This window comes from Clostridium tertium, assembly GCF_902652255.1.
Taxonomy (GTDB): domain Bacteria; phylum Bacillota; class Clostridia; order Clostridiales; family Clostridiaceae; genus Clostridium; species Clostridium tertium_A.
This window is the reverse complement of the sequence record NZ_CACRTO010000005.1, coordinates 288,358-346,028: the sequence shown is the minus strand read 5'-3', so window position 1 is coordinate 346,028 and position 57,671 is coordinate 288,358. Positions and strand designations below refer to the sequence as shown.

At 26.9% G+C, this 57,671-nt stretch carries 57 protein-coding genes, 1 pseudogene and 1 riboswitch (2 of these 59 only partly in view); of the genes and pseudogenes, 39 read left to right on the top strand and 19 right to left on the bottom strand.

The features are described from left to right. From pgsA to GPX08_RS01580, 5 genes are all read left to right on the top strand, one after another. Positions 1-188 carry the 3' end of a CDP-diacylglycerol--glycerol-3-phosphate 3-phosphatidyltransferase gene (pgsA, locus tag GPX08_RS01600; protein WP_156624717.1) on the top strand. 403 nt of this gene lie to the left of the window's left edge, so the window shows 188 of its 591 coding nt (coding positions 404-591); the start codon falls outside the window, past its left edge; the stop codon is at positions 186-188. Between the two features lie 174 nt (positions 189-362). Then, positions 363-1,409, top strand: coding sequence for a recombinase RecA (gene recA / locus GPX08_RS01595; protein ID WP_156624715.1), 1,047 nt, complete (start codon positions 363-365; stop codon positions 1,407-1,409). 302 nt (positions 1,410-1,711) lie between these two features. Further along, a complete protein-coding gene (gene rny, locus GPX08_RS01590) occupies positions 1,712-3,256 on the top strand; it encodes a ribonuclease Y (RefSeq protein WP_156624713.1) in 1,545 nt (514 codons plus the stop codon). A 182-nt stretch (positions 3,257-3,438) separates the two neighbouring features. Continuing rightward, positions 3,439-3,699, top strand: a complete 261-nt coding sequence (locus GPX08_RS01585; protein ID WP_016206312.1) for a stage V sporulation protein S — start codon at positions 3,439-3,441, stop codon at positions 3,697-3,699. A gap of 176 nt (positions 3,700-3,875) precedes the next feature. Next, positions 3,876-4,136 (top strand): HPr family phosphocarrier protein, encoded by a 261-nt coding sequence (locus tag GPX08_RS01580; protein WP_156624711.1) that lies wholly within the window; start codon positions 3,876-3,878, stop codon positions 4,134-4,136. 53 nt (positions 4,137-4,189) lie between these two features. On the opposite strand, the gene GPX08_RS01575 is transcribed toward GPX08_RS01580, so the two are convergent. Further along, the gene (locus GPX08_RS01575) at positions 4,190-4,402 is read right to left on the bottom strand and encodes a DUF378 domain-containing protein (protein ID WP_156624709.1); all 213 of its coding nucleotides are present in this window, start codon (positions 4,400-4,402) and stop codon (positions 4,190-4,192) included. 153 nt (positions 4,403-4,555) lie between these two features. Between GPX08_RS01575 and GPX08_RS01570 the strand changes: the two genes are divergently transcribed. From GPX08_RS01570 to GPX08_RS01560, 3 genes are all read left to right on the top strand, one after another. Continuing rightward, positions 4,556-5,986: an adenylosuccinate lyase gene (locus GPX08_RS01570; protein ID WP_156624708.1), complete on the top strand. Its 1,431-nt coding sequence runs from the start codon at positions 4,556-4,558 to the stop codon at positions 5,984-5,986. A gap of 115 nt (positions 5,987-6,101) precedes the next feature. Beyond that, positions 6,102-6,269: a hypothetical protein gene (locus GPX08_RS01565; RefSeq protein WP_156624706.1), complete on the top strand. Its 168-nt coding sequence runs from the start codon at positions 6,102-6,104 to the stop codon at positions 6,267-6,269. Between the two features lie 86 nt (positions 6,270-6,355). Next, positions 6,356-7,606 (top strand): hypothetical protein, encoded by a 1,251-nt coding sequence (locus GPX08_RS01560; RefSeq protein WP_156624704.1) that lies wholly within the window; start codon positions 6,356-6,358, stop codon positions 7,604-7,606. 53 nt (positions 7,607-7,659) lie between these two features. Here the strand turns inward: GPX08_RS01560 and GPX08_RS01555 are convergent, their stop codons facing one another. Together GPX08_RS01555 and GPX08_RS01550 are read right to left on the bottom strand one after the other, a co-directional pair. Next, on the bottom strand, positions 7,660-7,839 hold the full coding sequence (locus GPX08_RS01555) for a hypothetical protein (RefSeq protein ID WP_156624702.1): 180 nt from the start codon (positions 7,837-7,839) through the stop codon (positions 7,660-7,662). A 10-nt stretch (positions 7,840-7,849) separates the two neighbouring features. Then, on the bottom strand, positions 7,850-8,467 hold the full coding sequence (locus GPX08_RS01550) for a hypothetical protein (protein WP_156624700.1): 618 nt from the start codon (positions 8,465-8,467) through the stop codon (positions 7,850-7,852). Between the two features lie 201 nt (positions 8,468-8,668). Here GPX08_RS01550 and GPX08_RS01545 point away from each other — a divergent pair, with 201 nt between their 5' ends. After that, positions 8,669-9,832: a hypothetical protein gene (locus GPX08_RS01545; RefSeq protein WP_156624698.1), complete on the top strand. Its 1,164-nt coding sequence runs from the start codon at positions 8,669-8,671 to the stop codon at positions 9,830-9,832. 64 nt (positions 9,833-9,896) lie between these two features. Here GPX08_RS01545 and GPX08_RS01540 read toward each other — a convergent pair whose 3' ends face one another. Then, the gene (locus GPX08_RS01540) at positions 9,897-10,895 is read right to left on the bottom strand and encodes a hypothetical protein (RefSeq protein ID WP_156624696.1); all 999 of its coding nucleotides are present in this window, start codon (positions 10,893-10,895) and stop codon (positions 9,897-9,899) included. A gap of 115 nt (positions 10,896-11,010) precedes the next feature. Between GPX08_RS01540 and GPX08_RS01535 the strand changes: the two genes are divergently transcribed. Beyond that, the gene (locus GPX08_RS01535) at positions 11,011-11,415 is read left to right on the top strand and encodes a hypothetical protein (RefSeq protein ID WP_156624695.1); all 405 of its coding nucleotides are present in this window, start codon (positions 11,011-11,013) and stop codon (positions 11,413-11,415) included. Positions 11,416-11,682: 267 nt separating this feature from the next. Beyond that, complete coding sequence (locus tag GPX08_RS01530; RefSeq protein ID WP_156624692.1) at positions 11,683-12,690, top strand: UPF0104 family protein; 1,008 nt, start codon at positions 11,683-11,685, stop codon at positions 12,688-12,690. 102 nt (positions 12,691-12,792) lie between these two features. Here the strand turns inward: GPX08_RS01530 and GPX08_RS01525 are convergent, their stop codons facing one another. Next, positions 12,793-13,968 (bottom strand): sodium:proton antiporter, encoded by a 1,176-nt coding sequence (locus tag GPX08_RS01525; protein WP_156624690.1) that lies wholly within the window; start codon positions 13,966-13,968, stop codon positions 12,793-12,795. Between the two features lie 235 nt (positions 13,969-14,203). Between GPX08_RS01525 and pulA the strand changes: the two genes are divergently transcribed. Next, entirely contained in the window at positions 14,204-17,047 is a 2,844-nt protein-coding gene (gene pulA / locus GPX08_RS01520) for a type I pullulanase (RefSeq protein ID WP_156624688.1), read from the top strand. Between the two features lie 60 nt (positions 17,048-17,107). Here the strand turns inward: pulA and thiT are convergent, their stop codons facing one another. Then, positions 17,108-17,752 (bottom strand): energy-coupled thiamine transporter ThiT, encoded by a 645-nt coding sequence (gene thiT, locus GPX08_RS01515; protein ID WP_156624686.1) that lies wholly within the window; start codon positions 17,750-17,752, stop codon positions 17,108-17,110. A 58-nt stretch (positions 17,753-17,810) separates the two neighbouring features. After that, positions 17,811-17,912, bottom strand: a riboswitch (TPP riboswitch). 179 nt (positions 17,913-18,091) lie between these two features. On the opposite strand from thiT, the gene GPX08_RS01510 reads away from it, so the two are divergent. Then, positions 18,092-18,655: a methyltransferase domain-containing protein gene (locus GPX08_RS01510; protein WP_156624684.1), complete on the top strand. Its 564-nt coding sequence runs from the start codon at positions 18,092-18,094 to the stop codon at positions 18,653-18,655. 134 nt (positions 18,656-18,789) lie between these two features. Here GPX08_RS01510 and GPX08_RS01505 read toward each other — a convergent pair whose 3' ends face one another. Next, positions 18,790-20,124 (bottom strand): MATE family efflux transporter, encoded by a 1,335-nt coding sequence (locus GPX08_RS01505; RefSeq protein WP_156624683.1) that lies wholly within the window; start codon positions 20,122-20,124, stop codon positions 18,790-18,792. Between the two features lie 183 nt (positions 20,125-20,307). Between GPX08_RS01505 and GPX08_RS01500 the strand changes: the two genes are divergently transcribed. Genes GPX08_RS01500 through GPX08_RS01490 form a run of 3 tightly spaced genes read left to right on the top strand, consistent with a single transcriptional unit; the run spans position 20,308 to position 23,562 of the window. Further along, entirely contained in the window at positions 20,308-21,501 is a 1,194-nt protein-coding gene (locus GPX08_RS01500) for a hypothetical protein (protein ID WP_156624681.1), read from the top strand. Positions 21,502-21,512: 11 nt separating this feature from the next. Next, a complete protein-coding gene (locus GPX08_RS01495) occupies positions 21,513-22,187 on the top strand; it encodes a response regulator (RefSeq protein ID WP_156624680.1) in 675 nt (224 codons plus the stop codon). Between the two features lie 4 nt (positions 22,188-22,191). After that, positions 22,192-23,562: a hypothetical protein gene (locus GPX08_RS01490; RefSeq protein WP_156624678.1), complete on the top strand. Its 1,371-nt coding sequence runs from the start codon at positions 22,192-22,194 to the stop codon at positions 23,560-23,562. 158 nt (positions 23,563-23,720) lie between these two features. On the opposite strand, the gene GPX08_RS01485 is transcribed toward GPX08_RS01490, so the two are convergent. Both GPX08_RS01485 and GPX08_RS01480 read right to left on the bottom strand, forming a co-directional pair. Further along, complete coding sequence (locus GPX08_RS01485) at positions 23,721-25,397, bottom strand: ATP-binding cassette domain-containing protein (protein WP_156625005.1); 1,677 nt, start codon at positions 25,395-25,397, stop codon at positions 23,721-23,723. 68 nt (positions 25,398-25,465) lie between these two features. Continuing rightward, positions 25,466-27,187 carry an ATP-binding cassette domain-containing protein gene (locus GPX08_RS01480; RefSeq protein WP_156624675.1) on the bottom strand — a complete coding sequence of 574 codons (1,722 nt, stop codon included), beginning with the start codon at positions 27,185-27,187 and terminating at the stop codon, positions 25,466-25,468. A 190-nt stretch (positions 27,188-27,377) separates the two neighbouring features. Here GPX08_RS01480 and GPX08_RS01475 point away from each other — a divergent pair, with 190 nt between their 5' ends. Then, the gene (locus GPX08_RS01475) at positions 27,378-28,175 is read left to right on the top strand and encodes a DUF368 domain-containing protein (protein ID WP_156624673.1); all 798 of its coding nucleotides are present in this window, start codon (positions 27,378-27,380) and stop codon (positions 28,173-28,175) included. 421 nt (positions 28,176-28,596) lie between these two features. Here the strand turns inward: GPX08_RS01475 and pdxS are convergent, their stop codons facing one another. Further along, positions 28,597-29,466 (bottom strand): pyridoxal 5'-phosphate synthase lyase subunit PdxS, encoded by an 870-nt coding sequence (gene pdxS / locus GPX08_RS01470; protein ID WP_156624671.1) that lies wholly within the window; start codon positions 29,464-29,466, stop codon positions 28,597-28,599. 545 nt (positions 29,467-30,011) lie between these two features. On the opposite strand from pdxS, the gene GPX08_RS01465 reads away from it, so the two are divergent. From GPX08_RS01465 to GPX08_RS01435, 7 genes are all read left to right on the top strand, one after another. Next, positions 30,012-30,230 carry a hypothetical protein gene (locus tag GPX08_RS01465; protein WP_156624669.1) on the top strand — a complete coding sequence of 73 codons (219 nt, stop codon included), beginning with the start codon at positions 30,012-30,014 and terminating at the stop codon, positions 30,228-30,230. 247 nt (positions 30,231-30,477) lie between these two features. Continuing rightward, positions 30,478-30,909, top strand: a complete 432-nt coding sequence (locus tag GPX08_RS01460; RefSeq protein ID WP_156624668.1) for a MarR family transcriptional regulator — start codon at positions 30,478-30,480, stop codon at positions 30,907-30,909. A gap of 80 nt (positions 30,910-30,989) precedes the next feature. Next, entirely contained in the window at positions 30,990-32,726 is a 1,737-nt protein-coding gene (locus GPX08_RS01455; RefSeq protein WP_156624667.1) for an ATP-binding cassette domain-containing protein, read from the top strand. Then, a complete protein-coding gene (locus tag GPX08_RS01450) occupies positions 32,716-34,635 on the top strand; it encodes an ATP-binding cassette domain-containing protein (protein ID WP_156624665.1) in 1,920 nt (639 codons plus the stop codon). Before GPX08_RS01455 ends, GPX08_RS01450 begins: the two co-directional genes overlap by 11 nt. 217 nt (positions 34,636-34,852) lie before the next feature. After that, positions 34,853-35,449 (top strand): GNAT family N-acetyltransferase, encoded by a 597-nt coding sequence (locus GPX08_RS01445; RefSeq protein ID WP_156624663.1) that lies wholly within the window; start codon positions 34,853-34,855, stop codon positions 35,447-35,449. A 194-nt stretch (positions 35,450-35,643) separates the two neighbouring features. Beyond that, the gene (locus GPX08_RS01440; protein WP_156624661.1) at positions 35,644-36,168 is read left to right on the top strand and encodes a biotin transporter BioY; all 525 of its coding nucleotides are present in this window, start codon (positions 35,644-35,646) and stop codon (positions 36,166-36,168) included. A gap of 201 nt (positions 36,169-36,369) precedes the next feature. Beyond that, the gene (locus GPX08_RS01435; protein WP_156624659.1) at positions 36,370-36,939 is read left to right on the top strand and encodes a hypothetical protein; all 570 of its coding nucleotides are present in this window, start codon (positions 36,370-36,372) and stop codon (positions 36,937-36,939) included. 189 nt (positions 36,940-37,128) lie between these two features. On the opposite strand, the gene GPX08_RS01430 is transcribed toward GPX08_RS01435, so the two are convergent. From GPX08_RS01430 to GPX08_RS01410, 5 genes are read right to left on the bottom strand one after another with little or no spacing between them, the layout of a single operon-like run. After that, a complete protein-coding gene (locus tag GPX08_RS01430) occupies positions 37,129-37,647 on the bottom strand; it encodes a hypothetical protein (RefSeq protein ID WP_156624657.1) in 519 nt (172 codons plus the stop codon). Positions 37,648-37,659: 12 nt separating this feature from the next. Further along, entirely contained in the window at positions 37,660-38,379 is a 720-nt protein-coding gene (locus GPX08_RS01425) for an ATP-binding cassette domain-containing protein (protein ID WP_156624655.1), read from the bottom strand. Positions 38,380-38,384: 5 nt separating this feature from the next. Beyond that, a complete protein-coding gene (locus tag GPX08_RS01420) occupies positions 38,385-38,759 on the bottom strand; it encodes a GntR family transcriptional regulator (RefSeq protein WP_156624653.1) in 375 nt (124 codons plus the stop codon). Next, a complete protein-coding gene (locus GPX08_RS01415; protein ID WP_156624651.1) occupies positions 38,759-39,526 on the bottom strand; it encodes a hypothetical protein in 768 nt (255 codons plus the stop codon). Before GPX08_RS01415 ends, GPX08_RS01420 begins: the two co-directional genes overlap by 1 nt. After that, positions 39,519-40,379 carry an ATP-binding cassette domain-containing protein gene (locus GPX08_RS01410; RefSeq protein WP_156624650.1) on the bottom strand — a complete coding sequence of 287 codons (861 nt, stop codon included), beginning with the start codon at positions 40,377-40,379 and terminating at the stop codon, positions 39,519-39,521. The genes GPX08_RS01415 and GPX08_RS01410 overlap by 8 nt, the downstream gene beginning before the upstream one ends. A 159-nt stretch (positions 40,380-40,538) precedes the next feature. Here GPX08_RS01410 and GPX08_RS01405 point away from each other — a divergent pair, with 159 nt between their 5' ends. From GPX08_RS01405 to GPX08_RS01380, 6 genes are all read left to right on the top strand, one after another. Then, positions 40,539-41,432, top strand: a complete 894-nt coding sequence (locus GPX08_RS01405; protein WP_156624648.1) for a GNAT family N-acetyltransferase — start codon at positions 40,539-40,541, stop codon at positions 41,430-41,432. 313 nt (positions 41,433-41,745) lie between these two features. Continuing rightward, entirely contained in the window at positions 41,746-42,666 is a 921-nt protein-coding gene (locus tag GPX08_RS01400) for an ATP-binding cassette domain-containing protein (RefSeq protein WP_156624646.1), read from the top strand. Next, positions 42,660-43,406 (top strand): ABC transporter permease subunit, encoded by a 747-nt coding sequence (locus GPX08_RS01395; RefSeq protein WP_156624644.1) that lies wholly within the window; start codon positions 42,660-42,662, stop codon positions 43,404-43,406. Before GPX08_RS01400 ends, GPX08_RS01395 begins: the two co-directional genes overlap by 7 nt. Before the next feature lie 12 nt (positions 43,407-43,418). Further along, on the top strand, positions 43,419-44,132 hold the full coding sequence (locus tag GPX08_RS01390) for an ABC transporter permease subunit (protein WP_156624642.1): 714 nt from the start codon (positions 43,419-43,421) through the stop codon (positions 44,130-44,132). Between the two features lie 44 nt (positions 44,133-44,176). After that, positions 44,177-44,881 (top strand): response regulator, encoded by a 705-nt coding sequence (locus GPX08_RS01385; RefSeq protein ID WP_156624641.1) that lies wholly within the window; start codon positions 44,177-44,179, stop codon positions 44,879-44,881. Position 44,882: 1 nt separating this feature from the next. After that, positions 44,883-46,277 (top strand): sensor histidine kinase, encoded by a 1,395-nt coding sequence (locus GPX08_RS01380; RefSeq protein ID WP_156624639.1) that lies wholly within the window; start codon positions 44,883-44,885, stop codon positions 46,275-46,277. An 84-nt stretch (positions 46,278-46,361) separates the two neighbouring features. Here the strand turns inward: GPX08_RS01380 and GPX08_RS01375 are convergent, their stop codons facing one another. Next, positions 46,362-47,102: a hypothetical protein gene (locus tag GPX08_RS01375; RefSeq protein ID WP_156624637.1), complete on the bottom strand. Its 741-nt coding sequence runs from the start codon at positions 47,100-47,102 to the stop codon at positions 46,362-46,364. A 94-nt stretch (positions 47,103-47,196) separates the two neighbouring features. Continuing rightward, the gene (locus GPX08_RS01370; RefSeq protein ID WP_136004980.1) at positions 47,197-47,376 is read right to left on the bottom strand and encodes a hypothetical protein; all 180 of its coding nucleotides are present in this window, start codon (positions 47,374-47,376) and stop codon (positions 47,197-47,199) included. A 329-nt stretch (positions 47,377-47,705) separates the two neighbouring features. Here GPX08_RS01370 and GPX08_RS01365 point away from each other — a divergent pair, with 329 nt between their 5' ends. Further along, on the top strand, positions 47,706-48,311 hold the full coding sequence (locus GPX08_RS01365; RefSeq protein WP_156624635.1) for an NERD domain-containing protein: 606 nt from the start codon (positions 47,706-47,708) through the stop codon (positions 48,309-48,311). A gap of 105 nt (positions 48,312-48,416) precedes the next feature. On the opposite strand, the gene GPX08_RS01360 is transcribed toward GPX08_RS01365, so the two are convergent. Further along, complete coding sequence (locus GPX08_RS01360) at positions 48,417-49,898, bottom strand: aldehyde dehydrogenase family protein (protein WP_156624634.1); 1,482 nt, start codon at positions 49,896-49,898, stop codon at positions 48,417-48,419. Between the two features lie 257 nt (positions 49,899-50,155). Here GPX08_RS01360 and GPX08_RS01355 point away from each other — a divergent pair. The 8 genes and pseudogenes from GPX08_RS01355 (at position 50,156) to GPX08_RS01320 (ending at position 57,619) form a co-directional block, all read left to right on the top strand. After that, a pseudogene (locus GPX08_RS01355) lies at positions 50,156-50,331 on the top strand (CDGSH iron-sulfur domain-containing protein). Between the two features lie 331 nt (positions 50,332-50,662). Then, positions 50,663-52,126 carry a YdiU family protein gene (locus GPX08_RS01350; protein WP_156624632.1) on the top strand — a complete coding sequence of 488 codons (1,464 nt, stop codon included), beginning with the start codon at positions 50,663-50,665 and terminating at the stop codon, positions 52,124-52,126. Between the two features lie 306 nt (positions 52,127-52,432). Next, on the top strand, positions 52,433-53,485 hold the full coding sequence (locus GPX08_RS01345; protein ID WP_156624630.1) for an NCS2 family permease: 1,053 nt from the start codon (positions 52,433-52,435) through the stop codon (positions 53,483-53,485). A 13-nt stretch (positions 53,486-53,498) separates the two neighbouring features. Further along, positions 53,499-54,065 (top strand): adenine phosphoribosyltransferase, encoded by a 567-nt coding sequence (locus GPX08_RS01340; RefSeq protein WP_156624629.1) that lies wholly within the window; start codon positions 53,499-53,501, stop codon positions 54,063-54,065. 185 nt (positions 54,066-54,250) lie between these two features. Further along, entirely contained in the window at positions 54,251-54,397 is a 147-nt protein-coding gene (locus tag GPX08_RS01335) for a hypothetical protein (protein WP_156624627.1), read from the top strand. A gap of 212 nt (positions 54,398-54,609) precedes the next feature. Further along, positions 54,610-55,086, top strand: a complete 477-nt coding sequence (gene tnpA, locus GPX08_RS01330) for an IS200/IS605 family transposase (protein WP_156624625.1) — start codon at positions 54,610-54,612, stop codon at positions 55,084-55,086. Between the two features lie 1,028 nt (positions 55,087-56,114). Next, entirely contained in the window at positions 56,115-57,098 is a 984-nt protein-coding gene (locus GPX08_RS01325; protein WP_156624623.1) for a hypothetical protein, read from the top strand. 41 nt (positions 57,099-57,139) lie between these two features. Then, a complete protein-coding gene (locus tag GPX08_RS01320; RefSeq protein WP_156624621.1) occupies positions 57,140-57,619 on the top strand; it encodes a hypothetical protein in 480 nt (159 codons plus the stop codon). Positions 57,620-57,659: 40 nt separating this feature from the next. Here the strand turns inward: GPX08_RS01320 and GPX08_RS01315 are convergent, their stop codons facing one another. Next, positions 57,660-57,671 carry the end of a hypothetical protein gene (locus GPX08_RS01315; protein WP_156624620.1) on the bottom strand. It continues 168 nt past the right edge of the window, so only the last 12 of its 180 coding nucleotides appear in the window; the start codon falls outside the window, past its right edge; it ends in the stop codon at positions 57,660-57,662.

The following is a 57,671-nucleotide window of genomic DNA, read 5'->3' as shown; positions in this document are numbered from 1 at the left end:
CTTTATTAATACAAGTAAATGTAGCAACATCAAAATATTTAATTTCTCTAGTTAATAGTAGTGAAATTATTAGGCAGCTTATAAAGTATGGACCAAGGATTATTTTATTTATTGCAGTTATTATGACTATAGTATCAGGATATGATTATTTTAAGAAAAATATAAAAATAATAAATCCTAACAAATAGTGTATATTTTATTAAAAATGGATATAATTACAAAGAGAGTTCCGCCTCTTAAGGTTGGAGCTTTTAATTTAAGTAGAAAAGAAAAATATGAATTATATTAATGTTGACTAAAGTCAATAAATGCTTTATAATTCATGTATAGAACAAATGTTCTTTTAGAGAGGAAGGTGCTATATGGGAAACGTAGATATGGATAAGCTAAAAGCTATTGAAAATGCAATGAGTCAAATAGAAAAACAATTTGGTAAAGGGTCAATTATGAAGCTTGGAGAAAATAGTTCTCTTAATATAGAAGCTATTTCAACTGGATGTCTTGACTTAGACATAGCTTTAGGAATAGGGGGAGTCCCTAAAGGTAGAATAATAGAAATATATGGACCTGAAAGTTCAGGTAAAACAACAGTTGCACTGCATATCATTGCAGAAGCACAAAAGAAGGGCGGAGCTGTTGGATTTATAGATGCAGAGCATGCTTTAGATCCAAGTTATGCAAGAAATTTAGGTGTAGATACAGAAAACTTAATAGTATCACAACCAGATACAGGAGAACAAGGTCTAGAAATAGCTGAAGCACTAGTGCGTTCAGGAGCAATTGATGTTATAGTTGTTGACTCAGTTGCAGCATTAGTTCCAAGAGCTGAAATAGATGGTGAAATGGGAGACTCTCACGTTGGTCTTCAAGCAAGACTTATGTCTCAAGCATTAAGAAAGTTAACAGGTACTATCCAAAAAACAGGATGTGTAGCTATATTTATAAATCAGTTAAGAGAAAAAGTTGGAGTTATGTTTGGTAACCCAGAAACTACAACTGGTGGTAGAGCTCTTAAATTCTATGCATCTGTAAGATTAGATGTAAGAAGAATAGACTCTATCAAACAAGGTGAAAGTATTGTAGGTAACAGAACAAGAGTTAAGGTTATGAAAAATAAGGTAGCACCTCCATTTAAACAAGCTGAATTTGATATTATGTATAATGAAGGAATATCAAGAACAGGGAACATAGTTGATGTAGGTGTAAAAGAAGGCATAGTTCAAAAGAGTGGAGCTTGGTTCTCATATGGTGATGTAAGACTTGGCCAAGGTAGAGAAAATGCTAAGCAATATTTAAAAGACAACCCAGAATTAGCTCTTGAGATAGAAAATAAAATTAGAATTAAATATGATTTACCAGCTATGGAAGAAGTAGCAGTAACATCAAAAGAAGTAAAAGAGAAGAAGTAATATAATTAGGTAATATTGAATATAATTATATAAATATGACAATAATAAAATCGATAGTATAATAGAATTATACTATCGATTTTTAATATTAATTCAAAAAAGCAATATTTTTATATGTCAGTATGAAATATTTGTAGTTAGTTGTCTCTTAGTAGTATATATGTAACTTGACATAATTTTAATTTTAATATAAAATAATAACAAATACTGGTTTTATCATTTTTCAAATATCAGTTAGGTTAAGTATGATACCTCTACATTTTCATTAAACAATTGTTTATATGAATGGAGGAGGTGTTGTTATGGATAAGATTCTTATTGCAATAGCAATTGATGTCGTAATATTAGCCGTAGCAGGCGTATTACTTTATAAAGCTATACAAAGTGCTTCTAAAAGAAAAATAGAAGGCTTAGAAAAGGAAGCAGAAAATCTTTTAGATAATGCTAAAAGAGAAGCAGAAGCGACTAAAAAAGAGTCAGTTTTAGAGGCGAAAGAAGAAGTTCATAGACTTAGAAATGATTTAGAAAGAGATTCAAGAGAGAGAAGAAATGAAATTCAAAGACTTGAAAGAAGAATAATCCAAAGGGAAGAATCTTTGGATAAGAAAGCTGAACTTTTTGAAAAGAAAGAAGAAGCTTTAAGTAAAAGATTACAAGAAATCGATGAAATGGAAGCAAGTGTACAAGAACTTCATAATAAAAGGAGAGAGGAACTTGAAAGAGTTGCATCTCTATCTACTGATGAAGCTAGAGAAATCCTTTTAGAAGAAGTTAAGAGAGAAATAACTCATGAAACTGCTATTATGATCAAAGAAATAGAATCTAGAGCCAAAGAAGAAGCAGATAAAAAGGCTAGAGAAATTATTACAACTGCAATTCAAAGATGCGCAGCTGATCATGTATCAGAATCAACAGTACATGTTGTTGCTCTTCCAAATGATGAAATGAAGGGCAGAATCATAGGTAGGGAAGGTAGAAATATCAGAACTCTTGAAACATTAACAGGAGTAGATTTGATTATAGATGATACTCCAGAAGCTGTTATTTTATCAAGTTTCGATCCTATAAGAAGAGAAATTGCTAAGATAGCATTAGAAAAGTTAATTGTGGATGGCAGAATTCATCCAGCTAGAATCGAGGAAATGGTAGAAAGGGCTACTAAGGATGTTGAAAATGACATTAAGGAAGAAGGAGAACAAGCAACTCTTGAAACTGGTGTCCATGGTGTTCATCCAGAAATTATTAAGCTTCTTGGTAGACTCAAGTATAGAACTAGTTATGGACAAAATGTGTTAAAGCATTCAATTGAAGTATCATATTTAGCTGGTGTTATGGCTGCTGAATTAGGCTTAGACGTAAGTTTAGCTAAAAGAGCAGGATTATTACATGATATAGGTAAGGTAGCAACAAAAGAAGATGAAGGTCGTCATGCCGTAATAGGTGGAGATCTTGCTAAGAAATATGGAGAATCACCAGTTGTAGCCAATGCTATAGCAGCACATCATGGTGATGTTGAAATGCTAACACTTGAAGCTGTATTAGTTCAAGCTGCAGATGCAATATCAGCAGCTAGACCAGGCGCAAGAAGAGAAACTTTAGAAGCTTATATTAAGAGATTAGAGAAATTGGAAGAAATTGCAAATTCTTATGAAGGTGTAGAAAAGTCATATGCGATTCAAGCTGGTAGAGAGATTAGAATTATGGTTAAACCAGATCAGTTAGATGACGCTGGATCTGTAGACTTAGCTAGAAGTTTAGCTAAGAATATAGAAGAACAATTAGAATATCCAGGTCAGATTAAAATTAATGTTATAAGAGAAACAAGAGCAGTAGATTATGCTAAATAATATAAGGTACATTTTGCATTTGCAAAATGTACCTTATTTTTAATTAAACAAAAAGAATATTAAAAATAAAATGAAAAAGTTTTCTTAAAAGAAGGATTTTTATCTATAGTATAGAATATATATAAAGACAAGATTATTTCTTGAATAACTGTAAACGATTTTTATCTAGGAGGTAAAGACAAGTGGAAGTATTAAAAGTTTCAACAAAATCAAATCCAAATTCGGTAGCAGGTGCACTAGCTGCCATTATTAAAGAAAAAAATATAGTAGAAATTCAAGCAGTAGGAGCAGGTGCTATAAACCAAGCAGTAAAGGCAATTGCTATAGCAAGAGGCTTCGTTGCCCCTAGCGGAAAGGATATTGTTTGCGTACCAGCATTCACTGATATAGAAATTGATGGTGAAGAAAGGACAGCAATTAAATTAATTGTTCAACCAAGATAGTTAAGTAAAGTATCGTTATATTTTAATAGCAAAAGAAAAGGACTACATTTTAGTAGTTCTTTTTCAATAACAAGGAAAATAGAGGGTTATATAGCTTGAAATTTTATGGATTTACATATATAATGTAATAGTTAAATAGGTAACTATTTGAAATTTATAGTAAAGAGGTGTTTGTAATGGTATCTAAAGAAGTTGTAGTAAACAACGGAACTGGTTTACATGCTAGACCAGCAACTTTATTAGTTAAGAAGGCTTCATCTTTCAAATCAGATGTTAGCATTGAATTTAACGGAAAAAAAGCAAACGTTAAGAGTTTAATTGGAGTTCTTTCTTTAGGAGTAACTAAAGGAGCTGCTATCACAGTTTCAGCTAGCGGAGACGACGAAGCTTTAGCTGTTGAAGAAATAGTTAACTTAATTGCTAATTTAGAAGATTAATAAAAAAGTGCCATATGGCACTTTTTTGCTTTAAATAATATTATGTAGTAACGTTATAATTTTAATGGATAGCATTTAAATACTAATACTACTAAATCTATAGCTGCAGCAAAAATCAAAATATATATTAATCTTTGTAATATTACAGAACCTACAACTACCAAAGTTACTAAATTAAATCCAAATAGTCCTATAAATCCCCAATTTAATGCTCCTAGCAAAACTAGTAAAAAAGATATCTTATCTAATAAGCTTATTTTGTACATAATTTACCCCCTATCAATAATTTAGTATATTATATTAAAAAAAATAAAAAAATATAACTAAATAACATAAAAAAGCTGAAATAATAATAACTTTATGTTATAATACGAATGATAATGAGAAAATACAATAATTTATTCGGAGGTTTTCTAAGGATGAGAGATTTATATAATTCACCACTAAACTCAAGATATGCTTCAAAAGAAATGAGCTACATATTTTCAGATGATATGAAGTTTTCTACATGGAGAAAACTTTGGGTTGCTTTAGCAGAAGGAGAAAAAGATCTTGGACTAAACATTACAGATGAGCAAATAGAAGAGCTTAAAGCTAATATATATAATATTAACTATGATGAAGCTACTAAAAGAGAAAAAGAAGTTAGACATGATGTTATGAGCCATGTATATGCATATGGATTACAATGCCCTAGTGCAAAGGGAATAATACATTTAGGAGCAACAAGTTGTTATGTAGGTGATAATACAGACATTATAATAATGAGAGATGCTTTATTATTAGTAAAGAAAAAAATAGTAACAGTACTAAATCATCTATCAAATTTTGCATTAAAATATAAAGATATGCCAACTTTAGGATTTACTCATTTTCAACCAGCGCAATTAACTACAGTTGGTAAGAGAGCTACATTATGGATGCAAGATCTAGTAATAGATTTAGAAAATATAGACTTTTTATTATCTACATTAAAGCTTAGAGGTGTTAAAGGAACTACCGGAACACAAGCTAGCTTTATGACTTTATTTGAGAATGATGAAGATAAAGTAAAATCATTAGATAAGATAGTTGCAGAAAAAATGGGATTCGAAAAAAGTTATGGTGTAACAGGTCAAACTTATCCAAGAAAAATAGACTCAATTGTTTTAAATAGATTATCAGAAGTTGCACAAAGTGCATATAAGTTTAGTAATGATTTAAGATTATTACAAAACATGAAAGAGATAGAAGAACCATTTGAGAAGAACCAAATAGGTTCATCAGCAATGGCTTATAAGAGAAATCCAATGAGAAGTGAAAGAATGGGAGCTTTAGCTAGATATATTATAGTTAATTCATTAAATCCTGCAATAACAGCTGCAACACAATGGTTTGAAAGAACATTAGATGATTCAGCTAATAAGAGAATTTCGGTAGCAGAAGCTTTCTTAGCATTAGATGGAGTACTAAATTTATATATAAATATAGCTGAAAACATGGTTGTATATGAAAAAGTAATTAGCGCTCATGTTAATAATGAATTACCTTTCATGGCTACGGAAAACATAATGATGGAAGCTGTGAAAAGAGGTGGAGATAGACAAGAGTTACATGAGAAAATCAGAGTTCACTCAATGGCAGCAGCACAAAGAGTTAAAGGTGAAGGATTAGATAATGATTTAATTAGTAGAATAATTAATGATAAGAGTTTTATGTTAAGTAAGGAAGAAATCTTAATGATAATAGATCCAAATAAATTTGTGGGAAGAGCTCCAAGTCAAGTAGTTGAATTTATAAATGAATATGTAAAGCCTATTATAGATGATAATAAGGATGCATTAGAAATAAAATCAGAAATAAATGTATAATTTAGAAGGTCGCTTTAGTTTTTACTAAAGCGATTTTTAAGTTTAATGAAGAAAAAGTGAATAAATTTATTTAATATGTAAATAATTCTAATAAGATAAATTTATAGGAGGATATATGGAAGATAACAATATAAATTCTCTAAGCCAATGTTTAGGTTGTAATGGAACCGGGAAAATAAAGTGTGACTGTAATGCATTAGAAGAGCCCTATAAGAATTGTGTAACCTGTAAGGGAGAAGGTAACTTTATATGTCCAATTTGTGAAGGACAAGGAAGCTTTTAATATTAGAATAAAGATTATAGATATTACTTTCAACAAATAAGCTAAACTATAATAAAATATAGTGTATTAATTAATAAGGAGCTTATATGTTAAATGGTGATTCTAATAAAATGAAGGAAATAATAATCACTAAGGCTGAAGATGTAAAAGGAACAAGGGAAGATGAAATTATTTATTTATTAGGAAGTAAAGAAGGCAATGGAAAGAATACATTATATAAAAATATGGAGATAGTTGTTACTGATGGAGCTACAGGGAGAATTAATAATATTCCACTTAGTAATAATTCAGGATATAATCCTAAGCTTATAATAGAAAAGTTTAAAATAGAAAAAAATAAAGAGATATTATTTATATTAGAAAACGCAGATGGAACAGGATATATATCAGGAGAAATATTTGATTTTGATGGAGATAATGTAGTTAGGGTATTTAGCACTGATTATTTTAGTAATGAGAATTCATTTGAAGTTAACTATGTAGATAATAATATAGTTGATTTAATTGATAGTAGAAGGGATGTTATTTATAAAATCAACTTGGAATTCAAGGGAAAAAAATATTTAGATGAAATATATAATGAAAATGGTAAAGTAAAGAAAAGAGTAAAAGGGAGAGTTCTTCCTGTAGAGAACATATCACTAGTTAAAGATACTTCAACAGATATTATGGATATTTTATTAACTCAAAAAATAGTAGGTAAAAGTGACTCAGATGTATTAGGTAATATAGATACTTTAGTGAAATTTAATGGTACCAACTTTGTAGTGAAAAATATAGCGGTATCAATAATAGGTGAAAAAGTTAGTGGAAGTATAAATAGAGAGAATGAGTATAAATGCTATAATTATGATTTCTCAAATTTAGAGTTTATAGAATCAGAGGAGATATCTAATTTAAGAATTGAAAGAGCAATAGAAAAAGAATTTCTATTAAATCCAAGTAGAGATAAGGTAAGGTATTTATATAATAAATTAAGTTTATCTAAGAATAAAGATAACGTATTAGTATATATAGAAGGCCCTAGATTTTGTAGTAATAATGGTTGTACATTAGTTGTTTTAGAAGATAAGGATAATGAATATAATATTCTTTCAAAGGTAGAGAATATTATAAATCCTATAATAATATCAGATGATAAGTCGTATGGTTATAAGAATATAATAGTAAGGGTATTAGATAATAATAAAGATGAGTTTAGAGTGTTGAAATATAATGGTAATTCTTATCCAAGAAATCCACTTAAAGAAGAAAAACTTAAAAAAGGAAGAAAGATCAATGGAATTGCGGTTATTTCAGACGATTTATTTTATAGAAGAGGAATAGAATATAAATAATAAATTAAAGGTGCTTTAAAACTTTTGTACAAGCTTTAAAGCACCTTTTTAATTTATTTTATATCATATAGTCTTTCAGCAGATAAGTCTCCGCAATGAGGACATGTAGTATCAATAGGTCCATCTGCAGCACATTCTTCACAATAAATATCATAGCAGTGTGTGCATTTATAAACTATATCACCCTTGTTATTGTTTCCACAGTTAGGGCATTTACTTTCATCATATAGCATTTTAGCCTCCTTATTTAAGCTCAGTTATATTTTCTAGGTTAACTTTAAATGGTTCTCCTTCTTTCATTAAAATATGTCCAGAAGAATAGGGCTTGCCTTCAATTGTGATAATTACATTATTGACATCGTAATAGTCACCAAAGGTATTGCAAATTGCAGATAAAGTTTGAGATTCAGATCCACCGCCTAAATTTTGAGCACTTACAAAATTAGAAGAAAAATCTAAAGTAATAATATCATTTTCCTTATCTAAAGTAGCAGACTTTAAATTTATTTCATCTGCAATAGCAGGAGATATATCATTACCAGGAGATGTTTTAAGTTCATTAACTAAAGCAGTACCTACAGCTTTATCCTTAATAGTTATAGTTTTATTTATGTAAACTATTCTATCTGTAACAACATCATAGTAATAGATATTTGCATCTTCTGTTATTACTTCATCCTTTTTATTTGTTTCTTTATTATTTGTTTCTTCGTTATTTATTTCTTCGTTAGTATCATTATCAGTTTGATCTTCAATATTAGGTTTATTAGTTAAATTTTCTTTATCATTGTCAGAAGTACAAGCTAGTAATAAAAAAGGTAAAGATAATGAAAGGACTGTTGCAATAATTTTCTTTTTCATAGTTAAAACCTCCATTTCAAAATAAAAATAATATTTTAATACATAAATTATATCATAAATAATAAACTGTTACAATTTAACAGGTATAACTACAATGAACAAGTATTTGAAAAAATTATGTAAATAGAATATAATATAAAACATCGGCTTAAAGGAGAATGATAAGCTAAGAGTTATAATAAAAAGGAGTTTATAGAAGTAATGCAAAAAACAATTGAATTAGCAAATAATGAAAGATATCTAGAGATAGTAAATATTATAAAAGAGGTATGTAAAGATAATTTAAATGAAGAATATTTGTTTCTTGCAGAAAACTTATGTAAAGAATTATTTGAAGCAGAAATAGAAGTTTTAAATAAGGGAAAGGCAAATTCATGGGCTTGTGGTGTAGTACATGCTATTGCACAAAAAAATAATCTATTTAACAGTAAATCTGATATAAAAATAAAGGCGCAAGACTTTTATAAATTATTTAATGTTAGTAGCAGTACAGGTCTTTCAAAATCAAAAGAAATAAGAAGCTATATTAACACGGAAGAGGATAAATGGTTAATAAGCAATATTAATAAAGAGACTATAAAAGAAGAGAAGATAAAGGAAGTTAACAATTTAATTATTGAAGTGGATGAAGAGTTAAAGGAAGCTAATAAAATTGTTAAAAGAGCTTTAAAAGAAAAAAACTACAATAAGAAAGTAAAGATAGCCAAGGAAGCTTTAAGAAAAAGTGATAAATGTACAGAAGCCTATATAATATTATCTAATAATAATTCATTATCTAATAATGAAAAAATTAATTTGTTAAAAAAGGCAGAATGTCTTTCAGAGGAAGTTATTGGACTAGGTAATATCAATAATTTACAAGAGAAAGATTTAAACCTAGATATAGTTAAATCTTATATAAAAGTAAAGTATGAAATTGCTAAGATACTATGGAATAACAATCAAAGAAGTGAAGCAATTAACGAGGCTAAACTAATATTAAGCATAGATGAAAGAGATGAATTACTAGTAAGAGGAACTCTTATAAATTGGCTAATCATTGAGAATCTTGATAAAGAAGTAGAAGAGTTATTATTAAAATATTCGTCTGATCATTTAATAGATATGAGATTCTCCAAAGCATTACATTTATTTAAATCTAAAAAATTAGAAGATGCTGAAAGATCACTAAGAATAGCAAATTCCTATAATGACAATGTTATTAACTATGTAATAAAGTTAAGTAGATTACCAAAGGATATAAGTGATATCAAAGGAAATAGTAAGGAAGATATAGCTATTAGATATTATGAGAAGTCAAAGGAAGCATGGGATAATATTGAAGGTGCAGTAGCTTGGGTTAAGGAAACTAGAAGTAAGTTATAAGAAAAGATATTCTTACACAAATAAAGTTTTAATTAATAATTGGGGTTGCCCTGGGGCAGCCCCTTTAGTTGGAATAATATTTTAGTAAGTTTTTTAATAATTTACTATATCCATTACAATATGAAGCATAGGACGGTAAATTTTTATTGTTAGATAAAAATTCTAAATTGTTACTTTCATTAAAGAAAAGATTAAAGAGTTCTTCATAATAAGGATTAAGAAATTTAAGGTTAGGTATATCAATAGCTTTTATATCAAATTTTCTATCTAATATTTTTTTGTAGATTAAATAGTAGAGGATAGCTATAGACGTTTTTTCTTCTTGTCTATAATCGTATAATTTTATATTTTTAAAATCCTTTATTAGTCTTTCGAAAAAATCAAAAGATTTATTATGAATTCTTAATAAGTCTCCGTTTAGATAACTTAATAAGGAATTAGTAAAAAAGCTAATATTGTTTAGAAAATTCCAGAGGTCATTAACATCGAATTCTTCAATTACAATATTTTCTGAAATTTCCATATGAATATCTGTTAATATTCTCTTGCTGCTTTCAGAAACCTTGCCATTACCACATAGTGTGAAGCTCCGTATTAGATCAAAGGCGCATCTAGAGTCTTCTTTTGATCCAATTGCGAATTTCCCATCACTATTAAAGAAGTTAACTGAAGAAATAGTTAAATGAATTAAAGATAATAATGCTAAGTAAGAATGTTTTATATTTAATAGACCAAAAGATAGCAGTATGATAAAAATAATAAAGTCAAATAATGGGCCTACAAAATTATAGTATCTTAATTTTTTCAATAAAATATTGTAATTAAGCTTTGAAGAGATATCAATAGACTTATAGTGAGTTCGACTAGTTACAGGATCTTCACGTAAAAGTTTAAATTTAATTTTAAGCTTTGATTCTTCAAAATAAATAACAAAAGGAATAATATAAACATAAGTAGGTTTTAGTTTTAGAATTAATGCAGTAATAATATGAATTAATTCATGAGTTAGTATAATTAGATATTCTAATATAAATATTTTTAATATAATAAGAAGATAATCCAAAGTTAAACCATCCATATAAGTATTCTTAATAAACAATATATAATTTTAGTGGTAAAAGTGATAATTTTTCTTGAAGTATTATTAATGTAATAAAGTTTTATCAAGGGTGAAACAAATGATTAAAGTTAAAATAGAGAAAGATAAAAATAACAATCCAATATTTAAGTTAAATATTAAAGAAACTGATGAAAAAAAATATCCATTTTTAAAAAGAGCATTAATGGATGGTAAGAAAATTTCAGGTAGATTTAATTATGAAGTACCATTAAGATACTTAGTTCCTATTTTAAACAATGTAGGAAGAGGGAATCTAAGCGTAGATGGTAAAAGTAAAATAGAGTTTCTAGAATTTTATGATTTCTTTGAAGAAAAGTATTATGCAAGTTTTGAAGCAACTTCAAAATTTATGAAGATATGGCGAAAGGAAAAGTGCCCTAATATTTTTAAAATAAAAATTGATATAGATTCATCGACAGTAAGTAAAGAAGTAGCATTTAAGAAGATAGAAATTAAAATATAAAAAAGAAGGGTGGGCAAATTTGCCCACCTATAATTAATGAAGGAGATGAATTTATATGGATTAGCATTAAAGCTAATAGATATTAATAAGTATATGGGATAAATTAGTAAGTGTTACTAAAAATAAAGGAAATGTTTACAAAAATAGAAAAGTATGATATCTTTAGCCTATGAAGGGGAAGAATGATTATTTTGAAATTTTGTTATATTTGATGTATACTTATTAAGTTAAACATTTAGAGTTTATTTTTTTAGTGGGGAGAAATTAATGTTAATCAAAGTAGAGGAAAAACATAAATCAATATTTAAGTTATTATTTATTTGTGTAGTTAGTTTAATTTTAGTCGTTCAATTTAGAAAGCTATTTCATGATTTTGATTTGAAAATATTTTATGGGTATAGAGAAAAGTTAACTATAATAACCTTAAGCTATATTACTATACTTGGTATATTTGCTTATTTACCTCTTTCTTTATATGACTTTGTTATTAAAGAAACTTGTGAAATAAAGTTAGATAATAAAAAATTATATAAATCTTCTTGGATAGCTAGTTCTATTTCCAGCATAGTAGGTTTTGGTGGAACAGCAGCAATTGCTTTAAAGAGCTATTTATACTCACCATATATAAAAGATAAAACTACGCTAGTTAAAGAAGTATCTAAAGTAGTATTACTAAATTTTACGGGCTTTTCAACACTTTGTTTGCTTTATTTAGTTTTTTATAGCAATAATATAAATTTTTATAAACCAGTTAATATAGGAATATTAATAGCAGGATTATATACACCTATTTTATTAATTTATAATTTACTTAGATTTAGAAATAATAAGGATAAGAATTACCTAAAAACAATAAAAATAATGTCGCTTTCAATCATAGAATGGACAACCATGGCGTTTTTACTTTTTAGTATTTTAAAAATATTAGGAGCAAATATAACCTTAACTAAAGTATTTCCAATCTACGTTGTGTCAACAGCGATAGGAATTGTAAGTATGATGCCTGGAGGATTAGGTGGATTTGACCTTTCCTTTATAATTGGACTAACTAATTTAGGAATTAATAAAGAGGAAGTTTTATTAGCATTACTTTTATATAGAATAAGTTACTACATAATACCATTAACTGTAGGTATATTTTTAATAATCAATGAAGTAAAGCTAAAAGTTAATAAAGGATATATGGAAGCAATTTCTTTTTGTTTTAAAAAGGCAGGAAGTAAATTGAATTTAATAATAAAAGATATTATAAATAAAAAAGAAAGGCAAAATTAAATGCCTTTCTTTTTTACTATTATTTAGGGAATTATATGATTTAATAATGGTTTATTCATAAGTAGTATGCTCTAAAAACATTAAAATATTAGATTTCTAATTCTATTTAAGCAATTTTCTATAGGTATTATCTATTAATAATGCACCTAATGGAGCAGTTATTAGTATAGAGACTACAGCAACAGTAAGGATTGTCTCGCCAGAAGCTAATCCCATGGATAATGGTAAAGCTCCAATAGCAGCTTGGACTGTGGCTTTAGGCAAATAAGAGAATGAAGTAAATAGTTTCTCTTTGTTAGTTAGGTTAGTTTTGACTAATGATAAATAAACTCCAGTTACTCTAAATAGTAAGGACAAAATAATTATAATTACAGAAATCAATCCTAAATTTAAAGCATATTTAATATTCACTGTAGCTCCAACTAATACAAAAAGAAATATTTCTGCACCAGCCCAAAGTTTAGAGTATTTAGAAGATAATCTTATAGATAAATCATTATAAGATTTATAGATAGTTGCTCCTAAGCTCATAACGGCAAGAAGTCCAGATACTTTGATATATCCCTTTAATGAATTTTCTAAAGTTAAAAATAGAAAGCTAATACTAAGTATAATCAGTAATTTATTAGAGTCCCTAGTGTGAATTGTTTTAAATAACTTAATTAATATCAGGCCAGTGATTACACCAATTAAAATACCAAGAATGATAGATATAGGTATTTGAAGTAATACACTTGGTGAAAAGCTTGATTCTGATGTTGCGAGACTAGTTAAGGATGTAAATAATACAATTACAAAAATATCATCTACAGAAGCACCAGCTAATATTAATTGAGGAATAGACTTTTTAGTTCCATAGCCTTCATCTATAAGATTGATCATCCTAGGAACGATTATTGCTGGAGAGACAGCAGCAATGACAGTACCTAGGATTGCAGAGTCTAAGATGCTAAGGTCTAAAAGTTTTGGACCTAATATAATAAATCCTAAAATTTCAAATAAAGCTGGTATAAAACACATTAAAATTGCAGGCCTTCCAACCTTCTTTAAGTCTTTTATATCTAAGGCTAATCCAGCTCTAGTTAAAATAATTACAAGAGCTATTTGCCTAAGTTCTGAAGATATGCTTAATATAGTAGGATCTAATACGTTAAGCATATAGGGACCTAAGATTATACCAGTTAAGATCATTCCAACTAATCTTGGAAGCTTTAGTTTATTAAAAATATATGCTAATGAAAGTCCCATTAAAATAATAAGTGCAATACTAGTTAACATAAATACCTCCTAAAGTTTATATTAAAAAAAGCTAATGATTCTGCAAAATGCAGAAGTCATTAGCTTAATAAGCGGTTTAGATATAAGTCAAGGGAGAACTTCATTCCCTAATAAAATAGATAATATCATATTAATTTAAATAAATCAATAAAAAAATAAGACTAGTGTAATTGGAAAGAGTCAAGAATTAAGTTTGAACATATAATATAATAATAAACTTTTGGATGGTTTTAATATGAAAAAATTAGAATATAGTAATTCAAGTGATTTTGAAATAAAGTCAAGTATAAATGAAATATATTTAGAGCATTTAATTGAGTTAGTTGCAGTGAAAAGACTATCTTTTGATGTCCTGGAAGTTGTAGATGTAATATGGAATATTGATTATATAGGGAATGAGATAGTTCTAGAAGATAATATTTTAAAGGTAAGTAATAAGATTAGGGATATTAATAGTATTAGAGTATCTTGTATAGATAGAAGAACTGGTGATAAGGGGGAAAGAATATTTCCTATAATTTATAGAGAATTAAAAGAGCCAATTATCCATTTCATAAAGTCTGATAGTAATTATAAGGGAAAAGATTATGCATGGGATTTTTGGGTGTTTTCAGAAAATAAGAATTCTTATAATATAGATTTAGTTAATAAGGATGAATTTGGTTATTATTCAGAAGTTAAGGAAGAAAATATTATAGCTAGACTTAAATGGACTTCTAATGGAGTAGAGAATAATTGGATAGAACAAACCCCAACTTTTAAAATTCCAAGGAAGTATAAAAGTTATTATATAGTTTATGGAGTTAATAAACTTATAGATAATTTAGAAGAAGTAATTACATTTGTTAATCCAAAGATAGAAATAGCTATTATGGATAATTCAAATGAAATAAGGGCTTATCTATCTAAAGAACTATTAGACAACATAGAATTTAGCCTATATAAAAATAATATTGAAATTAGTAGTGTAAAATACACAGTTAATAAAATTGATAAAGAGATTAGGTTTTATGACTTAGATATAGACTACACATTTTATGATTTATTAGAAGTGAGAGCAGACAAGTATTATTCCTCATCAAAAGTTTTATTTAGGGATATTTTAAACAAGTATGAAATATCTAATTTAGATTTAGGAGCTATTTTCTTAAAAGAAGAAATAAATATAAGATTATGGGCTCCAACTGCTTATAAAGTTGAATTATGTCTCTATGATAATTGGTATGAAAAAGAAGCTACCACAGTATTGAATATGAAAAGAGAAGAGGAGTATGGCAGTTATTATACTAACATAAAAAAGGTTTTATCATATAAAAAATACTATTTATATAGGTTATATTTTAAAGATATAAATAAGGAAGGAAAAGAGTATTCAAAAATAACATATGCAGTAGATCCATATGCTAATGCTGTTTCTGTTAATGGTGACAGAGGATATTTAATAGATATTAATTCTTGTGAAACTAAGCCCTACGGATGGGATAATGATATAAGACCAGTATTAAAAAGAATGGAAGATATACTAATATATGAACTACATCTAAGAGATCTTACTATAAATAAATATTCAGGAATGAATGAAGAAGTTAAAGGTAAATATTTAGGATTAGCAGAAGTAGGAACTCGTTATAAGAAAAATAGTCTTATCGTAAAGACAGGAATAGATCATATTAAGGAACTAGGGGTAACCCATATTCATATTTTGCCTATATTTGATTTTGATTCAGTAGATGAGAGAAAAGAGTATGAAGATGTATATAGGAATTGGGGATATGATCCTAGAAATTACAATGTACCAGAGGGAAGTTATTCAAGTAATCCTTATAATCCTATAACAAGAATTATAGAGCTTAGATATATGATAAAAACACTTCATAAAAATAATTTAAGAATAATAATGGATGTAGTTTATAATCATATGTATGACACTAAAAATTTAGATAATATTGTGCCAGGATATTATTTTAGAAGTGATTATAAAGGAAAACTTACTAATGGTTCTGGTTGTGGTAACGAACTAGCATCAGAAAAGCCAATAGTAAGAAAGTTTATAAATGATTCAATAAGATTTTGGGTAGAGAAATATAATATAGATGGCTTTAGATTTGATCTTATGGGTTTAATAGATAAAGATACAATAAGAGAGATAGTGCAATATACAGAATCAGTAAATGAAAATATAATAATTTATGGTGAACCATGGATAGGTGGAAATACATTATTCAATAATGGAGTCTATAAAGGAATGCAAAAAAATGAAGGATTTTCCGTATTTAATGATACTTTTAGAGATTTTATAAGAGGAAATAATGATCCATCATTGGGATTTGTTACTGGAAAAGCACATGATCCTAAAAATGCTTGGAGTATTATTGAAGGAATGAAAGGTTCAATTTATACATTAACAAGTAAATCTACTGAAAGTATAAATTATGTAGATTCCCATGATAATTATACATTATGGGATCAAATAGAAAAGAGTTTAAATCTAAATAATTTTCAGTGTAGAAATATAAAAGAAATAGATGTATTTGACAATTTAAACGTAAGAAGAAATATTCTAGCATTAGCAATTGTTTTGTTTTCAAAGGGGATTCCATTCATTCATGGTGGGTCAGAGATATTAAGAACTAAGCAAGGAGATAGTAATAGCTACAAGAGTTCAGATTATATCAATGAATTAAAATGGCCAGATAAAGTTAGGTTTATAGAGGTATTTGATTATATTAAGGGGTTAATTCTAATAAGAAAAGGCATAGTTGAAATAAGAGAGGAAAATACTAAGGAATTAAATAACGTAGATATTTCTTTCCTTAATGGAGATGAAAGAGTAGGAGTTTTAAAATATCAACTAAGCAATATTAAAATAAATAAAAAACATGTAAATAGGTTCTATATTATATTTAATGCTACTTCAATAGATGATTATGACATAAATAAGTTTATAGAGCCTTCTAAAGAAGGAGTCTTTCATATAATTACAAATTATAAAAAGTCAGGATTAAATATAATTGATAGTGTTAGTAATGGTAATCTACCAAAGTTAAAATCATATTCAATATTAGTCTTTTATTATTAAATAATAAGAGCTGTGAAAAAACTCTTTTATAGATTCTTCTCAGCTCTTATTTATATTAATTTATCGTGAAATACTTAATGATTTCTTAAATATTGTATCAATAGGTAATATAATAAGTAATACGAAAACTATTATTAAATTACTACCTACATAAGCACCATTAGCAACGAAGGAGTAAAAAACAGGAGACCAACCATCAGGTGCAAATTGTCCGAAAAATAAAACCCCAGAAATAAAGTGAAAAATAAACTTAAAGAACATTCCAATAGAGGCACCAAGTAGCTTTTTATCTTTAAAATATCCAGCTAATCCGACTGCCATATATGGAAGAGGATAGTCAAATAGGACTTGTATAGGATGAACTATATATGGACTAATAATAAGATTTATAAGGCCAAATAGCAATCCTGTAAGCATTCCGATTTCTGGACCGTAAAATAGAGCAATAACTATTATTGGAACAACACTTCCTAAATTGATGCTGCCTATACCATTAGGTAAGTCTATAACTTTAATAAAATCAAGTATAGTAGCTAATGCTAAAGCTAGTCCAATTCTTGCCATAGTTTTTGAATCAAGCTTTATCTTCTTGAATCTAATTAAGGCTATAATTATAATCATTAGTCCAAGCAATGCAGTAATAGATAAAGGATTTTTAAATATTTCAATAAATCCTTCTTTTATAGTATTAAAAATATTAGTCATAAAAAAATACCTCCTAAATTTTGCTAGGAGGTACATTATAACCAATACAAATATCGTTAACAACATACAAGTGACTTTCCTACGCTGGTATTATCCAGATCAGGTAAAGAGGGTTAATGATTAATCATCTCTCAGCCATAAGGCACCCCTAGCACGTAATATTAATTTATATATATTTTACAATAATTCACAGTAGAAGTCAATAATTATTATTAATGGAATATAATTCAATACTAAACTTTGACCTTTATATTTAATAATTTGAATATTTAGATAGACTAATATAAAATAATAAGTATAATGATATTAAGAGTAATTTCTAAGAAAGGAAGATTATAGATGAGTTTATTTGTTGAAAAGATGAAATCAAAATTAGAAAGTGAAGATAGAATAAAAGAACTTAGTCCAAAAGAAACATTAGAAAAGCTAGGATTTAAAGATGGAATGCTTCTATGCGATATTGGGGCTGGGACAGGTTTATTTTCAACTGTAGCAGCAAAAATTAGTAGTAATAGTGTTTACGCATTAGATATATCAGATGATATGTTAGAATACTTAGAAGAGAAAAAGAAAGAATTATCACTTTCAAATTTAATTCCAACTAAGGTTGTTGGAGACACTTTACCTATTGCTTCTGAGAAAGCTGACCTAGCAATTATGGTAACAGTTCTACATGAAGTAAATGATCAAAAAGAGATGCTTAAAGAAATTAAAAGAGTAATTAAAGAAGATGGAAAAGCATTTATTGTTGAGTTTCATAAAAGGCAAACTCCTTTTGGACCACCAGTCACACATAGAATAGATAGTAAAGACTTAATTAGTTCATGTAAAGAAGCTGGATTTACAAAGGTAGAAGAAATAAATGTTGGTGTAAATATGTATGGAATAATACTAGGTAAGTAGTTTACAATTTAGAATTCATAATGTTGAATTAAGACAAAACTCCTAGATAAATTTGGCAGGATCAAGTTTAGCTAGGAGCTTTTTTATTTTATAGTTTTAGCAATTCCTAAGGGAGTTACATCAATAAATCTTCATTATACATTCTTAATAATTTTATCTATTCTCTTGTGATAAGTTATCATAAGAGGTACACACGCAGCTATCCAGGCAGCTGGATCTGCTAGGGCAATTCCTGTAAATCCTATAAGTAATGGTAAAGTAAAAGCAACAATAGTTCTAGCCACCATTTCAGCTACACCTGCCATCATAGGAATAAAGCTTTCCCCAATGCCTTGGAGAGTATTTCTATAAATAAAAATTAGTCCTAGCGGTATGTAAAATATTGATACAGTATTTAAGTAATGTTTTGAGTATGAAATAACTTCTAAATCATTGCCGCTCATAAATAGCTTTGTAAAAGCGCCACCAAATGAAACTACAACAATAGTTGATATAATACTTACTACAATACTAATAATGGAGCACTTTTTAACTCCTTCTTTTATACGATCAATTCTTCCAGCGCCTAAGTTTTGTCCAGAATAAGTAGCCATTGCAACACCAAAAGTAACAGCTGGTTGCATTACTAATTGCTGAACTTTAGAAGCAGCTGTATAAGAAGCTATAATCTTTGAACCAAAATTATTTAAAGCACCTTGAAGTACCATTGCACCTGCAGCAGTTATGGAAAATTGAAGAGCCATAGGTACACCTATTCTTAATTGCTTTTGCATATAGTTCTTTCTTATTTTCCAGTGCTTTTTCTTAAGTTTTAATATAGGGAACTTCTTTACTATGTATATTGCACAAAGAATTGCAGAAACTGATTGAGACACTATGGTTGCATAAGCTGCACCAGCAACACCCATATTAAAGTTAACTATAAATACAATATCTAATATTATATTTAGAATTGAGGCAACTATTAAGAAGTATAAAGGTGTTTTACTATCTCCAAGAGCTCTTAAAATACTTGCTAGCATGTTATAAAAAATAATTGCTATGTTTCCAGCATAGATTATAATTATGTAAGATAAGGCATCATTCATAATATTGTCAGGAGTATTCATAAGTTCTAGTAAAGGCTTAGCAGACCACATACTAACTACAGTAACTAAAACAGTCATAATAGCAGATAGTATTAAGGAACTTGCAAAGGATTTTTTTACTCCTTCTTCATCATTTGCACCAAATCTTTGAGAAACTAACACAGCAAATCCACTAGTAACACCAATAACAAAACCATTAACTAAAAAGGCCATGGCACCAGTAGAACCAACTGCAGCTAAAGCATCAACACCAAGAAATCTACCTACAATAATTGTATCAACCATGCTATAAAATTGTTGGAAGATATTTCCTATAAGTAAAGGAATTGAAAAAGTAATAATTAATTTAACGGGACTTCCCGTAGTCATATCTTTAGTCAAATTATCCCCCCTCTTTATTAATTATTTTTTAAAGATTTTCCTTATAAATGATACCACTGGAAAATTTAATTATCAACTTTATTTCAAAATTAGAATAGTAGTTAATAATTATGTAACAACTTACAATAGTTTTTAAAAACTTCCATTTATTATATAATTAAAAGTATAAGGGGAGGTTTTTCAGTGAAAAAACATATTTCATTAATTGGAGGGTTATTAATATCTACAATTTTAATCGGTTGTAGTGAAACAAAGATTCTAGATGAAAACACAAAGAATAATATTTCAGAGAAATACACAATTACAGAAAGGAATATAGAAAATACTGATAAGGAGCATTTATTTACACCCTTATTTTATGATGTAGATACAGTATATGGTACAATGTCTCCTAATAAAGAAGCTGACTCTGATAAGTTTGCAATTCCATATTATATAGACATTGAAGGAAATATAAAAAAAGTTGAAAATGACAAATTTACAGATAACGAAATAGACTTTATAAAGGAGAATCATGGTTTTCGAAAGCAAGGAATATATATGATAGATTCAAATAAATTGAATGATAGGAAATACTATTATATGGATGTAATAGATAAAACAAAATTTGAACTTAAAGATTTTGAAATTAATAAAAACAAAATAGAAAATAAATTGAAGAGTATTGCTACAGGTGGTAGTAAAATTAATGATAATTATTATATTTTTCAATATATATCTATGGATGATGGTAATATTAGCGACACTAGAGATTTTATTATAATAGATTTGAAGAATGAAAAATATTATGTGAATAATAATGAGAAAAAAATAAAAAATTTTTACTATGATGATAACTTGAATTCAATTATAGCTATAGATGAAATTGGTAAAATGTATAAGCTTAAGTTTGATGAAAACAATATAATCTTCGAAGAATATAAAACTATAGATATTGAAAAAGTAAATTTATACAATAGAGAGACTTTTCTACTAAGTAAATTATCTAATAATAAATTGCTTATTAAAGTTAAAAATACTGAATCTAAAGAATATATGGATTACTTTAATGCAGTATATGATATTGAAACTGAGGAAGTTATTTATTTTGATAAAGAAAAAATAATATTAGATAGTTTAGAAAATACTAAATTTTATTGTATATATTATAAAGATGAGAAATATTTAGGTGAAGTATCTGAAGATGGTAATATTAATTTAATATATAAATTAGATAATGATGATGGATACAAGTATTTTTATTCAGAAGCTAATGAAGAAGGCAATAAAGTTTTCTTAACCAGGATTAAAATATCAGAAGAAAGCATAAAGAATCCTGAAAAACCTTTAATAAAAGAAGATATAAAATACTCTATATTAGAAATACAAGAAAGGTAAGTACTTATTTTATGGAAAAGAAAAAAATACTAGTGGTAGAAGATGAATACTCTATAAATGATGCAATAACTTTTTCCCTTAGAAAGGAAGGCTATGATGTTAGAAGTGTTTATAATGGTAAAAATGCTTTAGAGAGATTTAAAGAATTTAAGCCGGATTTAGTATTATTAGATTTAATGCTTCCTGATATGGATGGATTTGATATATGCAAAGAAGTTTATAATAAGGCTTACGTTATAATGTTAACTGCAAGAGGAGAAGTTATAGATAAGGTCTTAGGATTAGAGCTCGGGGCAGATGATTATATAGTTAAACCATTTGAGATTAAGGAAGTATTAGTTAGAATAAAAGCTGTATTTAGAAGGTTAGAAAAAGGCTTAAATAGAGATTTTATAGAGGAAAAGGATGAAATAATAAAAATTTATCCAAGAGATAGAAGAGTTCTTAAGGAAGGAAATGAAGTTAATTTAAGAAGAAAAGAATTTGATTTATTAAATTTTTTAAATAGTAATAGGGGAATAGTATTTTCTAGGGACGATTTATTAGAAAAGATATGGGGATACGACTATGAGGGTGATACTAGAACTGTTGATGTTCATATAAGAAGACTTAGAGAAAAACTTAATGAAGATAAGGATAATTCAGTGATCGAAACGGTATTTGGTATTGGATATGTAATGAGGTGAGAATTTGAATAAAACCTTAAAAGGTAAATTATTAATAGGGACAATAGTTTCTGTTGTCTTTATTAATATAATATTTACTATTTTTATTTCTATATTTTTAAATAAATCTTTTAAAGAAAATATTATTGAAGATATGGAGAAGATAAAAATAACTTCCATTAACACAATTAGTCAAAAAGAAATAGCTGAAGAGCCTCTATGGAAAAATTTATCACCTATAAATGAAGTTGTTCAAGGATATGTTAGTTTTTCAAATGAAGAAGGTAATATAAACCAATCAATCGGAAAGGCAGTTAATAGTGAAGAAATTAAGAGTATTATATTAGAAAGTAATAATACTAAATCTTTAATTAAGTTTAAGAATCTAAATAGATTATATTTTATAACATATAATTATCCTATTTATTTAAATGAAAGCTTTATTGGAAATTTAATAATACAAAAAGATTATACAGATAAATTTTATGAAATGATAAAAACAGTAACAATAATTATTTTAGGACAAGCTATTGTTGTAATAGCCTTAATTTTAACTATTTCATCTATAATAAAAAAATCTATAGGTCCTATTAATAAATTAAATGATTCTATGAAGGATTTTAAGCTAGGAAAAGCTATTGAGGATATAGAAATATCTAGTGATGATGAGATTTCGGATTTAGCTAAGACTTATAATTTAATGAAAAATCAATTAATAAATCAAGATAAATCTTTAAGAGAGTTTTTTAATAATGCAACTCATGAACTTAAGACACCTATTACATCTATTTCTCTTTATTCACAAATATTAAGAGATAATAATATTAAAGATATGGATGAGGAATTTATAAGTAGGGCTAGCAGTAGAATAGTTTTAGAATGTGATAAGATGAAAACCTTAGTAGAAAATATTTTAGAAACCTCTAGAGGGAATATTAATAGAAAAAAAGCAAAATCTATGTTTCTCTTAAAGGAATTAATAATTCAAATAGAAGAAGATTTTCAAATAAGAATAAATAAAAGAAGACTTAAGATAATAAATGAACTTGAAGATCTAGAATACTATGGTTGTCTTGAAGATTTTGAGCAGATTTTTGTTAATTTATTAGATAATAGTATTAAATACTCTTCTTCAAAAGAAATTGAAGTTAGGTTATTTAAAGAAGATGGAAAAATCAATCTTACTATTAAGAATAAGATTTATGAAATTCCAGAAGAAATAAAAAATATATTATTAGAACCATTTATAAAACATAATAACTTAAATGATATAAGCAAGGAGGTTAGTAGTTCAGGTTTAGGATTATATTTATGTAGTGAAATAGCTAAAGAAAATAAATGGGATTTATCATATAAAATAATTGAAGAATTTATAATATTTAAATTAAGATTATAGTATTATGTATTTCAATTATTATATAACATTGTATAATAATAAAGGCTTCTAAAGGATTCTATTATAGAATCTTTTAGAAGCTTATTTTTATAATTTAGAAAAAATGATTTCCTCTATTACTAATTATTTATTATTAATTGGATTGCTTTTCGAAACCTCTATGTTGTCGCAAATTGACTATTATAAAGATTTGCATAGAAACCATTTTTCTTTAATAAATCTTTATGATTTCCTTTTTCTATGATTTTTCCATCTTTCATAACTAAGATTAAGTCTGCTTCACGGATAGTTGAAAGTCTATGAGCGACTATAAAGGAGGTTCTACCTTCCATCAATTTATTAAAAGCTCTTTGAATATAGATTTCAGTACGAGTATCTATACTACTTGTAGCTTCATCTAAAATTAACATTGGAGGCTTTGATAACATAACTCTAGCAATACATAGTAATTGCTTTTGTCCTTGTGATAGGGAGCTATCCTCTGAAAGAATAGTATCATATCCTTTAGGTAATCTCATAATAAATTTATGAGCATGGGCAGCTTTAGCAGCTTCAATTACTTCTTCTAAGGTAGCATCTTCTTTTCCATAAGCTATATTGTCTCTTACTGATCCTGAGAATAGCCAAGTATCTTGAAGCACCATTCCATAAAGTCCTCTAGTACTTTTTCTAGTTATTTCTTCGATATCAATATTATCTATTTTAATTTCTCCAGAGCTTATATTATAAAATCTCATAAGTAAGTTAATTAAAGTAGTTTTACCACATCCAGTAGGACCTACTATTGCTATTCTTTCACCAGGATTTACCTTTAAATTAAAGTCTTGAATAAAAGGTTTATATTCATTATAAGAAAAATATAAATTATTTATATCAACATTTCCTTCACAAGTTTCTAAGCTAATTGCATTGGGCTTATCAGGAACTTCAGGAGTTTCATCTAAGATTTTAAATACTCTACTAGCAGAAGCAAAGGCAGCTTGCAATTCAGTAATAACACCTGAAATTTCATTAAAAGGCTTAGTGTATTGGTTAGCATAACTTAAGAATGCAGAAAGATTACCTATAGAAAGGTTACCATTAATAGCACTTATGGCACCAACTACACCAACTGATGCATAGACTATTCCATTAACAAATCTAGTTACTGGATTTGTTAGGGCAGAGTAAAATTGTGCTTTTTGGCCATATTTATAAAGTCTATTATTAATTTTCTCAAAATCTTCTTGAGATCTTTCTTCATAAGAAAAAGCCTTTACAATTTTTTGGTTTCCTATAAATTCTTCTACATATCCAGTTAATTCGCCACGAACTTCGGATTGCTTTCTAAACATAGAATGACAATGCTTTGCAATAGTAGAAGCAGTGAACAATGATAAAGGAGTTATTATAACTACTAAAAGTGCTATTTTAACATTTATAGATAACATAAAGATTAAAGTTCCAACTATTGTTATTACACCTGTAAATAGCTGAGAAAATCCTTGGAGTAATCCATCAGATACTATTTCAATATCATTAATGACTCCATTTATTATAGATCCGTGAGAATTTCCGTCTATATATTTAAGTGGCAAATTATTTAGCTTATTAAATACATCTATTCTTAAATCTTTTATTGTTTTATAACTTACAATATTAGTGCATCTGGTCATTATTAATTGAAATAATGAAGAAGATATTATTGTAAATAGAAGGATAATTAATATATTAATAAGTTTTTGAAAGTTTACATTTCCTTTTCCTACAATAAAGTCCACACCTTTACCGATTAATATAGGTGTTAATAAATTTAAACTAATATTAATAAGAGCACTAATAAAAGCAAAAATCATATATTTACTATAGGGTTTAGTATATTTTAAAATTCTTTTAATTATAGCAGTATTCAAAAGCTCACCTCCTAATTATTTAATTGAGAAGAATATATTTCACTATAAACTTCACAATTTTTAAGAAGATAATCATGAGTACCAATTCCAGCTATTTCACCATTATCTAAAACTATTATCTTATCAGAATTCATTATACTACTTGCTCTTTGAGAAACTATAAGTACAGTCATATCTTTAGTTTTTTCTTTTAAAGATTTTCTTAAGGCAGCATCAGTTGCAAAATCTAAGGCGCTAGAGCTATCGTCTAATATTAGGATTTCTGGTTTTTTAACTAGTGCTCTTGCAATAGTAAGTCTTTGCTTTTGTCCACCAGAAAAGTTTTTACCACCCTGTAAAACTTCAGAATTATATTTTTCAGATAAATTGTCAACAAATGAACTAGATTGAGAGATGAATAGGGCTTCCTTTATTTCATCCATAGTTGCATCTTCATTTCCCCATCTTAAATTATCTAAAAGACTTCCTTTAAATAAAACTGCCTTTTGAGGTACTATACCAATTAGGTTTCTTAAATCCTTTAAATTATAATCTTTAACATTAATTCCTCTAACTAATATGTCACCTATAGTGGAATCATAAAATCTTGGGATTAAATTAATTAAAGTCGTTTTACCAGAGCCAGTACCTCCGATTATACCTATTGTTTCATTCTTATTAATATTAAAATTTATATCTTTTAAAGAATATTCATTTGAGTCTTCATAAGAAAATGAAACATTTTTAAATTCTATCAAATAATTATTTTCATTATCTACGTTATTAGATGTTACTTCATTATCCTTAATTGATGTTTTAATATTTAATATTTCTAAAACTCTATTTGCTGAAGTTGATCCTTTAGTTAATATAACTATTAGTTGAGATAATACTATTAATGATAGGAGTATCTGAGTTATATAATTAATAAAAGCAATAACTTCGCCCTGAGTTAATGAACCTATATTTACATTAATACCACCAAACCATAATATAGCTATAATAGCTAAGTTCATAATTATATATGTGATTGGATTAAGAAGTGCAGAAATTTTACCTACATTTATAGAATTATTAGATAAATCTATTGCTGAATTTTTAAATCTTTCTTTTTCAGAGTTTTCCTTTGAAAAAGCTTTAATAACCCTAGTACCTTCAAGATTTTCTCTTGTTATTAATGATAAGTTATCTAATTTTTCTTGAATTACCTTATATAACGGAAGAGATTTACTCATTACTAAGTAAATGACTAATGCAATAAGGGGAGTAGTTATTAAGAAAATAATAGATAATTTAATATCTATGGATAATGCCATGATAATTGAACCAATTATCACAAAGGGACTTCTTGTACCTAATCTTATTAACATAGCTATACCAGTTTGGATTTGATTTATATCATTAACTAATCTTGTCATAAGAGTAGGTGTACCAATTTTATCTATTTCACTGTAAGATAGTTCATTTATATGTTTGTATAACTTGCTTCTAATTGAAGTCCCAGCTCCTTGGGAGGCAATAGAAGCATAATATTGACAAACGAGAGCAAATAAAAGTCCTACAATCCCCAAGAGAATAAGAATTCCTCCCATTTTAAATACATAATTAATATCTTTATTATAAACTCCAATATCTATTATTTTAGCCATTACTAGGGGAATGAATAATTCTAGTATAGCTTCAATTAATTTAAATATTGGACCGAGTATTGATTCTTTTTTATAATCTTTCATAAAATAAATAAGTTTTAACAATATTATCAATCCTTTTCCTTAGATGTTTAGATATTATTATAGCATTTTTTAGTATTTAAATAAAAATTATATTGAATAATCATAATATATAAGTAGTATTATTATGTTAAATATAAGTTAAAACTATAACTTTTAATTATTTTTATGTTAATATTTTAGTTAGTACAATTTAACAATAGAGGTGTAATCGATGAATTTTGCTAAAAATTTTTTAAAAGGTGTAGCTATAAGTATATCTCAATTAGTTCCAGGAGTAAGTGGTGGAACAATTGCTATGATATTAGGAATATATGATAGGCTTCTTCATGCAGTTAATAATATTTTTAATGACTTTAAAAACCAATATAAATTATTATTACAAGTTGGTATAGGGGCTATAGTTGGAATATTCTTATTTAGTAATATAGTTAAAACATTATTTGATACTTTTCCAATTCCAATAGGTTATCTATTTATAGGTGTCATTTTAGGTGGTGCACCACTTATGTTTAAGAAAGCTACTGTTAAAGGCTTTAATAAGAAGAACATCCTATTTTTAGTTTTAGGCATTATAATAGTTCTTATGATGGGTACTCCAGATAATGATGCTTCATCAATTATAACTACATTAAGCCTTTTAAATTTCATTTGGCTTTTTATAGGCGGAGTGGTAGTAGCAGTTGCACTAATATTACCAGGAATAAGTGGATCTTTTATGCTGTTTGTACTAGGGCTTTATAATACAGTAATAACTGCGGTTTCACAGTTTAATATTCCAATATTAATACCTATTGCTTTAGGAGGGATTTTTGGTGCTTTATTAAGTGCAAGAATAATTGAGAGCTTATTAATTAAGTATCCAGAGCAAACGTATATATTAATATTCGGATTTATATTAGGATCGGTATTTTCAGTATTTCCAGGTTTCGATGGATTAAACAGTGTAATAGGAGTATTCTTAGGAATCCTAGGATTCATATTTACATATTACATAAGTAGAAATGAATAAATGAGGGCTAATAAATAAGTCCCAATTAATAATTTAGGAAACAATTTGTTTCAAATAAGAAAGATAACAATATAAAAGGTGCTGTCGCACAATGAAAAATTAAGAATGAATAATGAAAAATTAATGAAAAAACTCCTTAAGGAGTTTTTAAAAGAAGTTAATTTTAGTAATTCAGTAAGAATTACATCAATAATTCTTCATTTTTAATTTTTAATTCTTAATTTGGGCTGTTTGTGCGACAGCCCCTTTTTACTAAATTCTATGATTGTAACAAATGTCAGTAAAATATTTGTGAAAACTTAGGTCTTTTGTAAGCTCTGGATGAAAAGAGGTAGCCAATATAGTATTATATTCTAATTTTTTTATATAGATTTCATGTTCTAGGAAAGCACCTTGAAGAGCTAATATTCCTATATTTAATTTACCAGCCTCTATTTGCATATTTATCCTCTAGGCTTTCGATAGTTTGCCCTTTCATTGCTTCACCAAGACCAGATGAAACATTAGCTAGTATTTTAGGATCATTATAGTAGGTGACAGCTTGAACTATAGCCTTAGCTCTTTCTTCAGGATTTTCAGATTTAAATATTCCAGAACCAACAAAAACACCATCACTACCTAGTTGCATCATTAAAGCTGCATCTGCAGGAGTAGCAATACCGCCAGCTGCAAAGTTTACAACAGGAAGTTTGCCATTTTCATGTACATATAAAATTAAATCATAAGGAGCATTAAAATCTTTAGCAATAGACATAAGTTCTTCTTTAGATGCAGATTGAACTTTTTTAATATCTGAAGTCATAGTTCTCTGATGCCTTACTGCTTCAATAACATTACCAGTTCCAGCTTCTCCTTTAGTTCTTATCATAGAAGCACCTTCACCTATTCTTCTTAAGGCTTCACCTAAATTTCTTGCTCCACATACAAAAGGAGACTTAAAATCATGTTTATTAATGTGATATAAATCATCTGCTGGTGTCAAAACTTCACTTTCATCAATGTAATCTATAGATAAGCTTTCAAGTATTTGGGCTTCTACAAAATGACCAATTCTTACTTTAGCCATTACAGGGATGGAAACTGCTTCTTGAATTTCTTTAATCATATTTGGATCAGACATTCTAGCAACACCTCCTTCTTTTCTTATATCAGAAGGAACTCTTTCAAGAGCCATAACAGCACATGCTCCAGCTTTTTCTGCGATAATTGCTTCTTTAGCATTAGTAACATCCATTATTACTCCGCCTTTTAACATTTGTGCAAGATTCTTATTTAACTCATATTTACTCATAAAAAACTCCTTTAAAATTATACCTGTAATTACATTAAATTGATAATAATACTAAGGTTTATTTATTGCAAATGTAACGATACAAATATAAATAAGTTTCTAAATATTCTATAATGTTGTATTTATATAAATAATTAAAAAAACTATAATTTTTTATGATAAAAGTGTTTACAAAAAATGGATTACTGTATATAATAATAAAGTAATGTTATTAAATCTATTTAAGGAGGTAGAGATATGTTAATTAATTTAATGAAAATTAAGAACAAAAATAAATATAGAGAATATTTTATTAGTAGCTCTACCAGTAGGGATAGTTTATAATTTTTCAGAAAAAATTTAAATTATTTAGTATACTACCATGAGTTATTATGCTCATGGTTTTTTTATGCATTTTTTTATCATAAGAGTGATATTTTAATGACCCTGGGTAACTAGGGTCATTTTTATATAAAAATAAATTAAAGGAGGATATTGTAAAATGAGTAATTCAACAAGAAATCAAAATGAAATAAGGGAAGGTAATAGAAATGGAGGGTTTTTACATGTTCGTTGGCGGAGAATTTGTTAATACTAATATAGTTAATAGTAAAAAAGAAACTATGGAATTTGAAAAATACTGTAAGGATGAAGGGATAAGTTCAATTCACCTTAGAAGAGAAATTTGTAAATCATGTAGTATTAAGAGAAAAGAATTTATTAAAAGGATACTAGGATTAATAAAAAAGATAATGAAATATAGAAGAAATAGACTATTAAGCTAATAATAAATAATCCGAGGTCTTTCAACTTAGGTATAAATTGAGATAAATATGAGCTAATAAAAGCTTCTAGTTGTATAAGTAAAGTTTCCTTGTAACTTGTATTCAAGTTATTAAACTTATATTGTCTGGAAGTTTTTTATTATTTAAATTGGTAATATTTTATTGAAAACGAATATCATTTGATTGACAAATAAAGATTATAAGAATATAATTAGTTAGAAGTCTAACAAAAGTGCAGGTGTAAAAAATGAGTGAAATAAAACATGTAGGAAGACAAATTAATAAACTATCTCATAAAATTAAAAGAAGAATAGGAAAAGTCGGATTAGAACATGGAATAAGTGGTATGCAAGTAAAAATTTTAGGCTTTATATATATAAATTCTTCAAAGAGAGATATATTTCAAAAAAATATTGAAGAAGAATTCGATATTAGAAGGTCTTCTGTAACAAGTGTACTTAACTTAATGGAAAAAAATGAACTTATTAAAAGATGTAGTGTTTCAGAAGATGCGAGACTTAAAAAAATTATAATTACAGATAAGGGAATTGAAGTAAATAAATTAGTTTATAAAGAAATAGTTAAAATAGAAGAAATTATATCTAATACCCTTTCAAAAGATGAATTAGATATCTTTATTTGTAATTTAGAGAGGTTAAATAAAAATTTAAGTGAATAGCTTTTATTTAATTATTTGGTTAGAAATCTAACAAAAATTTTTAGAAGTAAATAATTATATTAAACAAAAGGAGGAATAGTATGATAAAAAAATTAGCGAGCTATGTAAGAGAGTATAAAAAAGATTCAATTTTAACTCCAATTTTAATAGCTTTTGAAGTAATACTAGAAGTTATTATTCCAGTTTTAATGGCAATGATTGTTGATAATGGAATAGTAAACAGTGATATGAAATATGTAACTATAGTTGGAGTAATAATGTTAATTATGGCATTCTTTTCATTAACATTTGGGGCTGCTGCTGGAAGAACAGGGGCTAAAGCTTCAACAGGTTTTGCTAAAAATTTAAGAAAAGCAATGTTTTACAATATACAAGACTTTTCATTTGCAAATATAGATAAATATTCTACAGCAGGTCTTATTACAAGATTAACAACAGATGTTACAAATGTTCAAAATGCTTATCTTATGATAATAAGAACCTTTGTAAGAGCACCATTTATGCTTATATCTGCCATGGTTATGAGTTTTTATATTAACTCTAAAATGGCATTAATATTCTTAGGAACGATAATATTCTTATCAATAGCTCTATATATGATCATTTCTAATGCTCACCCAATATTTAAAAGTGTATTTAGAAAATATGATGATTTAAACGCTAGCGTTCAAGAAAACTTAACTGGTATAAGAGTAGTTAAAGCTTATGTAAGAGAAGACTATGAAATTAATAAGTTCCATAAAGCTTCTAAGAATCTATATGATAGATTTATAAAAGCAGAAAAATTAATAATATTAAATGCACCAGTTATGCAATTTAGCATGTATACAATACTTCTTTTATTCTCATGGTTTGGAGCAAAGTTTATAGTTTCAAGCACAATGACAACAGGAGAGCTTATGAGTTTATTTGCTTATGCAGGTAATATACTTATGAGTCTGATGATGATATCTATGGTTCTTGTTATGGTAACAATGGCTAAATCATCAGCAGAAAGAATTGTTGAAGTTTTAGAAGAAGAAAGTACATTAAAAAATGGAGAAAATCCTATATTTGAAGTAAAAGATGGTTCAATAGAATTTAACAATGTTAACTTTAGTTATAGTGATGATAAAGAAAATTTAAGTCTAGATAATATAAATTTAAAAATAAAATCAGGTGAAACTATAGGAATAATAGGTGGAACTGGAAGTGCAAAATCAACTTTAGTTCAATTAATACCAAGGCTTTATGATGTAACAAGTGGTAGTGTTAAAGTTGGAGGTATTGACGTAAGAGAATATGATATAGAAACTTTAAGAAATGCTGTATCAATGGTACTTCAGAAAAATGTATTATTTTCAGGTACTATAAAAGAAAACTTAAGATGGGGTAATAAAGAAGCTTCAGATGAAGAATTAATAAATGCATGTAATGCAGCTCAAGCAAGTGAATTTATAGAAACTCTACCAGATAAATATGATACTTATATAGAACAAGGTGGTACTAACGTATCTGGGGGACAAAAACAAAGACTTACTATAGCAAGAGCATTGCTTAAAAATCCTAAGATCTTAATCTTAGATGATTCAACTAGTGCAGTTGATACTAAAACAGATGCTTTAATAAGAAAGGCATTTAAAGAATCTATACCTAATGTTACTAAGATTATCATAGCACAAAGAATTTCTTCAGTAGAAGAAGCAGATAAGATAATAGTATTAGATGATGGGAAAATAGATGGTTTTGGAACACATAAAGAATTATTAGAAAAAAATGAAATATATAAAGATGTTTATAAAGGACAAATGAAGGGAGCTGGTAGTGATGAAGTCTAATATTAAGAGAAACAACTTTGGACAAAAGGGACCAGGCCCTATGAGAAAAAGTAAAAATCCAATGAAGACACTAAAAAGGCTTTTAGATTATGTATTTAAAGAAAACAAGTTTAAATTTGTTTTAGTAGTTGGCCTGATTTTAATTAGTTCCCTTGCAACTGTATCAAGTACTTTGTTTTTAAAGACATTAATAGATGATTATATAACTCCATTTTTAGGGCAAGCGAATCCTAGCTTTACACCTTTGCTAAAAGCAATAGGAATTATGGCAATTATATATTATACTGGAGCATTAGCCACATATCTTTTTAATAGAATTATGGTATTTGTGGCACAAGGTAGTCTTAAAAAAGTAAGAGATGATATGTTCGAGCATATGGAAAAGTTGCCTATTGGATATTTTGATACTCATTCACATGGTGAAATAATGAGCCTTTATACTAATGATACTGATACCTTAAGACAAATGATTAGTCAAAGTTTACCTCAACTTATTTCATCTGTAATAACAGTAATTAGTGTATTTATTTCTATGATAATCTTAAGCATACCATTAACTTTTGTTGCTTTATTTATGATGTTTGTAATATTTAAAACAATAAAAGTTATAGGCGGAAAAAGTGCAATGTACTTTGGTAAGCAACAACAGGATTTAGGAACAATAAATGGTTATATAGAAGAAATGATGGAGGGGCAGAAGGTTGTAAAAGTCTTTTCACATGAAGAAGTAACTAAAAATAAGTTTGATGAATTAAATGAAAAACTTAGAGATAGTGCGGATAAAGCCAATACATTTGCAAATATTTTAATGCCTATAATGGGTAATCTAAGTTATATAAATTATGTATTAACTGCAATAGTTGGCGGTGTTTTAGCAATAGGAGGAATTGGTGGATTTACAATTGGATCATTAGCATCATTCCTTCAACTTACTAGAAACTTAAATCAGCCTATAGGTCAAATGTCACAGCAATTTAATGCAGTTATAATGGCTCTTGCAGGAGCAGAGAGAATATTTGAAATGCTAGATCAAAAGCAAGAAGTTGATGATGGTTATGTAACATTAGTTAATGCTAAAATAGATGAAGAAGGAAATATAGAAGAAGTGAAGGATCGTACTGGTATATGGGCATGGAAGCATCCACATAGTGATGGTACTATAACTTATACTAGAATGCTTGGAGATATGGTATTTGATGATGTTGACTTTGGATATAATGAAAAGAAAACTATACTTCATAATATAACTCTTTTTGCACAGCCAGGTCAAAAAGTTGCCTTTGTTGGTTCAACAGGTGCTGGTAAGACTACTATAACTAATTTAATTAATAGATTCTATGATATTCAAGATGGAAAGATAAGATATGATGGAATTAATATTAATAAAATTAAGAAGGATGACTTAAGAAGGTCCTTAGGTATAGTACTTCAAGATACACATTTATTCACTGGAACCGTAGCAGATAATATAAGATATGGTAAATTAGATGCAACTGACGACGAAGTAAAAGCTGCTGCAAAGTTAGCAAATGCAGATACATTTATTAAGCATTTACCTCATGGGTATGATACTAAAATAACTGGAGATGGATCAAATCTTTCCCAAGGACAAAGACAGTTACTTGCAATAGCTAGAGCAGCAATTGCAAACCCACCAGTATTAATATTAGATGAAGCTACCTCAAGTATTGATACAAGAACTGAGGCTCTAGTTCAAGAAGGCATGGATAAGTTAATGGAAGGTAGAACTGTTTTTGTAATAGCTCATAGACTGTCAACAATTAAAAATTCTGATGTTATTATGGTTATGGAACAAGGAAGAATAATAGAACGTGGAAGTCATGATGATTTAATTGAAAAGAAGGGTAAGTATTATCAATTATATACAGGAGCCTTCGAATTGGAATAGATTCAAAATAAAATCAAATTAAGAAAAGATAAAAGTGTTAAAAAGCTAGAATTTAGATTTTTAACACTTTTTTTTTTGAGAGCTTGGACATATATAAAATTTATTAATTATAATTTTATATAAAATCATCGTAAATGATAATAAGTAATAGAAAAAACTTGAGATTTTTTTCAACTATATTAATATAATAATATACAATAATTATGGAGGAATACTTATGGATATAAAAATTAGAATGGCAGAAGAAAAAGATGTAGAAGAAATATTAGGAATATATGCTCCTTACATAAAGAATACATCAATATCATTTGAATATGAAATTCCAACAATTGATGAATTTAAGAATAGATTTTATGGAATAAAAGAAAACTATCCTTATTTGGTTTGTACAATAGATAATGAGATAGTTGGATATGCATATTCAAATAGACATGCGGAAAGAGCAGCATATATGTGGAATGTAGAATTTTCAATATATATTAAGGATACATATTTACGTTATGGTATTGGAAAGGCATTTTATACAGCACTAATTGAAATATCTAAACTTCAAAATGTTAGAAATATTTATGGTGTAATTACAGAAAATAATATTAAAAGTGAAAAGTTACACGAATATTTTGGGTTTAAAAAATTAGGTGTGTTCCATAAAACTGGATATAAATTTGGAAAATGGCTAGATGTTATTTGGTATGAAAAAGATATTGCTGAATCTGATGAAGCTCCAAAACCAATAATTCCAATTAAAGATATAAGTTTTAGTGATATTCAAAATATCTTAGATAAATCCCGAAAATTAATTAGGGCAGTCTAATAAATATTAATAAGTGGTTTCCTTATATTTAAGAAGCCATTTTTTTATTGTTAAAATAATTGTCACCTAAAACAAAATAATGGTTGACTATTACTAAATTAGAAAGTATTATAATAAATATATTAGATAAAGAATATAGAACTTAAATTTTGTTAGTAATAATTTTAAGAAGTTAAAGAAAAGAGGTGATAATTTTGAAAATAAATGAATTAACTAAAATGTCAATATGTATAGCAATAATATGTGTAGCAGCATATATTTCATTTCCACTACCTTTTTCACCTGTAATGATCACTGCCCAAACTATAGCAATTAATTTAGTTGCACTAATACTTACTCCTAAGCAATCATTTATAGCTGTATTATTATATATATTATTAGGAGCTTTCGGATTACCTGTTTTTTCAGGAGGAACTAGTGGTTTTGGTAAGCTATTTGGTCCAACAGGAGGTTTTATTTTAGGATTTTTAATTATAACCCCATTAATGAGTTATTTTAAAGGAAAAACTTATAACTTTAAAAGATATTTATTTGTAACTATGATTATTGGAATGATTTTATTATACGCCATTGGTGCAATTTTTATGAGCATACTTCAAAAAATCAGTATTGTACAAGCTTTATCATTAGCAGTATTTCCTTTTATAGTTGGGGACATATTCAAATGTGTTTTAAGCTCATTTTTAGCAGTTAAATTAAATAAAGTTATTAATAAATAAATTTATATTTAGTAAAAATCCTTTAAATAGCTAGGTAGAGCTTGCAGAGAATATAAGATAGTATGGCGAATATCAATATATGACAAAAATATATTGATAAACAATAAATAATTATTGACTTTAGTTAGTGGTTTTATTATTCTTATTATATAAGGTAATTATTTCAATTACTTGTAGGAGTATAAGGAGAATAATATAAAAATGGATAATAAGAAATTTCTATTAAAGTTAAAGAAATCATGGTTTGTTATTTTAGTACTATTCATATTAATAAGATGTATTCTTAATCCTCAAGGTATAAAAGTTTTATTGTTTAATATAAGTCCAAATTTTATTAATTTAATTTTATTTTTAGGGATTCTAATATTTCCAATTATATTTTGGGTTCCTGAAAAGAGAGAAGTTAAATGGATAAAAATTAGTTATAATATAATAGCTTCAATAATTATGGTATTAAGTTTAATAATATATGTATTTTTATTTAGTGAAATAAAGTATTTTAATTTTACATCACCTAATGGAAATAGAACATTAGTAGTAGAGGAGGATTCTTTTTTACTATCAGGAAGAAGTTATTTTTATGAAAAGAAGTTTGGTATATTTATTAAGTCTTTAAGTAAAGAAATATCAACAGATGATGGATTTAGACCATTTTCTACTGATAGTTATCGTTTGACATGGAAAGATGAAGATACTGTAAAAATCGAATATGATTTTGGAAGTGCTGGGATATGGAAGAATGAAAGGATTGACTTTAAAAGGAGTAATTAATTTATAAATTTTATTATTAATATTCACAATAATTTTAATTACAATGACTATACCATAAATTAATAAACATATATAATAGAAAAACAGGTAAAACTTATATGAAGTTTTACCTGTTTAATTACTTTAATTAACTTTACATAAGTTAATTAATAACTAATTATTTTAATAATAATTAAGAAGGGGAGTTATTTATATTTCTTTTTTAGTCTTTTTATCTTGAAGAATATTTATAAACAAAACTATAGCTAAAGCTATTACTGATAATAAAGAAACTTCAATTAATTCAATAGAGTTTTTTAATATATTTATTTCTTTATAAGTATTGAATACTAGTGCTAATATATAAGTGAAAATAGAATAAATTATATATTTTATAACATATTCTATAATTATTTTAAATTTTGCAGTGTAGATTTCTTTTCTATCTATAGGAATAATATCATATTTTCTTAATATGAATACTCTTTTTCCTTGTTCTTTTATCCAAAAAAGATGAAAATTTAAATACATAATTAGAATGACTATACCTAAGATTAGGGGATAGCTAATAAAGGAAAGAGGTTCAGCTTTAAGACCTTTACCAAATATTACTTTATGCCTAGTGATATCTGATTGCACTGTAATAAAGTAATAAAATAAAAAACCAAATAATAGTAGACCTTGATAATTGTATTTTATTCTTTCTTTTTCCTTATCTATAAAACTCATATTTATGCCTCCTTAGAGTAAATCACTGATAGTAAATTTCTTATTTAAAGATTTTTCTATTTTTTTTCTCTTAAATTCATCTTCAAGAGCTTCCTTAGTATCATTAATGATAATTTTTCCATTATCAAGAATTATTATATAATCAGCAATTTTATCAAGATCGCTTGTTATGTGAGTAGACATAAGAATTCCTACATCTTGATTTAATATATCTTGTAACATATTTAAAAAATCCTTTCTAAATACAGGGTCAAATCCTGCTGTTGGTTCATCTAATAGAAGAAATTTTGGACTATGTGCCATAGCAAAGCATATTTGAAACTTCATTTTCATACCTTTTGAAAATTGATATAGAGGTTGTCCTTTAGGTAAGTTCATCTTATCTAGCCAAAGATAGAAGTTATTCATATCCCATTTTTTAAAATACTCTCCAAGTAACAATCCATTTTCATAAGCCGTTTTATCAAGAAAGAAGGTGAGTTTTTCAGATACTAAACCTATTTCTTCTTTTGCCTTAGATGGGTTTTTCTTAATATCTATATCATTTACAAAGATTTTTCCTTTAAAATCATCATCAATTCCTGCTAAGATATTAATAAGAGTAGTCTTACCTGCACCATTGACACCTATAAGTCCTGTTAGATATCCTGATTCAATATTAAAAGAAATAGATTTTAATGAGAAATCTTTATAACTTTTATTAACATCTTTACATTTTATTATATAAGGCATTTTAATTATCTCCCTTCATATAAAGTCTTTAAAATATCTTGCATATCTATTAATTTAAGACCTAGTTTTTTACCTTCTTTAATCAAATTATCAAATTGATCTTCGAATTCTTTATATTGGGCTTCTTTAAGTTTTTCACGATTTGGTTCTTTTATATAAAATCCTTTTCCAGGTACTGAGTATATTAATCCTTCTTTTTCTAATTCTTCATATGCACGTTTTGTTGTAATAACACTAATTTGCAAATCTCTTGCTAAAGATCTAATAGAAGGTAGCATATCACCTGGAATAATGTCTTCTTTAATTATTGAGTTTTTTATTGATTTAATTATTTGTTCATAAATTGAAAGATTACTTTCATTATCTAAAATAATATTCATTAAAGACCTTCTTCCTTATCTGGTATTTGCCTATATACATCTTCAAAAGAAAGGGATTTTCTTATAAGTGGAGATGCACATTTATAAATTACATAGATATTTATTATAAATGTTATTAGCCAACCAAATAGAATAAAAATATTAGAGTTAATTTTAATAGTATTTAAACTATAAAATACTATAGTTTCTAAAAGAAGCATAGGAAAGAAATAGTAATTAATAATTTCTTCCTCTTTAGTATAGATAATATAGCCATTTTTATCTTTTTTCTTTAAACCTTCTTCGCCTATACCAACTTTTAAATTAAAAGTTATTATTAAAAATAACATTAGACTAAATTCAATTATATTTTGAATTAGCCCTTTATTTATAAAAAATACACCGACCATAAAGTAGGTAGAGAGAAATATAAATATAAAACCAAGTATTACTTTTATTAATAATTGAAGATACATATATTTCATTTTATCCTTATCTGAAGCAGGACATACAAACATGGCCTTACTTAGTCTAAGGGGAATTTTTTTTGATATAAAAAATAAAGTAAGAATATATATTATGTTAGTAACTGAAATGATTATATTTTGTGTTTGTTCAGATGCAAATACTTGATATACAGACTCTTTTGTAGCTTCTTGAGTTGTCATAACAATAAAAAATGAAATAGTATAAATAGCTATAAAATACATAAAAATAGTATAAAGCAATATGCTAACCCATGATTTTTTAAAGCTAATAAATAAATCGTTTAACACAATTTTAAGCATATGAATAGCCTCCTTTTTCTAAGTAGTACATAATATCTTCTATATTAGGAACTTTTAATTTATAAGTTTTATAATCTTCACCTTTAACTTTTTCTATAAAAGCAGAATTGTGATATTCTCCGTATTCTCTATAGATAATTTTAGAATAATTAAGGTTTTCTATTTCTTCTTTATTTCCTTGTATTATTAAATATTTATCTTTGAGGCTTTCTTTATTTAAATAGAAAAATAATTCCCCATTATTAATTAGAGCAATATAATCTCCAACTTGATCAAGGTCTTCAGTAATATGTGTTGAAAATATAACACTTCTGGTACCATCTTCAACTAATTCTTGCATATATCTTATAAGGTCTTTTCTAAAGGCAGGATTTAATCCAGCAGAAGGTTCATCCATTATAAAAAGCTTTGCATCATGTGATAGGGCAAAGGCTAATTGAAATTTAATTTTTGATCCAGTTGATAACTTGCCAAGCTTTTTATTGATAGGAATATCGAAACGATCACAAAATTTTAAAAATAATTCTTTATTAAACTTGCTATAAAGACTTCCGAAAGTTTTGGCATTACGAATTACTGTCATAGTATTTTCAAACATATTTTCATCAAGTACAAATCCTATTTGATCCTTGACTTCTCTTTCGTTATTATCCATTGATAATCCGTTTACCTTTACTATACCAGAATCTTTCTTATATATATTTAAGATAGTATTAATTAAAGTTGTTTTACCAGAGCCATTTACACCTATTAGACCCATTATATATCCAGGTTCTAAACTAATATTAATATCTCTTAGATGCAAATCTCCAAGCTTTTTTTCTAGATTATTGATTTCAAATAAATAAGACATAAGCTTCTCCTCCTTAACAGTATATATACTGTTTATATCTATATATACAGTATATACATAGATTTTTTAAGAGTCAAGTAATTATTGGTAATAATTTTTGTGGTTTGCTATAATATAGAAATAGTAGAGAGTGTTTAATGAAGAATAGAGGGTAGGTAGATGGATTTTAAAGATATTAGAGTTAAATCTCAGAGTATAGTATTGAAGAAGTACTTAGATGAAAATGATATAAAACTAATTGGAAGTCTAGAAGATATTTGCATAAAAGAAGATAATATAAATTTTAAACTAGAGCTAGAATACAGAACAGAAATAAAAAAAGAATATGATAAATCTTTAAATGATATAAATGAAATTTTGTATTACTTAAATGACGAGCTAATTGGGTATGTTGGAATTTCATCCTTTAGTAGAAATATTGCAGAAATTAATGGAATGGTTCATCCAGGGTTTAGAAGAAAAGGCATATTTACAAGAATTATTGAAATGGGATTAGAAGAATGTAGGAAAAGAAATTTTAAAGAAATCTTATTACTTAGTGATGATAAGTCTATTTCAGGTATAAAGTTTATTGAAAATATAGAGGCTATATACTCATTTTCAGAATGCAAAATGACATGCTTAGAGTGGAAAGTAAAAGAAATAAATAATGAAAGTATATTTGTAAAAGCAAATAATAAGAATGCAAAAGATATAGATATGTTAAATACTATATTTTTTAATGATGTAAGCAGTGAAATAATTTTACCTGAAGATGAAGAGAAAAATAATCATATAACTTATCTTATTAAGATTCAGGATAAGTTAATTGGAAAGATAAAAGTTAGTATAGAAGAAAATTCAGCCTATATAAGTGGCTTTGGTATTATTCCAGAATATAGAGGAAAGGGATTTGGTAAAGCTTCTTTAGTAAAAGTTTTAAATAATTTAAAGAGTGAAAATATAAGTAAGGTCGAATTAGATGTAGAAGTTAAGAATAAGAGTGCATTAAACTTATATAAGTCTTGTGGGTTTAAGGAAGGGTCAATTATGAATTACTATAGAGTTAAATAAAAGGCGAATACAAAGGCAAATATGAATTTAATAGGCTCCATAATTAATGCCTTCAAATTTTCCTACATATGCTTATGTAATATTCTTTATAGAATTTTACATAAGCATTTTTCATTCTTTCATTTTGCCTTCCTTAATTAATAAAAATCAAAGAATTTTATTAAATTTGTCAATTAGATCTTTGAGGTGTGTGTGAAAACTTTCTTTTTAAATATGAGGATTTTTATAATTAAGGTAGAATTAAGGTTGGTTAAATTTAACATTAAGATAAGCATATTAAAATTTACTTATAAAGCATATGAGGTGATTGGATATGAGTAAATTTGTAGTTGAAACTAAAAGATTAGTTAAGGTTTTTAGTGATGTAAAGTCAGTTGATAATGTTGATTTAAGAGTAAGAGAAGGGGAAGTATATGGGTTTCTAGGTCCTAATGGGGCAGGTAAATCAACTACTATAAAGATGATTTTAGGATTGATAAAACCTAATTCAGGAGAAATAAATGTTTTCGGAAAATCAATAGATAAAAATAGGGAGGATATATTAAAGGATATAGGTGCCTTAGTTGAAAATCCATCATACTATGGACATTTAACTGCTTATGAAAATCTTGATATATTAAGACGTGTTCTTAATTTAAAAAAAGAAGAAATAGAGGATAAGTTAAGTTTAGTAGGATTATGGAATGTAAGAAATAAAAAGGTTAAGGAATTTTCATTAGGAATGAAGCAAAGATTAGGTATTGCTGAGGCTCTTATGGGTGATCCAAAGCTTTTAATATTAGATGAACCAACTAATGGATTAGATCCAGCAGGAATAATAGAAATTAGATATTTAATTAAAAAATTAGTTGATGAAAAGAATATAACAATTATAATTTCAAGTCATATATTAAGCGAAATAGAATTAATAGCTACAGAAGTGGCAGTTATAAATAAAGGTAAACTATTATATCAAGGTTCCTTAGAAGATTTAAAGAAGAATTCAAGTAATGAGGTAATAATAGGTTTAGAAAATCATGAAGAAAAAGATGAAGTAATGAAGTTGTTATCTTCTAGGGGTTATAAGGCTTTAGAAGAAGGTGGAAAGTTTAAAATTATGGGAAATAGCTTACGTGCATCAACAATATGTAAGGAGTTAGTTATGGCTGGCTATGATTTAAATTATTTATCTCAAGAAAAGAGCTCTTTAGAGGAAATATTCTTAGGTTTAACTAAGGAGGATGAAATATGCTAATTAACTTATTAAAAAATGAATTTACAAAAGAAAAAAGGAACCTAGTAATTTTATTTATATTAGCAATACCACTTGGGGTAGCTTTCCTTTTATGTGTAGATTTTATTATTAGATATGAAAGTTGGTTATTACCACAAGCTATGGAAAAAGGCTTAACTTCTTGGCAGGTATTAGTTAAGGAACAGAGAATCCTATACTTCAACGATTTTATGCCTTTATTTTCAGCTTTAATACTAGTGACATTATTTGAATGTGAATATAGAAATAATTCGTGGACATTTTTATTAACTCAGCCTATAAAAAGAAGCAAAATTCTTCTTTCTAAATATATAGTTGCAGCTTTTTATTCAACGACTATGTTGTTATTAAATGTTATTTCTTTAGTAATAGTAGGTTTAATATTTAAATTTAAGGAGCCAATCCCATATAAGTTTTTTATAATTATGTTTTTTGTTCAATTAATATCTTCTTTAGTAATAATGATAATACATTTATTTTTAAATATTAAGAATAAGAACTTATTAGTCTCTTTAGGAATTGCAGCTGTATTAAGCATTATATCTTCAAATATATATTTTAGTGATTATTTTATTAAATATCTTAATCCTTATGGGTTTTCATTATTTTCTATAACTCAAGGTAGAAATGAAATGTTAATACTGTTTATTATTTCAGGGTTAATATTATTAATAGGACCTAAGCTCATAAAAAGATATTTTTATAATAAGGAAATGTATTAAGGAGTGATATATATGGAATTATTTAGAGTAGAATTATTAAAATTAAAAAGAAGCTCTTTATTAACTTTAGGACTTATTTTTCCAATATTAATTGTTATTTTTACATTTAGTAAAGTACCTGGAATACAGAAGGTAGTTGATATGAGCTCTAGTGAAGCGTTGTATATGTTTTCCTCAATAGCATTTATAACTTTATTTTTACCACTTTATATTATTTATATTGCTTGTACTGTAACAAAGGTAGAAAATGAAAGTAATGGATGGAAAGGATTAATGCTATTACCAATTAAAAAATCTAATATATATATTTCTAAATATAAAGTGATGCTATTGTTATTAATTATTACTTCTTTATCATATATGCTTTCAGTAAATATTTCAGGATTTATCTTAGATAGAAACTTTAATTTTTTATTAGAATCAGTTTTCTATTCAATTCAAACTTTAATAGCAACTTTACCAATAATAACATTACTATTTATAATAGGGAGAAGATTTATAAGTATAATACCAGTAATAACTACAGGAGTAGTAATGCTTATTACTAATATTTTCATAGCTCAAAGTAAGTTTTGGATATATGCACCTTGGACATATTCTATGATGGTATCAGGAGGGGCTATAAGTGAAGTTGAAAGATATATTGTGTTATCAATTTCTATTATTTTAACAGCAGTACTTTTTATTGTAGATTTTATTGATTTTACTAAATCCGATATTAAGTAAAATATGAATATGTTAAAATATAACTAAGAGTTTGGAGGGAGTGTATAATGCCTAATAATATATTAGATAAAAAAATATTGATTATAGATGATGAAAAAGAACTTTTAGTTTTATTAAAAGAGGTTTTTAATAAGGAGGGTTTCATTAATATTTATGAAGCTGATAATGGAATTGATGGAATACTAAGTGCTAAAGAAAATAATCCAGATATTATTATATTAGATGTTAATATGCCAGATATAGATGGATATAAAGTATGTGATAGAATAAGACGATTTTCCTTATCTCCTATAATCTTCTTAACTGCAAGATCTGAAGATGAAGAAAAGATTATTGGGTTAGAAGCTGGTGGAGACGACTATGTTACTAAACCTTTTAATATTAAAGAGCTAGTCTTAAGAGTTAAATCTCAACTTAGGAGGGGTAGCCTTATTAGTGAAAATAAAGATAGCAAATATAGTTTTGGAAATATTACTATAGATGAAGAAGCTGGAGAAGTATATAAGGGAAATGACAATATATCTCTTACTGCAAAAGAATACTCATTAATATTATTTTTAGTAAAAAATAAAAACAAGGTATTTAGTAAAACATCACTTTGCGAAAATATATGGGGATATGAGTATGATGGTTATGACAATACAATAATGGTTCATATCAGACATTTAAGAGAAAAGCTTGAAGATAATCCAAGCGAACCAAAGCATATAAAAACTTTAAAGGGGATTGGCTATAAGCTAGTTGATTAATATGAAATTAAAATTAACATTAAAATATGTTTTATCAATGATTATGGTTTTTTATATTACTATGATTGTTTATACTATTTTAAACCTAGTGATATATAAGGGGAATTTTTCCTTTGGTGAGGAGGTTTTTAACTTATCATTTAGTACTGGCGAATTTGCACTAGAATATGTAAAAGATTTAGAAGAAAATAATGAATTAAGATTAAGTGATGAAAATATTGATAAATTAATAGATAATAATATTTGGATACAGGTTTTAAATAAAGAAAATAAAGAAGTTTATCAGGCTAATAAACCTGATAATATACCTATAAGTTATAGTACCTCTGATTTAGTAGATTTTATAACAGATCCTTGGGGTAGCAGTGCTCCTACAACTATTACTACTAATAAAGTAGTTAATGAAGGTGAAGAATATATGCTTTTAGTAGGGTTTCCTATAGAGAAAGTTTATAGATATAGGATGACATTTACTGATGAAAGTATGTTATATCATTTAAGTATTATAGTTTTTGCTTTAATATTAATGACTATTGTAGCTTATATATTTAGTAGGCATTTAGTAAAGCCAATGGTTTCAGTAGTTGATGATATTGATGATTTAAAAAATGGGGTATATAAGAATAAACCTATAAAAAATGGTGTTTTTGAAGAAGTAAGTAAGAATATAAATGAATTATCAAATGTATTAAAGGAAAATGAAATAAAACGAAAAGAGATAGACAAGGTTAGGGAAGAGTGGATAGCAAATATTACACATGATTTAAAGACTCCACTAAGTTCTATTAAAGGATATGCTGAGCTTATTCAAAGCAATGACTATGATTTAGATATTGAAGATGCTAAAAAGTATGGAAGCCGAATTCTAGATAATAGCAATTATATTCAGGAGTTAGTAAATGATTTATCCTTAGTTTATAAATTAAAGAATAAAGTTATACCTATTAATTTGAAGGATGAAAATGTTATTACATTATTACAAGAAAATATAATAGACTTATTAAATAATAGTAAGTATGCAGATAGAGAAATAAATTTCAATTATGAAAATGAAAAAGTAATAGCTTTATGTGATAAAAAATATTTAAAAAGAGCAATTAATAATATAATAATAAATTCTTTAGAGCATAATTCTAAGGAAACTATAGTAAATATAACTTTAATAGAAAAAAACAGTAATATAGAAATCATAATAGAAGATAATGGCGAAGGTATAAAAGAAGAGGAGTTAATTTATATATTTGATAGATATTATAAGGGGGTAAACTCTAATTCTTCTTATAAAGGCTCAGGACTTGGTATGGCAATCGCTAAAGAGATTATTATATATCATAATGGTAGTATTAACATAGAAAGTAAGGTAGGAGTAGGAACTAAAATTACAATAGTTTTATAAATAATAAGCTTCCAAGTTAAGAATTATTATGTAAGAAAAAACGTAATAATTCTTAACTTGGAAGCTTTATTCAAATTTTAAAAATTATAATTTAGGATCGTATACGAGTTTATAATAGCAGTTGCCATTTTTTACAGTAATAACTTCATAGCTATTATCATCCATTTTATTAAAGAAAATCATGTAGTCTTCTATATTTTTTGATAGTATATCTCTGATATATATATTCACTTTTTCATAGTCTAAATTATTATCATCTGTAAAAGTATTTCTAAATTCATTAAGTTTAGAAGTTTTAAAATCAAAAGTATTATCTATATTCTCAATTGAAGCCTTATACAATATATCAGAATAAGTTATAACTTCTTTTCCAGGTGTATTTATGCTTAAATCAACATTTAGGCCATCTTGCTCTGTATAATATTGAGTAGTTTCAGCTCCAGATGACTGTAAATCTTCCAAGAGTACAACATCTGGTGTTGATCTATATCTTCCTATTTTATCCTTAAGTGGTTCTATGTATTTTAAGGATAATGAGTTGTTATCAGAAAAAGTTTTAACTAAGGAAACACTATCTATATATTTACTTAACATTGTGCTGTTTCTTAAGTCTAAATTAGACACATCTAAACTATTATCTTGTATTTCAAGTTTATCCTTATCTTCAATGATATTTTTAAGAGTACCTTTATTTTCATTATTATCATTTGTGATTTCATTTTTTGAAGTATCATTCTCTATAGGTTTATCATTAACAATGTATTTACTGCAGCCAATTAAAAATACACTTAAAGTGGCCACTGAAATTAATTTTAAGAATTTCAAAAAAATCACCTCTTACAATAAATACCATAAAATTCTTGTAAAGTAAATATTTAAAAGGTAATTAAGAGTTTTTGAATAAAATATATATATTATTCTAATAAACAAGCCAATAGTAAATAACATATATCCAACTTAATAATCCGTGAAAAATAGCCCAAGGGATTGACTTCCAAGCTGTATAAGAAATGACTATTGCTAAACATGATCCAAATGTAATTCCTTTATTAATTGTTTTATTAATTACAGTTTTATTTGAAGAATTATTATCACTCATTTAATTTACCTCCTTACATTAAAGATAATTTCTATAAGATTTATTCTTTATATTATTAATTTTATAATAAATATTCCAATTTAAGAAGTAAAAAGAGAAATAAGAAAAAGTTTTAAAAAGTTATGGAAGCACATATTTAATTAAAAGAGCCAATAAAAATTTTAAATAGTCAAATTTACTTTTAAATAAAATACTCGTAAATGAGTATAAAGTGAATAAGAAAATGAAAGTATTAAACTAAAATAAAGAGTATTTACAAAGCATAATTTCACTACTAAAATATAATAGACAGATTTAAGAATAACGAAAGTTATAGACAGGAGAGAAAAATGAATATAGTTATAATTGTAACAATGGTTGTAATATCTATCATAGTAGTATTTAAAAGAAGGAAAGTTAATGATATTAATTTAGGAGAAGAAGAGGTTAATAAAGTTCTTAGTAAGTTATCTGGATATAAATTATTAAGTGACATAATGATAAGAAAAGAAGATGGAACCAGTCAAATAGATCATATTTTAATTGGGAAAAAAGGTATTTTTGTAATTGAAACAAAAGATTATAGTGGAACAATAAGAGGAGAAGAGTATTCTAAATATTGGACTCAAACTATAAATAAAAGAAAAAATCATTTTTATAATCCTATAAGGCAAAATTATGGACATGTAAAGTCTGTGGAAAATCTTATAAAAGAAAAAGATATTTATATATCTTTAATAGTATTTACTAATAGATCTAAGCTAAAAGGTTTAAATACCGATACACCAGTTATTCAAGTAAAAAAGTTAAAGAAATTTATAAGAAAATATAAATCTGATATAAAGCTTTCAAATGATCAAATAGAATATATATATAAGTGTTTAAAAAAAGGCAATGTACAAAGTCCTAGAGCAAGGAGAAAGCATGTAAAAAGAATAATTAAAAATATATCATAAAAAAGTGAAGATATTTAAGTTTATTAAGTAGCTTTTATCTAAGCTATTGAAACTTATTTATCTCCACTATAAAATGAATGAATAAAATTATAAAGCTATCTTAGCTTATTTAATATACATTCCACCAGGTTTTTCTGATAAATTAACTATAATATTTTTCTTTTGAGTGTAGGCATCTAATATAGATTTATGAGTTTCTCTACCTATTCCTGATTCCTTATATCCACCAAATGTTGCACCAGCAGGGAAGGAGTTATAAGTATTTACCCATACACGTCCAGTTCTTATAGATTTAGCAACTCTTATAGCACGATTTATATCACGTGTAAAGACGCCGCCACCTAATCCGTAATTACTGTCGTTTGCCATTGCAATTACTTCATCTTCAGTCTTAAATTTAATAACTACACCAACAGGTCCGAAAATTTCTTCTCTAGCAACTCTCATGTTATTATTTACATCTACTAATAAAGTAGGTTTCATAAAGTAACCATTCTTTGCATCACCTTCAACAAATCTTTCTCCACCTGTTATTACTTTAGCACCTTCATTTTTTCCTATTTCTATATACTTAAGGATTTTATTTAGTTGTGCTTCACTAACTTGAGCACCCATTTGAGTATTTGGATCTAATGGATTTCCTACTTTAACTTTTTCAAAAGCATTAACAGCTTTTTCTATAAATTCATCATAGAAATCTTCTTGAACAAATATTCTTGATCCGGCAGAACAAACTTGACCTTGGTTAAATAATATACCTAATTGAATTCCTTCTAAAGCCATATTCATGTCTGCATCACTAAAGAATATATTAGCTGATTTACCACCAAGCTCTAAGGTAGCAGGTATTATACGTTTTGCAGCAGATAGTCCAATTTCTCTACCAACTTCTGTAGAACCTGTAAATGCTAATTTATCAATTCCTTCATTATGTTGTAGATATTCGCCACTCTTTGAACCTCTACCAGTTATTATATTTATTACACCTTTTGGAACTATATCTTGAATTAGTTTCATAAACTCTAATACACTTAGTGATGTTGTACTAGATGGTTTAAATACACTTGTATCACCAGCAGCAAGTACTGGAGCTAGTTTCCAAGCAGCCATTAAAAATGGGAAGTTCCAAGGAACAATTTGACCAACGACTCCAATTGGCTCTCTTAAAATTAAGTTTAATGTATTTTCATCTATATTACTTGCAACGCCTTCATCAGCACGAATAACTCCAGCAAAATATCTAAAGTGATCAGCTGCTAAAGGAATATCAGCACCTGTAGTTTCTCTAATAGGCTTTCCATTGTCCATAGTTTCAATTGTTGCTAAATATTCAGCATTATCATCAATAATGTCTGCAATCTTATTTAATATAATAGCTCTTTCAGTAGGGGTTGTCTTACCCCAAGTTTGAAAAGCTTTTTTTGCTGCTTTAACAGCATCATCTACATCTTTTTCAGTAGCATCAGCAATTTCTGATAGTAATTGTCCATTTGCTGGATTATATGTCTTTATTGTTGTACCATCTGAAGAGTCTTTCCATTCACCGCCAATATATAATTGGTATTTTTCTTGAATTTTAATATTCATATATTCTCCTCCTTAAATGATTATTATCTTTATACATATAATTGTAGTATTGTTGGTAATTATATGCAAATAAGATAATGATTTAACAATAATTTTAAAATAACAAATAATAATTATTATTGAGTAATTAATACAATTAATACTAAGATTAGTATTGATATGATAATTATAACTTTGATTGAATTTAATTCTATTAAAGTTTATAGAATTGAAATTATAAAAGGAAGTGTGGAGACATGTAAAAGACAGTAGTACAAGTGCTAGACAATGCACCCTTTATTTTAAAAGGTAACTTAGAATTAGTAGATGGAGAAAGAAAAGTTATTGAAAATACATCAGAACTTCATTTAATAGATGTGGCTTATCAAAGAATAAGGCTTATTGTGATGGATCCCATAGAGGAAAGTTTGAAAGTAATGTTCATGCTAAGTAAAACTTATTAAAAGGATTAAGATTTTCTTAGCCCTTTTTATTATATATATTAATTTTAATTGGACTTCACAGTAAGATATTTAAGCTGGATATATAGTACAAGCTATTTATTTTAAATTTTCATATATTGTGTTTAAATATTCTATAATGTGATAGGACCATTCCAATTATATGAAAAATAGTATAATATAAATATAAGATAGTTTAAAATAATCATTATTATATAATATATATTGTAGATTCGATTAGATATAAGTTAGTATAATAACAGATTCTAAGTTAAAAATAAATAGATACAATACAATATAATTTAATAAAGAAAGGAAAAGAAAATGGAAGACAAAAATATAAATTTTAATTTTGATAATAGCTATGTAAAACTTTCAGATACATTTTATAATATTCAGAATCCTAGTAAAGTACCAGATCCTAAATTAGCTATATTAAATAACAATTTAGCAGAGTCTTTAGGAGTGAATTCAAAGGCATTAGAAACTGATATAGGGATAGACATACTATCAGGTAATAGGATTTGCGAAGGTTCTAAACCGATTGCCCAGGCTTATGCAGGACATCAATTTGGATATTTTACAATGCTTGGTGATGGAAGGGCAGTTTTACTTGGTGAGCATATTACTAGAAATGGAGAGCGCTTTGATATTCAACTAAAGGGTTCTGGTAGAACTCCTTATTCTAGAGGTGGAGATGGAAAGGCAGCTCTTGGACCAATGCTTAGAGAATATATAATAAGCGAAGCACTGTACGGATTAGGAATTCCTACAACAAGGAGCTTAGCAGTTGTGACAACTGGAGAATCTATTGTTAGAGATAGAATAGAACCAGGAGCAATTTTAACGAGAGTTGCTTCAAGTCATATAAGAGTAGGAACTTTTCAATATGCAGCTCAATACACAAGTTATAATCAATTAAAAGAGTTAGCAGATTATACTATTAACAGACATTATACAGAGGCATTTAATACAGAAAATCCTTATCTTTATCTGTTAAAAGAGGTAATAAGGAAACAAAGTGATTTAATAGCTAAATGGTTGCAAGTTGGATTTATTCATGGAGTAATGAATACTGATAATATGACTATAAGTGGAGAAAGTATTGATTATGGGCCTTGTGCATTTATGGATAATTATGATCCCAATACAGTTTTTAGTTCTATAGATAGTCAAGGAAGATATGCTTATGGAAACCAGCCTTATATTGCAGCTTGGAATCTTGCGAGATTTGCAGAAACTCTTATCCCGTTATTAGATGATAATAAAGAAAAAGCAATAAAATTGGCTCAAGATGCTATTTTAGAATTTAACGATATTTATAAAGAAAAATACATTTCAGGAATGAGATTAAAGCTTGGACTATTTAATAAAGAAAAAGAAGATGAGGATTTAATATATGAATTATTAAATTTAATGCAGAAATATAAATCAGATTATACAAATACTTTTAGAAATTTAACTTTAAATAAATTAACTGAAGTAGAAATATTTGAAAAAGATGATTTTAAGAGTTGGCATAAAAAATGGAATGATAGATTAGATAGAGAAGAAAAGTCAAAGGAAGAAATAGCTAAGCTTATGAAGAGTGTAAATCCTTCTGTTATACCAAGAAATCATAGAGTAGAAGAAGCTTTAGAAGCTGCTGTAAAGAATGATGATTATAGCGTTTTAAAAAATCTTTTAGAAGTTTTATCTAAGCCGTATGATTATACGGAAATTCAAGAAGAGTACACAAATCTACCTAAGCCTACAAAAATTCCATATAGAACTTTTTGTGGAACTTAAAATAACATAATTAGAAATAAGAGTACTATTATAAATCATAGCAATATAAATAAGTATTGCTGTGATTTTTTTTTATTTATTAAATAGATTTAAGGTACATCTAATATAGGTAAATCGACAAAATACGAATATTTATTTAAATTTACTTGAAAATATTCGAAAATGATGTTATGATGTTGTTGGAAAAAAATACTGTCCTAGTTATTTTGTGTAATGGGAAGTAGTTAATTTACATAAATATTTTAAATTCATACATATTTTTGTTACTACGGAGTAAATGGACAACTTAAAAGGGGGAAAACAACTATGTCAGACTTTATCACTGACTTTCTAGCTATCATAGGTGTTGTTCTAAATGGACTACCACAAGGATTATTAGCACTAACATTTGGGTTTGCATCAATACCAACAGCCTTTGCTTTTTTAGTGGGAGCTATTGGTAATCTAGTAACAGGTTCTGTAGCACCAATATCTTTCCAAGCTGAAACTATAACTTATGCAGGTACAGCTGGTAAGGATATGAAAGAAAGACTATCAATGATATTCTTCGGTGCACTTATAATGACTTTAATAGGAATGTTCGGATTTTTAGGTAAAATCGTAGACTTTGTTGGTCCAACAATTACTTCAGGTATGATGGCAGGGGTAGGGATTATGCTTGCTAAAGTATCTATGGATATGCTTAGAGATGCTAAAAAAGTAAGTGCTGCATCATTAATTAGTGCAGTTATCGTCTACTTTGCAACTAATGATTTAGTTTTAACTATTACAGTTTCAGTTGTTATTTCAAGTATTGTTGGAAACATTATAAATAAAGAAATGAGAAATGTAGAAATTCCAAAAGAAAAAATAGAGAAGAAAAAGCTTACTTTTAATGCAAGAATATTAAGAGGAGCACTTGGAATGGTATGCTTAAATATTGGATCTAATATTGCTTTCGGACAAATTACTGGAAGTATGGCAAATACAAATGTAAATATAGACCATCTTTCAGTTATAAGCAGTATTGCAGATATGGGATCATCATTATTTGGTGGTGCACCAGTTGAATCAATAATATCAGCAACAGGTAGTGCTCCACATCCATTAGCAGCTGGAGTTATAATGATGTTAATTATGGCTGCAATCTTATTCTTTGGATTACTTCCTAAGATAGGTAAATACGTACCAGCTCAATCAATTAGTGGTTTCTTATTTGTATTAGGAATTTTAGTAACAGTACCAGGAAATGCTGCTAGTGCTTTAGCAGGAGCGGATAGTTTAGTTGGTGGAGTTACTATGGGAGTTACTGCAATATCAGATCCTTTCTTTGGAATGCTTGCAGGTATAGTAACTAGATTTGCACAAGGATTATTTTAGGGGGTAAATTAGAATGAATACATATAATTTAGAATTACTTTCATTAAATAGAGAACTACCTTTAATAAAGATAAAAGAAGACTTAGCTATAGCTAGTTTTGTAATATTAGGTGATACAGAATTAGTACAAGTTGTTTCACCTGCAATAGCAGAAAGATTAAAAGATATAGATGTAATTGTTACTGCAGAAGCTAAGGGTATTCCTTTAGCTTATGAGATTTCTAAACTGTTAGGTATGAAGGAATTTATAGTAGCTAGAAAAAGTATAAAATCATATATGGATTCACCTATAACTGAAGAGGTTAATTCAATAACTACTCAAAAGCAACAATTTTTATGTTTAGATAAAGTAGATGCAGAAAAAATTAATGGTAAGAAAGTTGCTATAATAGATGATGTTATTTCAACAGGAGAATCATTAAGAAGTGTAGAAAGATTAGTAGAAAAAGTTGGTGGAATAGTAAAGGCAAAGGCTGCTATTTTAGCCGAAGGAGATGCATCAAATAGGGATGACATTATATTTATAAAGAGACTTCCTTTATTTAATGTAGACAAAGAAGGTAAATTTACAGAAATATAGATTAGGGAGGGGCTGTTGCAAAAACAGCCCTTTAATATTTTAAATATTAAGTCTTTGATTTATAACACTTCTTTAGGAGTTTTTTATTTAATTTTATAGTTAAAGGTGATTTGAAAATATGATATAATCATAGATAATAAAAACAATAATATATAATAACAAATAAACTAGTAGAGGTGATAATTATGACATATTACTGTCCGGAATGCGGAAATGAAGTTGAGTGTATCCAAGGCTGTGGATCTACAGGATACTTTTGTAATAAGTGCAATAAATTAATATCAAGTAAGGCTATATTAACTGAAGCTCCAAATATAAAAGATAATGAATAAATTATTTAAAGTATAGTATAAATTGAAACTACATAGAAGAATAATAAATTATTTAAGTAAGTATTAGAAAATGATACTTACTTTTTTGTTGTATTGAAAACCACTGGCTATGCCGGTGGTAAAAAGGGCTTAAGCTCTGAACAGAAAAACTCCTATGATAAAATTAAAATGACTGACAATCGTAAAATAATAAATCATAGGAGGTGTGTCGTATGGGTAACGACATAGAAAGCTTAGCACATACAAAATGGAGGTGTCAATATCACATAGTATTTGCACCGAAGTATAGAAGAGAAATAATATATGGAAAATATAAAGTAGGGATAGGAAAAATATTAAGAACTATATGTATGAGAATGGGAGTAGAGATAATCGAAGCGAATGCATGTAAAGATCACATACATATGTTAGTAGCTGTCCCACCTAAAATGAGTGTGGCAAAATTTATGGGAACATTAAAAGGTAAAAGTAGCTTAATGATTTTTGATAGATTTGCACATTTAAAATATAAATATGGGAATGGACATTTTTGGTGTAGAGGATATTATGTTGATACAGTAGGAAGAAATAAAACTGCAATTGCAAAATATATACAAAATCAAATCGAAGAAGATCAAATAACAGAACAAATAAGCATGAAAGAATATATTGATCCCTTTACGGGATCGCCAGTAAAAGGTAGCAAATAAAAAAACACCCGATGAGGGTGTTAGCTGTAAAAGTTTTGCGATTGGCAGTTTTTCAGAGCACGAGTAGCGCTGCCAGTACCATGCCCTTATAGGGCTTAATCAAGTCACCGGCTAAGTTGGTGGTACATGACTTGTCGAAAAAAATAAATAGATAAAAATAGAAAAAATTACATAAAAAGTATTGATGCTATATACTATCAGTAGTATAATGTAAAGTATAGAAAGGAGGTAGGAAAGTGCTGAAAGACATTCTTGAAATAGTAATTTTAACACTAACAATAATCAAACTACTAAAAGAAATTACACAAAAGAAAAAGCGTCCTTCCAAAAGGAAGAAACGCAAATAGCCAACAGGGTGAGGGAAACTGCAATTCCCTCTCTCACCCTAATTATATTATATCAGCATTTTCAAAAAATATGAAGAAGAAAATTAGTGTAAGTACAGACATAATTGTATTAATTTTGACAGCTATATGGATATCAGATTTAAACTATTCTAATCTTAGTATAATTCAAATGGTGGGATTAGGTTTAGTAGTAATATTAGTTATCCTTATGATCATAAAATTATTTATAAAGGGTGAATAGAAATGAAAGAAACTAAAGCACAAACAGAAGCTAATAAGAAATGGCAACATAAAAATAAAGAATACTCTAATTATTTAAAAGCTAGAAGTACAGCAAGAGGTTTTATAAAGAATAGATCTACCAAAGAAGATTTAGATGAATTAGAGAAACTTATAAAAGAAAGAAGAAAACAATTATAAACCAAAGGCTAGTAGGTAGGAGAAATCTTACTTGCTAGCTTTTTAATTCAATTAAAAATATTTTTATAAAAATATAATAGTAGATATTGTTTGTCGAAAAACTTGCGCTGTAAATGTACAAGCTATAAAATATAAAAAAAAGAACTCGTAATCTGACTACCAATCTATACGAGTTCAAAAATAATAAAATATTTCATTTAAATATACCTCTATTATATCATATATTTAATGAAATATAAATAAGATAATGGGGGAAATATAATGAGTGAAAATAAGAAAACTGTACCTAAAAAGGTATATGCATATAAGATAGATGCAAGGGAAGATTTAAATTCGATATTCTCTAAAGTAAAAGAGAAAATCAACGACGACTATACAAATTTAAAGGAAAGAGAATTAGTTTTTACGGATAACAAGACCGGATTAAAATATTTTTTAGATGTAAAAAATAAGAAAGAACATAAAAAGTCAGATTGTAGAGGAACTTTATTAGCATATGAGTGCATATTATATAAACTAAGGGAAACAGATTTTCCGTATTTATTTGATCTTGCAACAGGAGATAAAACCAATATAGATGCGAGTGATAGCGAAGCATTGATGGAACAAACTCATTTTGTAGTTTATCCAGAAATTAACTTGCTATTAAGTGAATATAATCATTTTGGAGCCCCAGTATCAAAATTGATTTATATAATAGATACTGTTTTAGGGCATTTGTATTCACAAGATTTTGAAGTTAAAAATATATTAAATCCTAATACTGCATATAGGATAAACAATATGGAAAAAATTAATCAATTTACTTTTAGAGCAGGACATCAAGGATTAAGAACTATTAGTCATTATTTTAAAGTCGATACTATAGATGTTATAAATAAATGCTTTGATGATTTTAGTGATTTAGAATTTGAAATCACTATAAAAGGAAAGGGTAGAGGGAATAATAGAGAAGAATTGAAAATAAAGAATTTGGATAGATTTAAGAGATTGTGTAATTTAATTTTCAATTCAAAAAATAAGAAAACATTAGATATTCAGAAAGCTCAATTTAAAGAAGCAAGGAGTTATACTGAGTTACCGGTTGATTTATTTTCTGAGCATCTAATTCATGAAGTAAAAGCTACCAAAATTTCAGAAAGAACAAAATATATAGACTCGGATGATATGTTTAGAAAGATTAATGAGTTGTATGTAGATAATGCATTTGAAATTTCTAATTATATAAAAATAGATTTAGAATAATAATTATTTTGTTATATAATTAATAAGTAAGAGGAGGAACGATGAAAAAAATTCTTAGAATAATAAAAAAATTTTTTGTTTCTGAAAATACCGTAAGAAATATCAGTGTCCTCTCTTTTTTATTTTATATATTTATTATCGTAATTTTTAAGAACTATATAGAGAATTGGAATCTTGATAAAATAGTAAACGGTGATCTTTTTAATGTATCAGGAGTTTTAGCTGGATTTATTTTTACAGGCTTAGGATTTATAGTATCCTCTGAAAGTAATTTTATAAAAAATATAAAAATAACAAATAATTTTGAAACAATTAAAAGTTTTTATATTTACTCAATATACTACTTTATCATAGTTATAGTTTTATATATAATTCAGCCGATAGTTTTTAGTGCAATTTGTTTTCAAGTAGATTTTTATAAAGAAGTATATTTACTTCTAGTGTTACAAATATTCATTACAGCATTAATATTTTTTGTAATATCTTTATATATACTAAATATAACATTAAGTGATAAGTAAAAGAATTCGGTAATTATATAGATTAAAATAAAAGCACTCTTTAATTAGAGTG

Coding starts and splice junctions, on each gene's coding strand:
- GPX08_RS01445 (WP_156624663.1), top strand. CDS start 34,853: ATGGATATAAAAATTAGAATGGCAGAAGAAAAAGATGTAGAAGAAATA.
- GPX08_RS01460 (WP_156624668.1), top strand. CDS start 30,478: ATGAGTGAAATAAAACATGTAGGAAGACAAATTAATAAACTATCTCAT.
- GPX08_RS01410 (WP_156624650.1), bottom strand. CDS start 40,379: ATGTCTTATTTATTTGAAATCAATAATCTAGAAAAAAAGCTTGGAGAT.
- GPX08_RS01390 (WP_156624642.1), top strand. CDS start 43,419: ATGGAATTATTTAGAGTAGAATTATTAAAATTAAAAAGAAGCTCTTTA.
- GPX08_RS01465 (WP_156624669.1), top strand. CDS start 30,012: ATGTTCGTTGGCGGAGAATTTGTTAATACTAATATAGTTAATAGTAAA.
- GPX08_RS01345 (WP_156624630.1), top strand. CDS start 52,433: ATGTCAGACTTTATCACTGACTTTCTAGCTATCATAGGTGTTGTTCTA.
- GPX08_RS01570 (WP_156624708.1), top strand. CDS start 4,556: ATGAGAGATTTATATAATTCACCACTAAACTCAAGATATGCTTCAAAA.
- GPX08_RS01555 (WP_156624702.1), bottom strand. CDS start 7,839: ATGCTATATGATGAAAGTAAATGCCCTAACTGTGGAAACAATAACAAG.
- GPX08_RS01380 (WP_156624639.1), top strand. CDS start 44,883: ATGAAATTAAAATTAACATTAAAATATGTTTTATCAATGATTATGGTT.
- GPX08_RS01415 (WP_156624651.1), bottom strand. CDS start 39,526: ATGCTTAAAATTGTGTTAAACGATTTATTTATTAGCTTTAAAAAATCA.
- GPX08_RS01530 (WP_156624692.1), top strand. CDS start 11,683: ATGTTAATCAAAGTAGAGGAAAAACATAAATCAATATTTAAGTTATTA.
- GPX08_RS01535 (WP_156624695.1), top strand. CDS start 11,011: ATGATTAAAGTTAAAATAGAGAAAGATAAAAATAACAATCCAATATTT.
- GPX08_RS01580 (WP_156624711.1), top strand. CDS start 3,876: ATGGTATCTAAAGAAGTTGTAGTAAACAACGGAACTGGTTTACATGCT.
- GPX08_RS01340 (WP_156624629.1), top strand. CDS start 53,499: ATGAATACATATAATTTAGAATTACTTTCATTAAATAGAGAACTACCT.
- tnpA (WP_156624625.1), top strand. CDS start 54,610: ATGGGTAACGACATAGAAAGCTTAGCACATACAAAATGGAGGTGTCAA.
- GPX08_RS01430 (WP_156624657.1), bottom strand. CDS start 37,647: ATGAGTTTTATAGATAAGGAAAAAGAAAGAATAAAATACAATTATCAA.
- pdxS (WP_156624671.1), bottom strand. CDS start 29,466: ATGAGTAAATATGAGTTAAATAAGAATCTTGCACAAATGTTAAAAGGC.
- GPX08_RS01545 (WP_156624698.1), top strand. CDS start 8,669: ATGCAAAAAACAATTGAATTAGCAAATAATGAAAGATATCTAGAGATA.
- GPX08_RS01510 (WP_156624684.1), top strand. CDS start 18,092: ATGAGTTTATTTGTTGAAAAGATGAAATCAAAATTAGAAAGTGAAGAT.
- rny (WP_156624713.1), top strand. CDS start 1,712: ATGGATAAGATTCTTATTGCAATAGCAATTGATGTCGTAATATTAGCC.
- GPX08_RS01400 (WP_156624646.1), top strand. CDS start 41,746: ATGAGTAAATTTGTAGTTGAAACTAAAAGATTAGTTAAGGTTTTTAGT.
- GPX08_RS01405 (WP_156624648.1), top strand. CDS start 40,539: ATGGATTTTAAAGATATTAGAGTTAAATCTCAGAGTATAGTATTGAAG.
- GPX08_RS01325 (WP_156624623.1), top strand. CDS start 56,115: ATGAGTGAAAATAAGAAAACTGTACCTAAAAAGGTATATGCATATAAG.
- GPX08_RS01575 (WP_156624709.1), bottom strand. CDS start 4,402: ATGTACAAAATAAGCTTATTAGATAAGATATCTTTTTTACTAGTTTTG.
- GPX08_RS01455 (WP_156624667.1), top strand. CDS start 30,990: ATGATAAAAAAATTAGCGAGCTATGTAAGAGAGTATAAAAAAGATTCA.
- GPX08_RS01450 (WP_156624665.1), top strand. CDS start 32,716: ATGAAGTCTAATATTAAGAGAAACAACTTTGGACAAAAGGGACCAGGC.
- GPX08_RS01475 (WP_156624673.1), top strand. CDS start 27,378: ATGAATTTTGCTAAAAATTTTTTAAAAGGTGTAGCTATAAGTATATCT.
- GPX08_RS01395 (WP_156624644.1), top strand. CDS start 42,660: ATGCTAATTAACTTATTAAAAAATGAATTTACAAAAGAAAAAAGGAAC.
- GPX08_RS01495 (WP_156624680.1), top strand. CDS start 21,513: ATGGAAAAGAAAAAAATACTAGTGGTAGAAGATGAATACTCTATAAAT.
- GPX08_RS01365 (WP_156624635.1), top strand. CDS start 47,706: ATGAATATAGTTATAATTGTAACAATGGTTGTAATATCTATCATAGTA.
- GPX08_RS01565 (WP_156624706.1), top strand. CDS start 6,102: ATGGAAGATAACAATATAAATTCTCTAAGCCAATGTTTAGGTTGTAAT.
- GPX08_RS01525 (WP_156624690.1), bottom strand. CDS start 13,968: ATGTTAACTAGTATTGCACTTATTATTTTAATGGGACTTTCATTAGCA.
- GPX08_RS01435 (WP_156624659.1), top strand. CDS start 36,370: ATGGATAATAAGAAATTTCTATTAAAGTTAAAGAAATCATGGTTTGTT.
- recA (WP_156624715.1), top strand. CDS start 363: ATGGGAAACGTAGATATGGATAAGCTAAAAGCTATTGAAAATGCAATG.
- GPX08_RS01560 (WP_156624704.1), top strand. CDS start 6,356: ATGTTAAATGGTGATTCTAATAAAATGAAGGAAATAATAATCACTAAG.
- GPX08_RS01360 (WP_156624634.1), bottom strand. CDS start 49,898: ATGAATATTAAAATTCAAGAAAAATACCAATTATATATTGGCGGTGAA.
- thiT (WP_156624686.1), bottom strand. CDS start 17,752: ATGACTAATATTTTTAATACTATAAAAGAAGGATTTATTGAAATATTT.
- GPX08_RS01485 (WP_156625005.1), bottom strand. CDS start 25,397: ATGATTTTTGCTTTTATTAGTGCTCTTATTAATATTAGTTTAAATTTA.
- pulA (WP_156624688.1), top strand. CDS start 14,204: ATGAAAAAATTAGAATATAGTAATTCAAGTGATTTTGAAATAAAGTCA.
- GPX08_RS01550 (WP_156624700.1), bottom strand. CDS start 8,467: ATGAAAAAGAAAATTATTGCAACAGTCCTTTCATTATCTTTACCTTTT.
- GPX08_RS01425 (WP_156624655.1), bottom strand. CDS start 38,379: ATGCCTTATATAATAAAATGTAAAGATGTTAATAAAAGTTATAAAGAT.
- GPX08_RS01370 (WP_136004980.1), bottom strand. CDS start 47,376: ATGAGTGATAATAATTCTTCAAATAAAACTGTAATTAATAAAACAATT.
- GPX08_RS01335 (WP_156624627.1), top strand. CDS start 54,251: ATGACATATTACTGTCCGGAATGCGGAAATGAAGTTGAGTGTATCCAA.
- GPX08_RS01420 (WP_156624653.1), bottom strand. CDS start 38,759: ATGAATATTATTTTAGATAATGAAAGTAATCTTTCAATTTATGAACAA.
- GPX08_RS01320 (WP_156624621.1), top strand. CDS start 57,140: ATGAAAAAAATTCTTAGAATAATAAAAAAATTTTTTGTTTCTGAAAAT.
- GPX08_RS01350 (WP_156624632.1), top strand. CDS start 50,663: ATGGAAGACAAAAATATAAATTTTAATTTTGATAATAGCTATGTAAAA.